Below are 55,393 nucleotides of genomic sequence, written 5' to 3' on the forward strand. Positions count from 1 at the left end.
GGCAACCTGGCCGAGGAGGAGTTGTGCCCCATCTGCACCGATCCCGAGCGCAATCGGCGCATCATCTGCGTGGTGGAGGGCATCAACGACCTCATGGCCCTCGAGCGCTCTGGCGAGTACAGTGGGCTCTATCACGTCCTGGGCGGCGCGCTCAACCCGCTGGAGGGCATCGGCCCCGAGCAGCTCAACCTCTCGAGCTTCTTCAAGCGCCTCAACCCACAAAGCCCCGAGGCGCTGGGCGCTGAGGTCCAGGAGGTAATCCTGGCGACCTCCATGACCGTGGAGGGTGAGGCCACCGCCGGCTACCTGGCCGAGCAGCTCGCCCAGCGCGGCATCGTCGCGACCCGTCTGGCCTATGGGCTGCCGGTGGGGGGCAGCCTCGAGTACGCCGACGAGGTCACCCTGGCGCGGGCACTGGAGAACCGCCGCAAGCTGGCCGAATGAGCCCAGCGGGGGAGGCAAAGCGCATGTGCAGTTGCGCGGGAACACCGCTTGGAGCTGTGTTACCCTGAGCAGGTATGGTCGTTTGGACTCTGCCCCTTTACGTGAGTACCGGCGTTGGCCGGGGGAGGCCAAGCCATGAAAATGCTGAATAGCCTGATGTCATTGGGGATTCGCCGCGCTGTCCTGACCGGAAGCGACGGCCTGGTCATCGAGAGCGTAGGACGGGGCGGGCCCTCCCCAGAAGTTCTGGCAGTCGAACTTGCCAACCTCACCCGGACCATGGGCAGCACCGCCCGGCAGCTCGGCGGGGAGTTGCGCCGCTTCACCCTCGCCACCGACGACCAGGAGATCCTGGCAGTGGTCTTCGAGGGCTATTGCCTGGGGGCTTTGCTCGAGCGCGGCGCCGACCGCAAGAGCGTGGGCAACGAACTCACCAGGCTGGCCCTGCGGCTGGCCGAGGAGATCTGAGGAGGAGATGTGCTACAAGAGGTATTGAGCGAACTCCAGGCAGTGCGGGGGGTTCTGGGCTCCGCACTGGTCGCCGAGGACGGCTTCGTGATCGAGAGCACCCACAGCGAGGGAGGTGCCGACCTGGACTTTTTGGGGGGCTCGGCCTCGACGGCGCTGGCCTCGGCTCGAGCGCTCTCCCAGGAGCTGGGTCGTGGTGAGGTCGAGGAGGTCATGGTAGAGTACCCCGAGGGTCCGTTGCTGTTGGTTCCGCTGACCCAAGGGTATCTGCTGGTAGTGCTGCTGGATTCCATGCAGAGCCTTGGGCGGGCGCGGTTCCAGCTCAAGAAGAGCATCCCCCGCCTGAAGGAGGCTTTGTCGTGAACGAGTTACGTCTGGACATTGACAAGGAAACCGCCATTGGCCGCTACGCCAACCTGGCCCTACTAGCCCACACCAAGAACGAGTTCTTCCTCGATTTCGCCGCCCTGCAACCCCAGGGTGGTGCGATAGTGGTCTCCCGCATCATCACCAGTCCGCAGCATGCCAAGGCACTGCTGCGCAGTCTGGCCGAAAACATCGCCAAGTACGAGGAGACCCACGGCCCCATCCCGGAGCCGGTGGCTGAAAACCAGGCCTGATACCAGTTCGCACCAATACCGCCTACAGCAATAGGCAGTTGTAGGCGGTAATTTACACTGCATGCGATGAGACAAGCTCCCTGTCGTTTTTCCTAATACCAGATTCGGTCAGTTCGTTCCCGAATGGGAACGCCGCCCCGCCAAGGCGGGGCGGTCGACCGAAGGGAGTGCTCTAGGATTCAAAAAGATAGCCTCTGAAGGTCTTTGGTTTGGGTGATTATCTTTTTGAATCCGGTATAATACCACCACGCACATCGCTCGTCGGCTCAATCCACTTCAAAACGGAGGAAGGTCCTCGATTTGATTGGCGTTGAGGAAGAGTTCGGGGCCAAAGCGCACCTCGAGCTCCCCCCAGGGCAAGCACACACTGGAATGCTCCTCGAAGAGGGATTGCAGGCGCAGCCGCCCCTCGCTCAGGCGGCGCCCTATGTCCTCGAGCAGGCTGCGGTGGTAGAGCGCGGCCAGCGGTTCGGCGAAGCCCGCAGCCGACACTCCGGCCACCAAGCGAACCCCCGGCCGGGTCCGCTCGAGCAGCAAGCGCCAATAATCACGGCTCAAAAACGGCAGGTCACACGCCGCCACCGCCACCCATTCCTGCTTGGCGTGATAGAGCGCGGTGTAGACCCCCGACAGCGCGTCTCCCCCCGGTTTCACGTCGGCCAGAACGGGCAGCCCGAACTCGGGGTAAGCGCGGTTGGCGACGATCATGCGCTCGCTGGCTTCGCAGAGGCTCTCGAGCACCCACTCAATCAGCGGACGGCCCCTAAAGACGAAGCGCGCCTTATCCTGCCCGAAGCGCCGGGATTGGCCACCTGCAAGTACTGCTGCGCTGAACACCCTTAGAGTTTACGTCGAACGAACCCAGGATCTACGGCCCCTCGCACGCCAGTTCAATATGGCAACTCCGCCCGCACCGTAGTTCCGCCGCCGACCACCGACTCCACAGCGAATTGACCACCCCTGGCCTCGACCCGCTCGCGCATCTGGGTCAGGCCAAAGCCGCCCATCCCTCCGGCCTTCTGGCCCTGGACAAAACCCTTGCCGTTGTCGCGGATTTCGAGCCGGGCTCCACGCTCGCCCAGTGGGCTCAGGCGCACGTGCACCAAGGAAGAACGTGCGTGCTTGGCCGCGTTGGTGAGGGCTTCCTGCAATACCCGGAAAAACACCAACTCCGAGGCCGGAGAGAGCCCCAGGTGCTCGGGCAATTCCAGTCGCACCCGGAAACCCGCTTGCTCGGCGAAGGCGTTGGCGTAGCGCCGCACCGACTCGAGAAAGCCGTAGCGCTCGAGGTCGATGGGCCGCAGCGCGAAGATGCTGCGCCGCACCTCACGAATCTGCGAGCGCAGGGTCTCCTTGACCACCGCGATCTCGGCCAGGGCCCGCTCCGGATCGCTCTTGAGCAGACGTTCAGCCAGGTCGAGTTTGAGGGCCATGAACGCCAGGGCCTGGGCGATACCGTCGTGAATCTCACGGGCAATGCGGTTGCGCTCCTCGCCCAACGCCAGCTCCTCGGCGCGCAAGTAAGCCTGGGCGTTGCGCACGACCAGCGTCACCTGCGCGGCCAGGAAGCGTAGGAAGGGCAGCTTTTGCCGCAGATTCTCCCCTTCGGCCTTGACCACCAGCACCCCCACCGGCTCCTGCTCGCGCAGGGGCAGGGCCAGCACGTCCTCCTGCACGAAGGTGGGGGCCTCGAGCGCGCTCTTCCAGGGCCCCTCGGGCAAAAAGGCGTAAGCGGGTAGGTCGAGCCCCCGGCGCACCTGCGACTTGAGCAGATGCCCCTCGTCGAGCAACAACACCGCGCCCTCCTCGGCAGAGGCCCAGGAGAGGATGCGGTCTAAGAGCCGCTCGAGCATCTTGTCCAAGTTGGCCTCGGCCCGCAGCGCTTCATCGACCTCGTACAAGGTGAGTAGGTCCCGCGTACGCGAGAGCACATTGCCCAAAGCCCCAGCCACCTCGCTGGAGAGCAGCTCCAGGAAGTCCAGGTCTTCTGTCGTGGGGTGGCGGGGCAGTTGCACCTCGAGCAGGCCATCCAGCCCCGGCAGGTCAAAGCTCAGCGTCTTACGCCCGGCGGAAAAGTCCGGGGTGCTGGCCCGCACACCCTCGAGGGTCAGCTGCACCGCACCCCCCACCGCCTGTGCGAGTTGAGCGGCCACCTTTCTCAGGCCATCCTCGAGGTTCTCGGCGCTCAGGGCCCGCTGGGTCACCTGCTCCACGGCCTCCAGACGGCGATTGGCCTGCTCCAGAGCCTGCTGAACGCGTTCGCGCTCGAGCACTTGCAAGGCGATCCACTCCAGCGTCATGAAGGTGACCAGCGGACCCACCAAAGCGTAGAAACCTAGGTGAATCCAGAAGGTCTGATCGTTTTGGTCTGTCCGCAGGGCCAGCTCAAAGACCACCACCACCAGCACGATCAGCAGTGGCAAAACGATGCGGGCGATTTTGATCAGCCGGTAAAGGCTGGGGGCAGCTCTCACAGCGATAGGGTACAGGAAAGAGGGGCACTGGCCATCCGCCGCGCGAGGCAGATCTCGGGTGAAGGAGGAGGGGCGGGCTTGGCATCTCACGCACGGCGCAGGACGTATGACGCATGGCCTACAACCTCACGCCTTAGGAATCTCCCGCGACTCCGCTTCGCTCAGAGGCAAGGAGCGAATCTCCTCGGGGGTGATGCGGTACTTATGCCCGCACCAGTGACACACCACCTCGGCCCCACCGTCCTCGGCGATCATCTCTTCACGCTCCTGAGAACTGAAGTACACCAGCGAGGCCATAGCCCGCTCGCGGGTGCAGCGACAGCCAAAACGCACCGGGATGTGCCCTTGGCTAAAGCCCACCGCTGCGAGGTCGGTTGGGTCGTAATCGAGCCCCTGCATCAGCGCCTGCACCGTTCCCTCCAGGCCCCTCGAGAGCAGCAGGTCGGTGACGCTGAGCTGCCCCGCCAGGTTGGCCTCGAGCCTGCCGATGACCTCATCAGGACAGCCCGGCATGACCTGGATCACTACCCCTCCGGCCACCTGCACCTCGCCCTGACCGTGGACCCGCACCCCCAGCAGCAAGGCCGAAGGGATCTGCTCGGATTGCCAAAGGTAGTGGACCAGGTCCTCGGCGATTTCACCGGAAACCAGCTCGAGGCTCGACTCGTACAGCTCACCGTTGTTGAGCGCTCGAGCCACTTTCAGCGACCCGCGGCCCACCACCCCACCCACGTTGAGCTTGCCGTCCGGTCGCAGGGGTAGTTCCACGGTGGGGTTCTTTACGTAGCCCCGCACCAAGCCATCGGGCGCCGCTTCGACCACAGGTCCGCCCATGGGACCATCGCCCTGAAAATGCAAGGCGATGCGCTCCTTAGGGGTCTTGGAGAGCAAATAGGCCAGCAGCACTCCACCGGTCAAGGCCCGGCCCAAAGCAGCGGTGGGGGTCTCGGAGAGGCCATGCCGCCGCCGGGCCTCCTCTACGATGTCGGTACTTTCTACGGCCAGCACACGCAAATTGCCTTCTGCAGCCAGCCCACGAATCAGGCGTCCCATACCGCTCTATGGTAGCCACCCCTAGCCAGCAGAAAAGGAGGCAGTACAGCTTTCCCCCTCCCTCGAGCCCCCGTCTTCACATGGTGAGCGCGACCGTTGGTTCCTGACACAAATGCAGTATCTTGTAAACATGAACCTAGACCTGCCGCGCATTCTGGTGCTCAACGCTGGCTACGAACCGCTAGGGCTCGCCAGCGTGAAGCGTGCGGTAATTCTGGTGATGAACGGCACTGCCGACGTGGTCGAGGAAAGCGGGGAGTTCCTGCGAACTCCAGGGCAGCCCTACCCTGTTCCAAGCATCATCCGCTTGAAACGTCTGGTACGCCGCCCTCCGGGGCGGCTACCGCTTAACAGGCGTAACATCCTGCGCCGCGACGGCTACACTTGCCAGTACTGCGGGCGGCGCGGGGGCGAGCTGACGATTGACCACGTAGTGCCCAAGAGCCGCGGCGGACGTAGCATCTGGGAGAACCTGGTCACTGCCTGCCGCAGCTGCAACCTGCGCAAGAAGAACCGCACCCCCGAGGAGGCCAACATGCGCTTGGCCAGGCGCCCTATGGCCCCCCGCCACAGTCTGCTCCTCGTGGCCGACCTACCTCAGATGCCGGAGGCGTGGAAGACCTATCTGCCGGAGATAGATCACTAGGTGGATCGTACGTCATACATCAGGCGAAAACGCATCGCTTCCCGGTCCCCCTCACAGCCCCAGCGCCTGCAGCACCCACAGGGCCAGCATTCCCGTCACGGTCGTCCACAGCACGTTCTTGGTACGCCAGGCTACCCCAGCCGCCACCATCGCTGCCAGCAGGCGCTCGTTGGAGGGTGTCATCTGCAGCGTTCCACCGTAGTAGACCAGCGCCTTGCACACCAGCGCCGAGAGCACTGCCGCAGGAACAAAACGCAAAGCGTGCCGGAACCACTCGGGAGTCTGTATCCGTTGGGAGTGGCCAATAAAGGAGTAGCGCAGGTAAAAAGTCACCAGGCCAGCAAGCAAAATGGTCATCCAGATCATGGGCTCGCTCATGGGGTCTGCGTTCCATCAGGACAAGCGTTTGCGCTCGAGCCACATCCCCGCTGCGATCCCGGCCAGGGAAGCCACGATCAACCCGAGGTTGTAGGGTAGGGTTGCCGCAAACATCGCCGAAATCCCGCCCACTAAGGCCGCTGCTGCCGTCGGACGGTCGCGGATCGAGGCGAAAACCATCGCCATGAAGGAGAGGGGGATGGCGAAATCGAGCGACCAGGAGGGCGGAACCTTGGCCCCCAGCCCCGCGCCAATCCACACGGCCACCTGCCATACCACCCAGGTGAGGGCAGAGCCGGTGATGTAGTAGACCCAGCGCGACAGGGGGCTCGAGAAGCGCTCCTCTCGGAAGCGGTGCAGGGACAGCGCGTAAAGCTGATCCACCATGATGTAGGCCCCCGTGACCTTCCACGCCAACTTCCATCCAGCCAAGTAGGGGGCCAGCGAGGCGCTGTACATCAGGTAGCGCAGGTTGACCACGGCAACCGTTAAGACCACCACCAGTACGGGCGAACCGGAGCCCATGAGTTGGTAGGCTGCCAGTTGCGCGGCCCCGGCAAAGAGTACCAGGGACGAGGCCATAGTCTGCAGCACGCTGAGCCCAGCACTCACACCCGCCGCCCCGGTGATCAGCCCGAAGGGAACCACCCCCAGCAGGCTTGGCCAGACATCGCTGATGCTCTGTGAGGCTACGCTTTGCGTATGTTCTCTGGGCAAAGCCATGAGGTAAGTTTATCGCAGTTGGCCGGCAGGGGTATACGCCGTATGTCTTACGCCGTATACAGGGTTATACCGAATGTTGAACGACAGGTCGATAGCTGGGCGCCGGGTGCGGGTCATACGTCGTACGCAAGATGCCAAACGCATCGGCCCTCGACCCTTGGCCATCCCTTACGGCTTACCGCTCCCCGCCCCCCATTCGCACCAAATAGCGCCAGCCCAAAGGGGCTAGCTCGAGCTCGCCTCGGTAGGTACGGGCCTCGAGCCCATCGCGCCAGGCGCCGGCGGGAAGCTCGAGTCGGGCGGGGTCGGTCGAGTTGTTGAACACCGCCAGCACTTCGCCCTCGCCGGGCTCGCCGCGCAGGAAGGCCATCACCGGTCCATCGCCCTTGAAGGTGCGAAAGATGGGGCTGCTGAGTGCGGGCAACTCCTTGCGCAGCAGCGCCAACTGCTTGAAGTGGGCCTGGAGGTCGGGCTTGCAGCGGTCCCACTGCACGGGGTAGCGCTGCAGGTCGTAGGGCGGACTACTGGGCTTCTCGCCGCCGAAGCCGCACTCGTCACCCTGGAAGAACACCGGCACCCCCGGCAGGGCGTACAGCAGCGCCGCAGCCAGCCGAACCCGACCCAGCGCCTCCGCCGAGGGGGTGTCGCGCAGGCCCCCGCCGCCCAGGTCGGTGAGGATGCGGGCGGTGTCGTGCGAGCCAATGAGGTTGAAGCCCATCGCCGCCACCGCCTCGGCATAGGTGGCGTAGACGCGGGCCAGCTCACCGAGCATGCGGCTGCCGCCAAACAGCGCCCCGCCGCGGGCGTAGCGCAGCACCACGTCGCGTCCGATGGCGTAGTTCATCAAGGAGTCGAATTCGTCGCCTTGAAGCCAGCTCGCATCGCGCTGCCAGATCTCGGCCACCAGATAGGCCTCGGGCTTGAGGGCTTTGAGTTCTCGGCGCCACTGGGCAAAAAAGCTGTGCGCATCGATCAGTTCGTTGACCACGTCCACCCGGATGCCGTCGAAGCCGAAGCGCAGCCAGTATTTGGACACCTCGATGAGGTAGCGGCGCACCCCTGGGTTGCCCGTGTTGAGCTTGGGCAGGCTGCCAAAGCCACCCCAGGCTTCGTAAGCGCTGGCGTCCCCCGGCACGAAGGGCCACCTCTTGATGAAGTACCAGTTCCAATATGGCGAGCTGCGGCCCCGCTTGAGCACGTCCTGGAAGGCGAAGAAGCCCAGCCCGGTGTGGTTGGGTACGAAGTCGAAGAGTACCCGGATGCCGCGTTTGTGGGCCTCGTCGAGGGCCTTCTTCAGCAGCGCCTTGTCGCCGAACTTGGGCGAGACCTCGAGGTACGAATGCGTGTCGTAGCCGTGGGCCGAGCCCGAGTCGAAGAGGGGGTTGAAGTAGACCAGGCTCACGCCCTGCTCCTGCAGATAGGGCAGCTTCTCGAGGAAACCCGCCAGGTCGCCGCCGAAATACTGGTGGCAGCAGTGGTCGCCCGCTGGCGGATCGCTCCACTTGGAGACAAAGGGCTTGGGGGCGCCGGGGTCTTTGTTCCAGGCCTGGTTGAAGTTGTACTCGTCGCTCACGAGGGCCTTTTCGTCGTTGGAGGGGTCGCCGTTGGCGAAGCGCTCGAGGAAGATCTGGTAGCCCACCCGCCCGCTCACCCAGTCCAGCGCCGCGAAGGGCCGCTGTGGTGGGCTAAAGGGGCCGAAGCTCTGCTCTTGGCCGCCGGAGTCCACCACCCGGATGCGGTACTCACCCAGGGAAGTCGGAACGGCAGCCCGCCAGATCTCCAGGTCCCCGTAGCTTAGTTGCCGGTGCATGGGGTAGCGCCCTCCGGCCTCGAGGAAGGCCTCCTTCACCGAACCCGCTCGAGCCTCAAAGCGTATCGAGAGCCTGCCCGCCGCCTCAGAGACATAGCGCACCGCCGAGGGATCGTGCTCGAAAGCCAATTCGGTGCTCTCGCCCCCCGCGGGCTGAGGGGCCGCGAGCCGAATCTCGCGGAAGGCGTTGAAGCCGCCATAGCCATCGTCCACGCAGCCCTGGGCTTCGGCGTCGACCTGCGGGGTGCCGAAGGTGGGATCGTCGCACATGTTCTTCGGCCACTGCCCGTTGATGAAGAACTTGTACTGCACGACCCCGGGCTCGAGCTCCACGCTCACCATCCAGGTGCCGTTGTCCTGCTTGTGCATGGGCAGCTCGGCCCAGTTGTTGAAGCTGCCCCGCAGGCTCACCGAGCGCACCTCGAGGCCCACCGGAGGGTCGTAGGTGAAGGTGACAGGAACTTTAGCCGCACTGGCGAGGGCCAGCAGGGCCACCATCAGCACGGCCCACAAGCGCATCAAGGCTTTCATGTTCGCCATTATCACCCAGCTGCAAACAGTGCCGACAGCCGGTGGTCAATGCCCGAAAGGCTCGCGGCGATCCTTGGGGAGTTTTTATCCCCCCAATCCCCCCGTCAAAGGCGCTTTGCGCCTAACGGCATTGGGCTTTCAGTTGGTATTGGTATAATCCCGACGGAGCCTTATGAGGCCACGCGTAATCTTCATCATCCTGGTGCTGGTGCTGCTGGGCTTCTTTGCCGCGGCCAACTGGTCGCTCATCACGGCGCCCCAGTCACTCTCACTCGTCTTCACGCGCGTAGAGGCTCCGCTGGGTCTGATCCTGCTCATCACCGTGGCCCTGCTTTCGGTCTGGTACGTCATCCTTTCCATCGGGACCGAGGTAGCGGCCTTGCTCGAGGTCAAGAAGTACGCCCGCGAGATCCTGGCTCTGCGCAAACAGGCCGAAGACGCCGAGGCCAGCCGCCTGGTCGAGGTCAAGAAGCTCATCCAGGAGGAGCTCGAGACCCTGCGGAAGCAGATCAACGAGCGCTTCGCCCAGTCCGAGAGCACCCTCATCGACGAGCTGGAGAAGGCCGGGAACACCCTGGCGGCCTACATCGGGGAGCTCGAGGACCAGATCACCGGACAAGATCGCCACCCCCCTCCCCCACCCCAGCGCTAAAGCGTTGAGCCTGAGCAGCAAAACCGCTAAACTGGCGAGGGTTTGGGCCGTTAGCTCAGTTGGTCAGAGCGGGGGACTCATAATCTCTTGGTCGCAGGTTCAAGTCCTGCACGGCCCACCAACAAAGCCGCAGTGGCCGGGGTCTTTCGGGGCCCCGGTTTGTCGTCGTGGGCCGTGCGCCGGGCAAAGCAAGGGGTGCTTCGAGGTCTTATCCTTGGGGGGTGCTGAAGGCTGTCCTCAAACCCGGCAAGGAGAAGAAAGTCCGCAACTACTACCCCGGCGTGTTCGCCGACGAGCTGGCCGAGGCCCCGCCCGCCGCGGGCGTCGCCGAGCTGTACGACGCCGAGGGACAGTACACGGCCACCGGTTACTTCGACCCCAAGAGCCGGGTGGCGCTGAGGATTTACCGCTGGGAGCGAGGCAACCTCGACCGGGCCCTCTTCCGCAAGCGCCTGGAGGTCGCCCAGTCCAAGCGGGCTCACCTGGGTCGCTTCTACCGCTTGGTCCACGCCGAGGCCGACGGGCTGCCGGGGCTGGTGGTGGACCGCTTCGGGGAAACCCTGGTGGTGCAGGTGCGCAACCGGGCCATGGAGGCCCTGCGCGAGGTGTGGCTACCGGCGCTGCTCGAGGTCGCTCAGCCCAGCGGCGTCTATGAGCGCTCCGACGTGGAGGCCCGCAAACAGGAAGGCCTGCCGGAAAAGGTGGGCGTGATCCACGGTAGCGTGCCGGAAGTGCTCGAGGTCGAGGAGGACGGCCTGGTCTTCCCCATCCCCCTCGCCCTGGCGCAGAAGACCGGCTTCTACCTCGACCAGCGCGACAACCGCCGCCTATTCGAGGGCCGGGTCAAACCCGGCGAGCGCGCGCTCGACGTGTACAGCTACGTAGGTGGTTTCGCCCTGCGGGCCGCGCGGGCCGGGGCCTACACGCTGGCGGTGGACAAGGACCTCGACGCCCTGGCTGTGCTCGACAACGCGGCCCGCCGCCACCAACTCAGCGTGGATATCCGCGCCGGGGACGCGCTGGAGGTGCTCAAGGACCTCGCCAAGAAGGCCCAGCCCTTCCACCACGTCCTACTCGACCCCCCCACCCTGGTCAAGAAGCCCGACGAGCTGCCCCGGGTCAAGCGCCTGCTGGTGGAACTGGTGGGCCAAGCCCTGAAGCTGCTGGCCCCCAGGGGCTACGTGTGGCTGTCGAGCTGTGCTTACTACCTGGGGGTGGAGGAGTTGCTCGAGGTCGCCCGCCGCGCCGCCGCCGACCAGCACCGCCGCCTGCGCGTGGAGGGCGTAACCTACCAGCCCAGCGACCACCCCTGGAGCCTGCACGTGCCGGAGTCGCTGTACCTCAAGACGTTGGTGGTACAGGATGATCCGTTGTGATGGGATCGCACGCCTTACGTCGTACGCAGGACCCCGGCTTTACCCTCCCTCTCCTCCCGTCCCAAACTCGCTGAGCTCGAGCTCCCCCCCTCCCGCCTCGAAGCCCACTCGCTTGTGGGTGCCGTCGCAAAAGGGCTTGTTACCCGAGTGGCCGCAGCGGCACAGGGCCAGCTTGGCCCGCTCGAGCCGCTGCTCTGTCCCGTCTACCCTCAGCAGCGTCCCCTCGGGCAGGTCGATGGCGATGGAGGCGTTCTCGCGAAGGCGGATCCTCATACAAACCAGGATAATCCTAGCCAATCGTCGGATAGCCCTCGCGTAGGAAAGTGCCCTTTATTACTAAGTAAACCAGCTATATGGATTGGGGGGTAGAGTCACAGATGACGGTAAAGTGATCGTATGACAACCCTTAGCGCAGACACCCTCGAGTTCCCCAGCTACGTCAAGAGCCCTCGAGTCAAACAGTGGATCGCCGAGATGGTGGCGCTGTGCAAGCCCGACAGCGTACACTTCTGCGACGGCAGCGACGAGGAATACCAACAGATGTGCGACTTACTGGTGGAGAAGGGCACCTTCATCCGGCTCAACCCGGAGCTACGGCCCAACTCCTTCCTGGCGCGTTCGGACCCCTCCGACGTCGCGCGGGTGGAGGACCGCACCTTCATCTGTAGCCTCAATAAGGAGGACGCCGGGCCCACCAACAACTGGGTCAACCCCCGCGAGATGCACGAGACGCTGCAGAAGCTCTTCGACGGCTGTATGCGCGGGCGCACCATGTACATCGTGCCCTTCTCGATGGGGCCGTTGGGCTCGCCCATCAGCTACATCGGCATCGAGATCACCGACTCGGCCTACGTGGTGGTCAACATGAAGATCATGACCCGCATGGGCAAGCAGGTCTTCGAGGTGCTGGGCGAGAGTGACCAGTTCGTACCCTGCGTCCATAGCGTGGGGATGCCGCTTAAGGACGGCCAGCCCGACGTGCCCTGGCCCTGCAATCCCGACGTCAAGTACATCGTCCACTTCCCCGAGGAGCGCTCCATCTGGAGCTACGGCTCGGGCTACGGCGGCAACGCGCTGTTGGGCAAGAAGTGCCTGGCGCTGCGCATCGCCAGCGTGATCGGGCGCGACGAGGGCTGGTTGGCCGAGCACATGCTGATCCTGGGCGTCGAGGACCCCAAGGGCCAGAAGACCTACGTCGCCGCCGCCTTCCCCTCGGCCTGCGGCAAGACCAACTTCGCCATGCTGATCCCGCCCAAGCCCTTCCAAGAAGAAGGCTGGAAGGTAACCACCGTGGGCGACGACATCGCTTGGATCAAGCCCGGCCCCGACGGCCGCCTCTACGCCATCAACCCCGAGGCCGGGTATTTCGGGGTGGCTCCGGGCACTTCCTATAGCACCAACCCCAACGCCATGGAGACCATCCGGGCCAACACCATCTTCACCAACGTGGCCCTCACCCCCGAGGGCGACGTGTGGTGGGAGGGCATGGACGGCCCACCTCCGGCCCGGGCCATCGACTGGCAGGGCCAGGAGTGGACCCCCGATTCTGGGCGCAAAGCCGCTCACCCCAACGGGCGTTTCACCGCCCCAGCCCACCAAAACCCGTCCATCGACCCTGAATGGGAAAACCCCAATGGGGTGCCCATCAAGGCCTTCATCTTCGGGGGCCGCCGGGCTACGGTGGTGCCCCTGGTCTACCAGAGCTTCAACTGGAGCTTCGGGGTGTATCTGGGTGCCACCATGGGCTCGGAGATGACCGCGGCGGCCTTCGGCCAGATCGGTGAGGTACGGCGCGATCCCTTCGCCATGCTGCCCTTCATCGGCTACCACATGGCCAGCTACTTCAACCACTGGCTGGACATAGGCCGCCGGGTCGTAGACCCCCCGCGCATCTTCAGCGTCAACTGGTTCCGCAAGGACAGGGACGGCAAATACCTCTGGCCCGGCTACGGCGAGAACATGCGGGTCTTGAAGTGGGTCGTCGAGCGGGCTAATGGGCGCGGCTACGCCACCGAGAGCCCGCTGGGCTACGTGCCCCGCTACGAGGACATGGACTGGCGCGGCCTAGCTTTCTCCAAGGAGCAGTTCCAGGAGCTCATGGCCATCGACCGCGAGCTGTGGCTCAGGGAGATCCTCTCGCACGAAGAGCTCTTCATCAAGCTCTACGAGCGCATGCCCAAGGAGTTCTTGGCCATGCGCGAGCTGCTGATCTCCAACCTCTGGCGCTCGCCCGAGCACTGGGACGTGGGGGAGGTCAACAACTCGTAATACCAGATCCGATCAGTTCGCCACCCCTCGGTGACGAACTGACCGGGCCGAAGTTATCCGCGTAGCGGAGGGCGCTAGCGCGCCTCCGTTTTCACTCGACACCTTCCGTCTTCAACGCCTCGGCCAGCTTCTCATAGCCCTTGCGACCCATCAGGGCGTAGGTGTACTCCTTGCCCAGCTCCACGCCCGGCTGGTCGAAGGCGTTGACGTTCCACAGCTCGCCCAGGAAAGCGGTCTGCCACATGAGGTGCTGCATCAGCCAGCCCAGGGTGTAGGCGTCGAGGCGCTCGAGCACGAAGGCGAAGTTGGGCTGCTGCGCCTTGGCCAGGGCGTGGGCGGTGGCCTTGGCTTCGGCGCTCAGCAGCTCGAAGAAGCTGCGACCAAAGAGGTAGTCGAGGGCCTCGAGCCCAGCCACGGCGGGAATCTCGAGGTCTTCGGTGGGCTTCTCCAGACGCACGAGGGTGATGAGTTTGTCGTGGGGCCCCTCACGAAAGAGCTGCACTTGAGCGTGCTGATCGGTGGTGCCGATGGCCCGCACCGCCGTGGTACCTGTACGAAGCGCATTTCCCTCGCGGTCGACGGCCTTGCCCAGCGACTCGTCGTGCAGCTGCACGAACCAGTCGGGGAGATAGCGCAGGCGGGTGGAGTAGGGCATGAAGACGTTGATGTTCTTGCCCCTTTGGCTCAGGAGGTGGTGAACCAGGGCACTCTGGGCGGGCAGGTTGGCCTCGACTTCGGCCCTTGCGGTTTCGTTGGCCTTGCGGCAGCCCGCCAGGAAGGCCTCGAGGTCTACCCCCACGAAGGCCAGCGGTAGCGTACCCACCGGGCAGGTCACGCTGAAGCGCCCGCCCACCGCCGGGGGCACCTCGAAGGCGGTGAGCCCCTCGGCCTGGGCGTAGGGACGCAGGATACCCCTGGCGGGGTCGGTGGTGACGACGACGTGTTCTTTCCAGCCGCCACCCAGGGCCTCCTCGAGCCAGCGCCGGAAGGCCAGGAAAGCGGCCATGGTCTCGGCGGTGGAGCCCGACTTGCTGATGACGTTGACCAATGTCTTGCGCGGCTCCAGCGAGCGCAGCAGCTCGAGGATGGGCTCGGGCTCGACATTGTCCACGAAGTGCAAGCGCACCGGCCCCTTGCCCAAAGCCGCGTTCACAGCCTGCGCTCCCAGCGCCGAACCCCCGATCCCCAGCACCACGAAATCCTCCACCCAACCGTTGGCCTCGCGGTAGCGCAGCACCTCGCGCAGGGTCTGGGTATCTTCGGGCACGTCGATCCAACCCAAAAACTCGGCGGGGTCGTCCTTGCGGCCCCAGAGGGCCTCGCGAGCAGCCTCGAGCCGAGGCTTATTTGTCCGCAGGGCCTCATCGAAGTCAAGGCCTTGCGGTCCGATACGGCGCGAATCCAGATTGCTGAGTTCTAGGCGCAGCATGGAGCCATGCTACTGGATGGGGCGGGAAGCAGGAAGCGGGGAGGTTGTGAAGCCCGGGCATCCCCTGGAAAATACGGAGGAGGATCCCATGCCTGAGCGCTACTACCCAGCACCCACACCGCAGCACGGCCTCGAGTCGGGGCCGGTGATCCTCAAGGATGGCCGCACCGCCTTTTTGCGCCAGGCCACGCCCGCCGACCGGGGGCTGTTTTTGGACTTCCTCAGCCGCCTCTCCCCCCAGGCCCGGCAATACCGCTTTTTCTCCGAGATCAGCCCCGAGGCCGCGGTGGATTTGCTGCTCAGGCAGAAGCCCGGCGAGGAGCGCTTCACCTTGATCGTGCTTGCGGGCGACCCCCAGCGCATCATCGCCACTGGGGAGTTCGTGCCGGAGGGGCCGGGGGCCGACAGCGCCGAGGTGGCCTTCCTGGTGGACGACTGGTACCAGGGCAAGGGCCTGGGCACGCTGCTTTTGGAGCGCCTGGCCCTCATCGCCGCCCGCCGGGGCATCCGGCGCTTTCACGCCTTCACCCTGCTGGAAAACCGGCAGATGCTCGACGTCTTTCGCAGCAGCGGCTTCGAGGTCCACACCGAGAACGAGGCCGGGGAGGTGGAGGTCAGCTTCGAGCTCGAGCCCAGCGCCGAGACCGTGGCCCGCTTCGAGTGGCGCGACCAAATCGCCACACTGGCCTCGCTCTACCCCTTCTTCCGGCCGCGCGGGGTCGCGGTGGTGGGTGCCAGCCGCGACCCCCAAAGCGTGGGCTACCGGGTGCTGGAAAACCTGGTCAGAAACCGCTTCGCCGGGCCGGTCTACCCGGTCAACCCGGCGGCCTCCCCTGCCGCGGGAGAAGTGCTGGTGGTGGGCTCGATCCTGGCCTACCCCTCGGTCAAGGCCATCCCCGGCCCCGTGGACCTGGCCATCCTCACCACCCCGCCCGAGCAGGTGGTGGCGGCAGCCGAGGCCTGTGGACAGCGCGGGGTACGGGCCTTGGTGGTGCTCACCATTCGCCTCGAGCGCTCCACCACCCTCGCGCTGGTGGAGGTCTGCCGCCGCTACGGGATGCGGCTGGTGGGGCCGGGCTCGCTGGGCCTGATCCACACCCACCCCGAGGTGCGCCTCGCCGCGGGCCTCACCCCCATGCCCGAGCATGGCAACATCGCCCTCTCCTCGCAAAGCGGCTCGCTGGGACTGGCGGTGCTCGAGTACGCCCGCGAGATGGGGCTGGGCCTATCGAGCTTCGTGAGCTTGGGGGCCAAGGCCGACGTCTCCAGCAACGACCTGCTGCAGTTCTGGGAGGACGATCCCGAAACCGGGCTGATTCTGCTGTACCTCGAGTCCTTCGGCAATCCCCGCCGCTTCGCCCGGCTGGCGCGACGGGTGGGGCGTAAGAAGCCCATCGTGGTGGTGCGTCCGGGGCGCGACCCGGTGGTGGAGGCCCTCTTCGCCCAGGCCGGGGTGGTGCGGGCGGAGAGCCTGGAGGAGATGTTCGACGCCGCCGCGCTGCTGGCCCACCAGCCCGCGCCCGCGGTGCGGGCGGATGGCCGCCATCACGTGGCCTTGGTTTCCAACGCCAGCGGCCCCGGCACCCTGGCCGTCGAAGCCCTGCGAGCCATGGGCCTCGAGGTTACCCACCACGATCTGGGCTCGGTGGCCGGCCCCGAGGAGTTCGGCCAGACCGCCCGCCAAGTGCTGCAAGACCCGCAGTACGACAGCGTCATGGCCCTCTTCGTGCCCATGGGCTTCTCCGAGCCGCTCGCGGTGGCCGAGACCCTGCGCCAGGCCCTGCTGGAGGCCCGTCAGGCCGGCAGCACCAAGACCGCGCTGGCCTGCTTCATGACCAAAAGCCAGGTGCTCTTCCGGGTGGGCGAGGAACAGGTGCCGGTATACCGCTTTCCCGAGTCGGCGGCGCGAGCCCTGGGTCTCACGGTGGCCTATGCTCGCTGGAAGAGCCACCCCACCGGCGAGTTCCCCGACTTCGGGCCCGACCTCGAGGCCGCCCGCGCCCTGCTGCAAGGTCGCCAAGGAGAACTCACGGCGGAGGAGACCCAGCGCCTGCTGGAGATTTTCGCCATCCCCCAGGCCCCCCAAGCCGAGGGGCTTGCGCTGGAGCTCGGGGTGCGTCACGACGAGCTCTTCGGCCCGGTGATCTCACTGAGCCTGACCGACCTGCCGCTGGGGCCGCAGTTGCTGGCCGTGCGCATCACCCCCCTCTCCAACCAAGACGCCTCGGAGATGCTGCGGGCACTGGAGGGCAAGGCCGACCTGGATGCGCTGCAGGAGCTGCTGTTGCGGGTCTCGCAGATGCTCGAGGAGCTGCCCGCATTGCACGGGGTCGGGCTCGAGCTCAGGGCTGGCCTCGAGGGCTACCGCGTCATCCGGGCGAGGGTCGAACTCCAGCCGCTATCCTGAGGCCGTGGGAAACGGGCTGCGTACGCCGCGCAGCCGCGTGCGCGAGGCATCGGCTCTGCGGAGGCCAAGCCGATGCGGTAAGCTCAGGCCCATGAAACTCGGCATCGACTTCGGCCTGACCAACACCGACGCGGTACTGGTCGAAGGGGAGCGCATGGTGCGCCGGTGGACCCTGCACCACACCGGGCCTGCGCGGCTGGAAGTGCTCCAGCAGGTCCTGGCCGCGCAAAACCTCGAGCTCTCCCGGCTCTCGGCCATCGCCACCACCGGCGGCCTGCACCGCAACCTGCCCGAGCAGGTCGGGGGGGTTCGGGTGCACAAGGTCGGGGAGGCCGAGGCCATCGGGCGCGGAGGGCTGGCGCTGGCGGGGTTGGGGCGGGCCCTGGTGGTCTCGGCGGGCACCGGCACCGCCATGATCGCCGCCCGCGAGGGTAGCTTCGAGCACGTCACCGGCAGCGCGGTCGGGGGCGGCACACTGCTGGGCCTCTCCCGGCTGCTCATCGGCACCGCCGACCCGCTCGAGCTCGCCCGCTTGGCCGAGGCCGGAGACCCCGGCGGCGTGGACTCCACCCTGGCCGACGCCATCGGCGGGGGAATCGGGCACCTGCCGGCTTCGGCCACCGCCGTGAACTTCGGCAAGGTAGCCGAGCTGGAGCACCCCCCCAGCCGAGAGGACATCGCCGCCGGGCTCTTCACCATCGTGGGGCAGGTGATCGGGGTGATCGCGCTCAACGCAGCCAGGGCTGCCGGGCTCGAGCGCATCGTGATCGTGGGCCACCTGCCCGACCTCGAGCCTTTGCGGCAGGCCCTGGAGCGGGTCTGGCAGTTCTACCTCGTCGAACCCCGGCCCCTCATCCCCCCTCACAGCGGCTGGGCCACCGCCTTGGGGGCAGCCCTGAGCCTCGGCGAGGCTTAGAGTTGAGGCATGGAGCTCATCACCAGCGCCGCCAACCCCCGCATCAAAGCCCTTTCGCGGCTGATGGGGCGCCGGGAGCGTGAGCAGGAGGGCCGGCTCCTGATCGAAGGAGCCCGTGAGATCGAGCGAGCCCTGCAGGCGGGTGTCGAACTCGAGCTGCTGCTCGTACGCGACGGCCCGCTGCACCCCGACGAGGAAGCGCTCCACCGCACCCTGACCCATGGCAAAGGTCTCAGGTGCCTCGCCCTGGCCGAGGCCCCGCTCAAGAAGCTCTCCAGCCGCGAGAACCCTGCCGGCCTCATCGCCGTCGCCCGCCTTCCCCGGCGCTCGCTCGAGCAGCTGAGGCTCCCTCCCAACCCCCTAGTGCTCATCGGCGTGGGGCTGGAAAAACCGGGCAACCTCGGCGCCGTCCTCCGCTGCGCCGACGCCGCCGGGGCCCACGCGGTGATCGCGGTGGGGGGCGTGGACCTCTACGGCCCACAGGTAATCCGCAACAGCACCGGGGTGGTGTTCAGTCTGCCCACGGTGGCCGCCTCCGAAGGCGAAGTACTGGACTGGCTGAAGGCTCGAGGCCTCACCCTCGTCGCCGCCACCCCCCACGCCAAGCGGCTGTACTGGGACGTGGACCTGCGGGGCCCGGTCGCCATTGCCGTGGGCCCCGAACACCAGGGCCTGGGCCCCCAGTGGCTCGAGGCCGCCCAGCTCGCCGTGCGCATACCCATGCAAGGCCAGGCCGACAGCCTCAACGTCTCGGTATCGGCGGCCCTGCTGCTCTACGAAGCCCTGCGCCAGCGGTGGGGCAGCGGCATGTGAATATGCATACACTCACAAACTTGACTGTGGAGCACTCAAGTTCATAGCCTTGACCCTTGACAAGCGGGAGTCCGAAGCTAATACTGTGATCTCGGGTTGACACTCTAAACCCATAACTGTCAAAGGAGGAATTATGGCGACCAAAACCGCACTCAAGCCTCTGGGCGACCGTGTTGTGGTCCAGCGCATCGAAGAACAGGCCACCACCAAGGGCGGCATCCTGCTCCCCGACACTGCCAAGGAAAAGCCCCAGAAGGGCAAAGTGATCGCCGTGGGCTCGGGCCGCGTGCTGGACAACGGCACCAAGGTGCCCCTGGAGGTCAAGGAAGGCGACACCGTGGTTTTCGCCAAGTACGGCGGCACCGAGATCGAGATCGACGGCGAGGAGTACATCATCCTCTCCGAACGCGACCTGCTGGCTGTGATCTAAATCGTCGAGGGTCAGGGGCCTGGAGCTAAGAGCCAAACCAGCCCTTGATGCTCACTAAACGCTGTTCGATACGACTGAAAGGAGCTTTGATATGGCTAAGATGCTTGTTTTCGACGAGGCTGCCCGTCGCGCCCTCGAGCGCGGGGCCAACGCCGTGGCCAACGCCGTGAAAGTGACCCTGGGCCCCCGTGGCCGCAACGTGGTGCTGGAGAAGAAGTTCGGCTCCCCCACCATCACCAAGGACGGCGTGTCCGTAGCCAAGGAGATCGAGCTCGAAGATCACCTGGAAAACATCGGGGCCAAGCTCCTCATCGAGATCGCCTCCAAGACCAACGACATCACCGGTGACGGCACCACCACCGCCACCGTGCTGGGCCAGGCCATCGTGCGCGAGGGCCTGAGGAACGTGGCTGCCGGAGCTAACCCGCTGGCCCTGCAGCGCGGCATCAACAAGGCTGTGGACGTGGCGATCAAGGCCATTCGGGAGATGGCTGAGCCGGTCAACGACCGCAAAGCCATCTTCGAGGTGGCCGCGGTATCGGCCAACAACGATCAGGAGATCGGCAACCTGATCGCCGATGCCATGGAGAAGGTGGGCCGCGACGGAGTGATCACCGTCGAGGAGTCCAAGAGCCTCGACACCGAGCTGGACTTCGTGGAGGGGTACCAGTTCGACAAGGGCTACATCTCGCCCTACTTCGTCAACAACCCCGACACCATGGAGGCCAGCCTCGATGATCCTTACATCCTGATCACCGAGAAGAAGGTCTCCAACGTGCGCGAGCTGCTGCCCGTGCTCGAGCAGGTAGCCCAGACCGGCAAGCCCATGCTGATCATCGCCGAGGACGTGGAGGGCGAAGCCCTGGCTACGCTGGTGGTCAACAAGCTGCGCGGCACCCTCAACGTCGCCGCCGTGAAGGCCCCGGGCTTCGGCGACCGCCGCAAGGAGATGCTCAAGGACCTCGCCGCAGTGACCGGCGGCACGGTGATCTCCGAGGAGCTGGGCTTCAAGCTCGAGAACGCCACCCTCTCCATGCTGGGCCGTGCTGAGCGCGTGCGCATCACCAAGGACGAGACCACCGTGGTGGGCGGCAAGGGCAAGAAGGAAGACATCGACGCCCGCATCAACGGCATCAAGAAGGAGCTCGAGACCTCCGACAGCGAGTACGCCAAGGAGAAGCTCCAGGAGCGCCTGGCCAAGCTGGCTGGTGGCGTGGCCGTCATCCGCGTGGGTGCAGCCACCGAGACCGAGCTGAAGGAGAAGAAGCACCGCTACGAGGACGCCCTCTCCACCGCCCGCGCCGCCGTGGAGGAAGGCATCGTGCCCGGTGGCGGTGTGGCCCTGCTGCGCACCGTGCCCGCGGTGAAGAAGCTGCTCGAGCAGCTCGAGGGCGATGAGGCCACCGGCGCCAAGATCGTGCTGCGGGCCCTGGAGGAGCCCGCCCGCCAGATCGCGGCCAACGCCGGCTACGAGGGCAGCGTGGTGGTCAACCAGCTCCTCAGCAAGAACGAGAAGAGCTACGGCTTCAACGCCGCCACCGGTGAGTACGGCGACATGATGGCCTACGGCATCGTCGACCCCGCCAAGGTCACCCGTACCGCCCTGCAGAACGCCGCTTCCATCGGCTCGCTGATCCTCACCACCGAGGCCGTGGTGGCCGAGAAGCCCGAAGAGAAGAAAGCCCCCGCTGCCCCCGCCGGCGGCATGGGTGGCGACATGGACTTCTAAAAAACCTCGCTCACCGGCCCCCTCTTCTCCACCGGAGGAGAGGGGGTACGATGTTAACGCAAGTGTAGCGGCAGGGTTTGTACGATGCACTTCAACTGTGGGAAGCGGCGTGCGCCAGGAAGTCATCACCCAGCTCAGGCAGCACCTCTGGGCGGTGCTCTGCAGGCGCCCGGGCCGGGTGCTGTGGCTGTGGGGCGAAGCCGGGGTGGGCAAGACCTTCACCACCCAGGCCCTGCTGCGGGAGACCCCCTGCCAGAGCCTGAGCCTGCACGCCACCCTTCCCGACAAAGCCCTGCTCCTCTCCCTCCCCCGGCCTCCCAGGCGACCCGCCTGGACCGAGGCCCAGCGTCAGCAGCTCCTGCAGGGCCAGCACCTGCCGGTAGCCACCCTAGCAGCCACCCTGGCAGCCACCCTGAACGCCCTGGCCCCCTTCGTGCTTCACCTCGAGGATCTCCACAAAGCCGGCCCTGAGCGCCTCGAGCTGATCCAAAAGCTTGCCCAAGTCGTCCTGCGCCTGCGGGGGGTGGGGCTTGTGGTCACCAGCCGCGGCGAACCCCTCGAGCCTTTTAAAGGCTACCGCCTCGAGCCTTTGAGCCAGGTGGAGTCGGACCATCTGCTCCAGGCCGAAGCCGCACATGAGCTGCCCCAGGAGGGCCTGGAGTGGGTCTTTTCCCGCGCGCAGGGGAACCCCCTCTTCACGCTGGAGTTCTGGCGCTACCTCTCCCGGCAGGGCTACTTCTGGTCGGACGGCCGGCGCTGGCACTGGAGACAGCCCCCGGATGACTTCGTTCCCGTGAGCGTAGAAGCGCTGATCGCCCGGCTACTCTCTGGGATTGCCGACACCCCAAAGCTGCAAGCCGCCCTGGAGGCGCGGGCCATACTACCCAGCAGGCTCCACGGCGAAACTTTTGAAGCGCTGTGGTCCAGGGTGGCCGGTGTAGATGGCCCAACCCTGGGCCACATCCAGCAGCTTCTATGCCAAAAGGGGGTCTTGCTGCAGGGTCGCTTTGCCCACCCACTGATTCAGGAAGTGGCCGAGCGGGAGATCCCCAGCCTACGCAAGCAGATCTACGCCCGTCGGGCTCTGGCGGCGCTGGCACAGCAGCCTGAAGAGGCAGCTCGCTTCATCGAGATGGCCCACCTGGAACCTGGGGAAGCCCTCAGGCTGCTCGAGGCCGCCGCACAAAGCGCAGAAGCTCGGGGGGACAGGCCGAGCCAGGCTCGGTGGCTGGCGGAGGCGGTGAGGTGGAGCAGCGGCCTCGAGCGGGCCGAGCGCGCATTCAAAGCCGCCCAGCTTCTCAAGGGCACAAACCCCACTCGAGCCATCCAGATGGCCGAAATCGCGGCTTCCGCCACCCCGCCCAACCCGGAGGCGGTGCTGCTGCTGGCCGAGTTGCTGGCGATACAAGGGCACATCCACGAAGCCGAGGCCTCGCTCCGGCAGCTTCCCCCAGCGGAGGATGGCGCGCTTCGTTGGTGGGAGACCCAAATCTACGTCCTGGGCCAGGGTGGTCACTGGCAGCAGGCCGTCGAGCTGTGGGAGCAACGGCCCGACTATCAGGCCAGGGCCAGGCCCCGAACCCACCTCCAGGTGGGCTCCTGCCTGGCCTTCTTGGGTAGGCTTGACGCAGCAGAGCGCATCCTGCGGGAACTGCCCAGCCCCCCTTTGCTACCTCCGGCCCTTCAGCTCACGGCGCTCAACCTCCAGGGGCAGATCCAGAGCTATCGAGGCTGCCATGTCCAGGCGCTGGAAAGCGAGGAGCGCTTCATCGCCTTAGCCAAATCCACGGGCTCGGCACAAGCCGCCATCGCCGGCCTGCTCAATCACGCCAGCACCCATAGCGCTTTGGGGCTGCGTAAGGAGGCCAAAAGCTGCTTACAAGAGGCCAGAACCCTCGCCATGCAGTCGGGGGAAACCATGCGCTACGCGGTCGTCCAGCTTCGCCTGGCCGACATGCTGGCCGACGAGGGTGAATTCGAGCAGGCCGAGGTGCTGATGCTCGAGGCTCAAGGCCTGCTGTACCAGCACCATCAGGTTCAGTGGCAGGCCGAGAGCCACCTCAAGCTGGCCCGCCTCTACCTGACCTGGCAGCCGCCGCACGGCCCCATCCTGGCACACAAACACGCCCAGGCCGCGCGCGAGCTGGCCCAGGAGAACCAAGACGCCAAGTTCCTGGCCTCGAGCCTGGCCTACTTGAGCCGGGCTCACAGCCAGCTCGGCAACCCCTCGGCAGCGTTGGAGGTCGCGCAGGAGTGCCTAGCCCTGTGCAGCGGCGAGGGCGGCAAGCAGGCCGATGCCTACTTTGCCTACGGCCTGGCCCTGGAGGCCAATGGGCGTCTGGCCGAAGCCCTCGAGGCTATCCAGGCGGCTTCCGCCGGACAACAAGAACGCAAACTGGCCGAACGCTTCGCCCTGGAAGCAGACCGCATCACCGGCAACCTCGAGGAAGCCCGCAGGCGCTACGATTGGTTCGTATCCCAGGGCCTGCTGGGGCCGGCCAAGCTGGCTTTGCGCTACTTCCCAGCGCTGGCCAGCCCGTCCCAGCCGCCGCATGAAATTGCCTCCCAAGGTGGGCTCTGTCTCAAAGTGCTGGGTGCGGTGGAACTCGAGCAAAGCGGCCAGCCCATCACCTACCGGGGCAAGAAGCGCCTGGAGCTGCTGTGCTACTTGCTCGAGGCCCGCATCGCCGGAAGAACCGAGGTGAGCTCCCTCGAGCTAGTCGACGTGTTCTACCCCACGGCAGAGGAAAGCAGGGCCCGCGCCACGCTCAAGCAACAGGTTCATCTCATCCGCATGACCCTGGGGCCCGAAGCCATCCGGAGCACCCCGAGCGGCTACGCCCTCGGAGCCATCCGCTCCGATGCCGAGGAGTTTTTGCAAAGCAGGGATGCTCACTTGTGGCGCGGGCCCTACCTCGAGCGCCTGGCGGAAGGCTGGCACGGCGGCGTGCGCGAGGCGCTGACCCAGGCCCTGTATGCCGGGGCCAGGGCCTTGCTGGAGCGTGAGCCCAAAGAGGCCTCCCGGCTGGCCCAGATCCTGCTCGAGATGGAACCCTACGACACCAGCTTCTTGCAGCTCAGCCTGCAAGCTACCCGGCGCTCCGGAAGCCTCAAGGCCGTTACCCGGTTGTACAAAGCGGCCCAGGAGCGCTTTTTGGAGGTAGGCGAGGCTCTGCCGGGGCTCGAGGCTTTCCTCTAGGCAGCTTCTCCTCCAACCTGAAGCATCTATAGGAAAGTTACCGATAGTACACCGTCGCATAACCCGGATTCGCGGGGAGGGTAGGGTGGTTTAGCTCTCGACCATATTTGACCGGCTTTTGACCAGGCCTCCCCCAGGCTAGACCCCAAGGCTGAATTGAGACCTGAGGGGCGCAGGGGAAGGAGAGCGGTCATGGATAAGCCGGTTTCATCAGGTGAAGCCAGTCAGGGCTTTTCGCCAGATTGGCCGGGCATCTATGCGGGGCAGATCGGTGGGGTGGACTGCACCCTCGAGCTGAAACTCGACCCCCAAGGAAAGCTGCACGGGTACTTCAGCAGCGGGGAGGAGCGCCTCGAGGTGCAAGGGGTCACCCCTGAGCTCGGCGGGGGCATTCGGGGGCTTCTGAGAGCGCTCGGCGAGCCCACCGCCATCGCCATCTTCCGGGCTTCGCTCGAGGGCGAGAAGCTGCTGCTGGAGATGGACGTGCCCGACCCCGACGAGCCGGACTTCTCGGGGGCCGAGCAGGTCTGGCTGATCCGTCTCGAGGCGCTTCCTCACGTCAATGCGGTAGCGCTCGAGTCTGGCTGGGGAATGGGGGTGGTTCTGCTGCACTAACGATTGGTTTCGGCATCTGGAGAGGAAACACAGCTTTGTAGACGCTCCTCACTCGTGGAAGTAAGAAGCGTTGGAGCGAGCACACAAGGGAGAAAACCATGGCAAGGATCGCACTAAGCATTCCCAGAGTCCGCTGCGTAGACGAGACCGGCGGTAGTTGGGCGGAAAAGTTTGGTAACGATGAAATCTACCTGGGGGCGGTGCTCGCCCTCATCAACGCCAACAAGTCTGTCGCCGTCACCACCTCAGGCTCCAAGCTGGTGGGCAACAACTTCGATAGCAGCGAGACGGTGCACTGGATGCGCGACCTGGTGATCCAGGACTTAGGTGACCCCTTGGTCTACCCCTACCCCAAGGTGGTGGTGGCCTCGTTGGTGCTGGCCGAGCACGATACCGGGAATGGTCGCAACGATTTTCTCGAGCGCCTGGCCAACGACCTTCGGGCCAAGCTAAACCCGGCAGCCCTGGATGCAGCGCTGGGACGGGTGGGGGGCGGCACCGTTCGGCGGGGTGGGGGTGGAACCCTGACTCCATCCGTACCGCGCGGTACGGTACTTGGCTCAAGCGAGACCTCTGCAACGTCGGCGCCTGCTCTAAATCCCCAGGCCTTCGACCTGATCAAGGGTTTTGCGGCGGAAAAGGTTAAGGAGGTCGGCAACTACCTTATTTCCACCTTCTCGAGCTGGATGGGCGACGACATCTTCCCGCCCGCCGTGAAGGTGCTCGACATCCCCAGCCCGGATCATAGCTGGAACGGGCAGCGGATGACCCCCGAGGAGGACGTGGAGTTTGTGGGACACAAGGGCAAATATCGGGTAACCATGTACTGGGCTATGGACTGAGCCTTAAGGCAGTGCAAATGTGCCCCTGTGCGGGGGCTCGAGGAAGATATGAAAAAGCTGGGTTGCTACGGAATGGTACTGCTGCTGCTGTGCTTGGCGGCTTGTGGAGGCGCCGGAGGCAATGGCTCGAGCGCCGCCTACTGGGACAGCGCAAAGTGGGACGAAGCCAAATGGCAGTAGAGGAGGTTTCTGTGCAACACAACAAACTTTTTCTGGTGGGGGCTGTATTGACGGCAGGGGGGTTGTTTGGCTTGGCGGTAGGCGACCTGCTTACCTTCAAAGCCGGAGACCCCATCAAGTCGGCAGAGGTCAATGCTAACTTCAGCACCCTCAAAGCCGCAGTGCAGTCCCTGGAGGCCCCCATCGGGGTCTCGCGCCTGGCTGTGGAGGGCACCCCCGCCGATGGCAAGGTCTTGAAGCTCCAGGGTTCCAGCCTGACCTGGGCCGACGACATCGTAGGCAGCCCTGGCACGAGCTACACCGCCGATGGCACCAGCCTCCAGCTTGTGGGCACCACCTTCTCGGTTAAAGACGGCGGCGTGGGGAATGCCAAGCTTGCAGACGGTGCGGTTACCGCCAGCAAAATCTCGCTTCCCTTGAGTCTCAGCAGTTCTAGTGCAACCGCCCTCTCGATAGTCAATACTGCTGGCAACGCCCTCAGCAGCGTGAGCAGCGGCGGGGGTATCGGGGTGCTGGGGCGCAGCACCGCTCGAGGTATCGTGGGTACGCAGGGTGATCCGGGTCTGTCGTGCGCCGGCACCTTTGGGGTGGGCGGGTGCGCCGAGAGCAGCGGTGTTGGGGTTTTGGGGCGCAGTGTAAGCGGCAATGGAGTGCGCGGCATTAGTGACACCGGCAGCGCACTCTACGGCGATAGCGGGCTGGGTATCGGGGTGTGGGGGAACAGCACCACCCGAGGCGTTGTGGGCACCCTGGGGGGAACCTCCTGTGCCGGAACGTATGCGGTAGGCGGCTGTGCCGCTAGCGGGGTCGGGGTGTTCGGCAGCAGCTCGGGCAACGATGCGGTGGTGGGGGTCTCTACCAGTCCTGACCACGCGGCTGTTGCGGGATCCAATACGGGGGGCGGTTTCGCGGCCTACTTCGAGGCGGGCACGGCGGTCTGCTCCTTCAAAGCGGGCACTACCGGCTGGACCTGCTCCTCCGACCGAAACCTCAAAGAGAACTTCGAGCCGGTGGACGCAACAAAGGTTTTGGAAGCGGTGGCCAAAATGCCCATCACCACCTGGAACATGAAAGGCTCCAAGACCCGCCAGATGGGCCCCTCGGCACAGGATTTCTACGCTGCTTTTAGGTTGGGTGACGGCGATAAGAGCATCAACACCACCGATGCGCAAGGGGTGGCGCTGGCGGCCATTCAGGGCTTGAACACCAAACTGGAAGCCCAAAACAGGGCCCTCGAGGCCCGGGTGCAGGAGCTGGAGCTTCAACTTGCAACCCTTCACTCGCTGCAAGCCGAAGTTGCGGCCCTAAAAACCCAGATCAAGCGATAAGGATTGCATGCGTCGGTTCTGCACAACTGCGCCGAGCCGGTAATGGCCCCGGCCTTGTCGAAGGCCAAAAACAGGGCGTACTCGGCCACGCGTGGGGTGAGCTACGACCCCAACGAACCCAGCTACCAGCTCGCCTGCTCCCGCATGGTCTGGAAGGACGGGAGCACCACCCTGGGCACGGGTTGTGATCTTGCGATGAGCTTCGCCTCCAACGGCCCCCGCACCCTCACCCTCACCGGCACCGACTCCCACGGCGCTAGCGCCAGCGCCTCCGTGAACATCAGCGTGGTCGACCCGCCCGCCAACCTGCCCCCTGTGGTCGACATCACCAGCCCCCAGAATGGCATCACCATCGGGCCCGACCAGGTGGTCAAGCTCTCCGGAAGCGCCACCGACCCCGAAGGCGAGGCAGTCACGCTGGCCTGGGACGTGACCACCGGCTACGACCCGAACACCGGGCAGGGCGCCAACACCTACCCCGTCACCCCCGCGTCCAATGGCGACTGGAGGCCCATCGACAGCATCCCCTACAGCACTTGCGAGGTCAACGACACCCTGCGCCTGCGGCTCAAGGCCAAAGACCCGCAGAACAACGAGGGTTCCGACTTCATCGTCCTCCAGGTGCTGCGGATTTGCTGAAGGGCTAGCGAGGAACTTTGGATTCCCACTGCGCCAGGGCCTCGAGCGCGGGCTTGAGGCCCCGGCCACGTTCGGTGAGGGCGTAGTCCACGCGGGGTGGAACCTCGTTGTACTCGGTGCGGCTGATCAGGCGCAGCTCCTCGAGTTCTTTCAGGCGCAAGGAAAGGGTGCGGGGAGGGAGGTTGGTGAGCTGTTGCAATACGCCAAAGCGCAGTGGGCCGCCCTGCAAACTGTGCAGGATGGTGAAAACCCCCTTGTGCCCCATCAGCTCGAGCAGTTGCTCCACAGGGCGCTCGGCAGATTTTAGCATGGGATCAAGCTACACCCGCTACACTTCAACTGTTGTACGAATACCTACAAAGCGTAGGAAGTTATAAGATGAGTGAACCAGGAGCAATCTGAACCAGGATCAGGCAACTGCTTCCTTGAGGAATCGCCGGCTCCAACGGTCGATGGCCTCGACCACCTCCTGCAGGGCCCGACCGGCCTCGGTCAAAGCGTAGCTGGTGCGGGGAGGCATGGTGGAGTGGACGGTCTTCTCGAGGATGCCCAGCCCCACCAGCTTTTCCACCCGCTGGGCCAAAGTCGCCGGGTTGCAACCGCCTACCGCCCGCGAGAGCTCGTTGAAACCCTTGGGGCCATCGAGGAGGCTGCGGATGATGTGCAGGGTCCACTTTTCCTGCAAGATGTTGATCGCCTCGTGCACTGGGCAAAAGGCGCGATGGCCGGGGTCGTGGGGTAGGTTGGCCATAGTCGACTTAGCATAGCACATTTTGCTTTGTCGATCTAATCACTTGACAAATCAAAGCGCTCTATATTACGATCCGATTTAGGCGATGAAGCACGCAATTCGCCGACACGAGGAGAGCAAATATGCAGTGGAACCTGGACCCCAGCCACACCACCGTAGCTTTTGCCGTCAAGCACATGGGCATCTTCACCGTCCGCGGCCAGTTCAAAAAGGTGCGCGGCAGCGTCGAGGCCGATGAGCAGGGCAGGCCCAGCAAAATCGAGGTGAGCATCGACGCTAGCAGCATCGAGACCGGCGAGCCCCAGCGCGACGGGCATCTGCGCTCCGCCGATTTCCTCAACGCCGAGCAGTATCCCGAGCTGCGCTTCGTCAGCAGCAGCATCGAGGCCCTGGGCTCCAACCGCTACCGCATCCTGGGCGACCTCACCATTCGCGACGTGACCAAGCCGGTAGCCCTCGAGGCCGAGCTCACCCCCGTGGTCAAGGACCCCTGGGGCCTGACCCGCGTGGGCGCCAGTGCCGAGGGCAAGCTCAACCGCAAGGACTGGGGCCTGAGCTGGAACCAGGTGCTCGAGATGGGCCATCTGCTCGTAGGTGAGGAGGTCAGGTTCAACATCGAGGTCGAGGCGGTAGTTCCCGCCCCGGTTCAGGCTGGCTAAGAATTCTTCCCCGTATTTATATAGGCCTCCCAGCACGCTGGGGGCCATTGTGTTTCTGGCCGAATGCTGCGCTCATCTGGCCGTGTATGGTGAATCCCAGGAGCCTATTCCAATGAACCAGCTTATCCGCCTTCAACTGGGATTGTCGCTGATAGGACTGCTGCTGCTGGCAAGCCAGGAGAGCCGCGCCGCCGATGCCGTTCCCGGCTATCGCAGCACTTTCCTGCTAGGTGTTTTCGCCAGCACGGTGGCGCTAGAGGGAGCCACCGGCATCAAGCGCATGGTGCAGAGACTAGAGGCGCACAAGATGAACGCGGCCATCGTGCAGATGCACAGCAAGGACAAAGACCTCTTCCGCCTTGCCGAAGGGGCCGGCATCAAGCTGCTCTTCGCCCCAGCCTACGAGCTCGATCGCAGCTGGTGGGGAAGTGATGGAAAGACCTTCCCCGACACCCCGGAGCAAGCCCGCAAAGCCGCAGAAGAGATCATAGGCGGGGTAAAAAGTGAAAAAAGCCTGCTGGGATACGTACTCTACGACGAACCGGGGCCCGAACTCATAAGCCGGGTGTGCAGGATCACCCAGGCTTTTCGGCAGGCCGACCCTGAGCGGGCGGTGACAGGCGTGTTCATCGGCACCGACCCAGGACGCCAGCGGTTGGTGCGTGAGTGCCAGCCTAACGTGGTGCTCATCGACGTCTACCCCTTCACCCGCGAGAGCAAGCCCGGCGACTTCACCATGCGCGGCTTCTTCAGCAGCCTGGACTTCGTCGATTACATCCGCAGCTACAGCCGCTACCTCGAGGGCCGCCCCCTGTGGGTGCTGTTGCAGACCCATGGTACCGACTGGGAGGGCTACAAGCTGCGCGAACCCAGCCGCGCCGAGCTGCGCGCGATGAACTGGATGGCCCTGGGCGAGGGTGCCGACGGCATCTTCTACTTCCACTGGTCGAGCTTCCAAACCTGGCGCGGCCTGGGCGACAACCCCGAACTCCTCAGCGAAGTTGGCGACTTCGCCGAGCGCATCCAACCCATCAAAGGGTTACTGGCGGGGCTCGAGCGCGTCGAGGGTGAGTTCTTTGCCCACCCCACCGATCCCCACCACTACGTCAGCACCCTGCAGCGCGGCAACAGCCCAGAAGAGTATGTGGTGGTGGTCAATCGCGACGTGCAGCGCAGTAGGAACATCGCCGTGATCTCTGCCAGGACAGCCCGACTGCGCGACCTGCTGAGCGGGCGGGTCTACGCGCTGGGCGAGGCAATCCGGTTGGGGCCAGGGGACGGGCGCATCTTCCAAGCAGTGCCTTAGGGGCATACGCCGTAGGCGTGAACTTCACACTATACTTGATTTTTTATAGCACTATGCTTAGCATTACGGAGGAGGGCGTGCATATGGAAAGCGTGACTGGAATCCACCACATCACCGCGATGGCCACCAAGGCCCAGCGTAACCTCGACTTCTACGCCGGGGTTCTGGGGATGCGGCTGGTGAAGAAGAGCGTCAACCAGGACGACCCCGGCACCTATCACCTCTTCTACGCCGACGCCGAGGGGCGGCCCGGCACCGACCTCACCTTCTTCCCCTGGGAGAACCTGGCCGCCCCGCGCAAGGGCACCGGCCTGGCCGTCGAGGTGCAGCTCGCCGTGCCGCAGGGCAGCCTGGAGTTCTGGGCCGAGCGCCTGCAGCGCTACGGGGTCAGGCTGGGCGAGGGGGAGGTGCGCTTCGGGGAGCGGGCCCTGCCCTTCCAGGACCCCGACGGCCTCGAGCTGGCGTTGGTGGAGAGCGGCCCCCGCCCCTTCACCCCCTGGGAGCACAGCACCATCCCCGAGGACAAGCAGATCATGGGGCTGCACGGGGCGCGGCTGTGGGAGCGCGAGCTCTACCCCACCGCACAGTTCCTGAGCCAGGCCTTGGGCTTCGTGAGCGCGGGCCAGGAGAAGGGCTGGAACCGCTTCGTGGTCAATGGCGGCGGCTCGGGCAATTTCCTCGACATCAAGGAGCTGCCCAAGCTCCCACAGGGCCGTTGGGGCCGCGGCAGCATTCACCACCTGGCCTGGCGGGTGGAGAGCACCGCCCACCAAATGGCCGTGCGCGCCCGCATCGAAGCCGCTGGGATGCGGGCGACACCCCAGATCGACCGCTTCTGGTTCAAGTCGGTCTACTTCAACGAGCCGGGCGGGGTGCTGTTCGAGCTCGCCACCGACGGCCCCGGCTTTGCCGTGGACGAAGACCTGGCCCACTTGGGCGAGAAGCTGGTGCTGCCGCCGTGGCTCGAGCCCCAGCGCGCGCGCATCGAGGCCGTGCTGCCCGAGCTGCACCTGCCCCAAGCCGAGGTGCGGCCATGAGCGCCGAGCTGGGCTTCGTCCATCGCTTCGAACCAGGGGACTCACAGGCCACGCTACTGGTACTGCACGGCACCGGGGGCAACGAGCACGAGCTCATCGGGCTGGCCCGCGAACTCGCCCCCGCCGCCAAGCTGCTCTCGCCGCGCGGGAAGGTGCTCGAGAACGGTGCTCCTCGCTTCTTCCGGCGGCTGGCGATGGGCGTGTTCGACGAGGCCGACCTCAAAGCCCAAGCCGCCGACCTCGCCCGCTTCGTGCAGGACGCCGCCGAGCGCTACGGCTTCGACGCGGGCCGGGTGTACGCCCTGGGCTACTCCAACGGGGCCAACATGGCCGCGGCGCTGATGCTGCTGCACCCCGAGGCACTGGCCGGGGGCGTGCTGCTGCGCCCGGTGCTCCCCCTCGAGCCCCCCACCCCCCCGAAGCTGCGGGGCAAGGCGGCCTTCCTGGCCGCGGGCCGCCGCGACCCCTGGGCCCCGGGCGAGCGCGTCGAGGCCTTAGCAGGGCGGCTCGAGCAGGCCGGAGCTAAGGTCGAGCTGCGCTGGCAGAACGCCGGGCACGAACTGCACCCCGAAGAACTGAAGGCGGCGCAGGCCTGGTTGGCGCGACATCTAGCCTGATGGGGTCGTACGCGAAACGCCGATGATCACTTACCCTTCGCCAACGACTTATCGCCTTTCCCACATTTAGGCTGCGCGCGGTGCAGCGTGACACGATAGGCTACTGCTATGGAATTCGACTTTGCCCAGCTCAAACCCCAGGAACGCTACAAACTCCTGACCGCCCTGGTGGTGCCCCGCCCCATCGCCTGGGTCACCACCCTCAACCGCGACGGCTCGGTGAACGCCGCCCCCTTCAGCTTTTTCAACGCGATGGGCTCCGACCCCGGCGTACTGGTGATCTCGGTGGGCAATCACGAGCGAGCCCGGCCCAAGGACACCGCCGCCAACATCAAGCGCAGCGGCTTTTTCGTGGTGCATATGGTCAGCGAGGCGTTGGCCCCCGCCATGAACCTCACCGCCACCGAGTTTCCCGAGGGCATGAGCGAGGTGGAGGCTGCGGGGCTCGAGCTCACCCCCTCCGCCCAGGTTCCGGTGCCCCGCATCGCCCAGGCCCCGGCGGGCTTCGAGTGCAAGCTGCACAGCGTGCTCGAGATCGGGCACAACCGGCTGATCATCGGTGAGGTGCTCCAGGCCTTCGTGCACGATGAGTTCGTAGCCGATGCCCACAGGCTCCACATCAAGACCGAGGCCCTGCACCTCATCGGGCGGATGCATGGGCGAGGCGGCTACACCCGCACCCGCGAGATCTTCGAGATGCCGCGCATCAGCCTCGAGGAGTGGCAGAGCCGGCAAGCGGAGAAAACCCCATGAATACCCTGGCCCTCACCGGCCTCAGCCTGCGCGTGCAGGACCTCGAGCGCCAACTGGCCTTCTACCGCGACCTGCTGGGGCTCGAGGTCCTGCATTCCGAGGGGGGCCGCAGCGCGCTCTCCCCTGCCGGGCGCAGCTTCACCCTCACCCTCGTCCACGAGCCCACCGCCCCCCTGCGCCCCCAGCCCACGCTGGGCCTGTACCACTTCGCCCTACTGCTCCCCGAGCGCAAGGCGCTGGCCGCAGTGTTCCGGCGGCTGATCGAGGCGCGCTACCCCAACTTCCAGGGCGCCTCCGACCACGGCGTCTCCGAGGCCTTGTACCTGGCCGACCCCGAGGGCAACGGCATCGAGCTCTACCGCGACCGGCCCCGCGAGCAGTGGCCCTTCCACGGCGACAAGCTGGCGATGGTGAGCAAACGGCTGGATCTCGACAACCTTCTGGCCGAGTCTGCCCACAGCGCCCCACTCGACCCCGAGACCACCCTGGGCCACATCCACCTGCACGTCGCCAGCCTCGACGAGGCCGAGCACTTTTTCCGGCAGTTTGGCATGGAGGTCATGCAGGGCGACTACCCTGGCGCGCGCTTCCTAGCCGCCGACGGCTATCACCACCACGTCGGCATCAACCTCTGGGCCAGGGGCCGCACCGCTCCTCCGGAGTCCACGGGGCTGCTCGAGTACACCCTCTGGCTCGAGCCCTCAAGGAAGGAGCGCCTCAGCAGCCTGACCCTGAGCGATCCCAACGGGGCTCGAGTGCGGGTCGAGGGTCGGTAGCTCGCGTTATCGCCTTTCTGTCCCCCTTACGCTACGCGCGGCGCGAGGCAGCTGTAGGCGGTATTCGTTAACGCGAGGGCCCCCCCTCCTCCTCCCAGCGGCCCAGTTCCTCCAGGCGTCGGTAAACCTGGTCACGGTACTCGCCTAGCTCGAGTTCGTCGCGGTTCCCGCCCAGGCTCTCGTAGTCCAAGCAGGCCTCCACCAGCTCGTTGAACAGATGAACGCAGGGGTCGGGGGCTGGGGCCTCGTCTTCCATGCGGCGCACCTCGTCGTACTGCTCACCGTACTCGGCAGCTTCCTGCTCCACACAGCGCCGGAACACCGAATAAGCCAGGTCCACGCGTTGACGAGCTTCGCTCAGGGGCATGGGTAACCTCCTGCCATATTCTGAGCCTAAACCCCCCGCCAGGGCCTTTCCACGACCGACTGCACCTTTTCGGCGCCAGCAGAACCAAATTCCGGCATAACGCTACCTTCGGGCTGAGCTGCGCAGGGTAGCATACGGCCATGTTGAGCCCTCGTCGCAAGACCCCCACCGTGTGGGTCGGCAGAGTTCCCCTCGGCGGCGATCACCCGGTCGCCGTGCAATCCATGACCAACACCGCCACCGCCGACGTGGAGGCTACCGTGGGCCAGGTCTGGGCGCTGGCCAAGGCCGGCTCGGAACTCGTGCGCCTGACCGTCAACGACGACGACGCGGCCAAGGCCGTACCCGAGATCAAAGCCCGGCTGCTGGACCTAGGCGTGGATGTGCCGCTGGTGGGCGACTTTCACTTCAACGGCCACCTGCTGCTGCGCAAATACCCCACCATGGCCGCCGCACTCGACAAGCTGCGCATCAACCCTGGCACCGTGGGCAAGGGCAAGCAGCAAGACCCCAACTTCAAGACCATGTGCGAGGTCGCCGTGGAGCTGGGCAAACCGGTGCGCATCGGCGTGAACTGGGGCTCGCTCGACCAGGGCCTCCTGACCGAGATGATGGACGCCAACGCCAAGAGCGCCAACCCCAAGGACGCGCACCAGGTGACGCTCGAGGCCTGCGTGGAGTCGGCCATCCGCAGCTACGAGTGGGCCCTGAAGTACGGCCTGCGCCCCGAGCAGGTTGTGCTCTCGGCCAAGATCTCCAACGCCCCCGACCTCTGGTGGGTCTACCGCGAACTCGCCCGCCGCACCGACGCCGTGCTGCACCTGGGCCTCACCGAAGCAGGCATGGGCCCCAAGGGCATCGTGGCCTCGGCAGCCGGCCTGGTGCCCCTGCTCAGCGAGGGCATCGGCGACACCATCCGGGTCTCGCTCACCCCGGCCCCCGGCGAACCCCGCACCCGCGAGGTGGAAGTGGCCCTCGAGATCCTCCAGAGCATCGGCCTGCGCCAGTTCAACCCCACCGTCTCGAGCTGCCCCGGCTGCGGGCGCACCACCAGCAGCTTCTTCCAGGAGCTGGCCCTGCAGGTCTCGCGGCAACTCAACCAGAACATGCCCCTCTGGCGCAGCCAGTACCCCGGCGTGGAGCAGCTCAAGGTAGCGGTGATGGGCTGCGTGGTCAACGGCCCTGGTGAATCCAAGCACGCCGACATCGGCATCTCGCTGCCCGGCACCGGCGAGCACCCCCGCGCCCCGGTCTACATCGACGGGCAGCTCGCCACCACCCTCCAGGGCGACCGCATCGCCGAAGACTTCATGAGTCTGGTCAACGACTACATCGAGAGGCGCTTTGGCAAGGGCGCACGCCAAGCGCAAGATGCCAAACGCTAATCCCCAATCCCCAGGCGATGGTCAAGTACATCGGCTCCAAGCGTGCTCTGCTGCCCTGGATCATCGGAGTCATCGAGACCATTCACCATCAGGAAGCTGTTCACTCCGTGGTAGACCTGTTTTCAGGCACGGCCAGGGTCGGCCACGCGCTCAAGAAGCGGGGGTTTTACGTCATCAGCAACGACCTGATGAGCTACGCCCACGTGCTGGCGCAGGCCCTGATCGAAGCCGATGCCCACGTGTACAGCCGGGAACGCCTCGAGCCCGTCCTCCGGCGGCTGAGCGCCCTGCCGCCCCGGGCGGGCTGGTTCACCCGCGCCTACTGCGAGCAGTCGCGCTACTTCCAACCCCACAACGGCGCGCGCATCGAGGCCATCCGAGAAGGGCTCGAGGCCGAGGCCCAGGGCGACCCCCTGCTGCGGGCCATCCTGCTCACCAGCCTGATGCTCGCCGCCGACCGGGTGGACTCCACGACCGGCATCCAGATGGCCTATCTCAAGCAGTGGGCCAAGCGCTCGTACAACGAGTTGCGGCTGGAATACCCCCCCCTGCTGCCGGGCAGGGGGCAAGCCCTCCAGGGGGACGCGCTCGAGGTGGCGAAGGGCCTCGAGGCCGACCTCTTCTACCTCGACCCGCCCTACAACCAACATTCGTATCTGGGCAACTACCACGTCTGGGAAACCCTGGCCCTGTGGGACCGTCCCCAGACCTACGGCGTCGCCCACAAGCGGGTGGACGTGCGAGAGCGCAAAAGCGCCTTCAACTCCAGGCGCTTTTGCCGCGAGGCCCTGCAGCGCTTGCTGGGCTCGATCCGGGCCCGGCACTTAGTAGTCTCCTTTAACGACGAGGGCTTTTTCCAGGCTAGGGAGATCGAGGCTATGCTGCGCGACTGGGGCTACGTCCGCCGCCTCACCCGGCCCCACACCCGCTACGTAGGGGCACGCATCGGCATCTACAACCCACGGGGTCAGAAGGTGGGCAAGGTCTCGCACACCGAAAACCACGAGTTCCTGTTCGTAGCCACGCACAGCCGCGAGGTGCACGAGGCCGTGGCTCGAGCGGCAGGAGCAGCTGCCGACTGAAATGCCGTATGCTCACAACATGGAACGAGCCGAGCTGCAACGGATCGTCGCGGCTAACGACTGGGTGTGGGAGAAGTGGTGGCCGGCCCTGCGGGCGCTGAGCCCTGAGCAGGCCGAGCGCGCGGTAGGCGGAAGCTTCCCCAGCATCTACGCCACCACCTTGCACCTGGTGGCAGCCGAGTGGGCCTGGCTCGAGCGGCTGCTGGGCCGCTCACCCGAGGCCTGGCCGGGGCGGGACTGGGCTCCCGACCTGGCCCACCTCGAGGCCCGCTGGCGCGAGATAGCCGGGCAGCGGCGGGCCTATTTCGAACAGGCCGAGCCCACCACCCGCGTGGCCTACCGGCCCTTCATGGGAAAGCCCAGCGATAACTACGTGTGGGAGATCGCGGTGCACTTCACCACCCACACCCACTTTCACCGCGGCCAGCTCGCTGGCCAATTCCGGCTGCTGGGCCTCGAGCCTCCCAGCGCCCACCCCATCACCTTCTTCCGGCTCTAACTGAATCTGGTATTACCCCCGCAGGAAGTCCAAAGCGGTGCGGGCGAGCAGCTCGGCGGCCAGGGGCAGGGCCCGCTCGTCGTCGATGTCGAAGGCGGGGTGGTGGTGGGGCTTGTCCTTGCCGCTGGCGGGGTCGCCAGCACCCACCCAGAAGTACACGCCGGGCGCGCGCAGCAGGAACTCGGCCATGTCGTCGCCGCCCATCATGGGGGGGATCTCGATGAGCCTATCCCCCACCCGCTCGCGCGCGATGGCACGGAAGCGCTCGGTCATGGCCGGGTCGTTGACCACCGCCGGGGAGCCCGGTCGCCAGGCGATCTCGGCGCTGCCGCCCATGGCCGAAGCCAGCCCGCTCGAGAGCTCTTCGATGCGGCGCATCAGGTGCTGGCGCAGCGATGCGTCGAAGGTGCGCAAGGTGCCCCGGAGTTCGGCTTGCTCGGGGATTATGTTGTGGGCCCCCTCCCCGGCGGTGACGGTGGCGATGGTGATCACCGACGACAGCAGCGGGTCGGTCTCGCGGCTGACTAAGCTCTGCAAGGCGGTGATGAGGTGCGCCCCGATCAGCACCGGGTCGGTGCCCAGGTGAGGGGTGGCGGCGTGGGCTCCGCGGCCCCGCACGCTAAGGGTGAAGGCATCAGCGGCCGCCATGATGGGGCCGGAGCGCACCCCCACCATCCCAGCAGGTAGCTGGCTCCACAGGTGCAGCCCCACCACCGCATCCACCCCCTCCATCACCCCGGCTTCGATCATGGGGCGGGCCCCCTGCACGATCTCCTCAGCAGGCTGGAACACAAAGCGCAGCTCACCGGCGATCTCCTCGCGCAACTCACTCAGGGCCGCGGCCACATGAGCGGCGATGGCGGCGTGGCCATCGTGACCGCAGGCGTGCATGACGCCGGGGTTCTGCGAGGCATAGTCGGCTCCGGTCGCCTCGTGGATGGGCAAGGCGTCGATGTCGGCCCTCACCAGCACGGTGCGCCCGGGTCTGCTGCCTTTAAGCCGGGCCATCAGGCCGGTGGTGGCGATGCCGCGGGTGACCTCCAGGCCGAGGGCCTCGAGGTATTCGGCCAGCTTCGCACTGGTGCGGTGTTCCTGGAAGGCCAGCTCGGGGTGGCGGTGAAAATCACGGCGCATGGCGACCATGCTGGGAGCAAGCTGGATGAAACGCTGGGTCAGGTCCATGAGCAGAGCTTATCGCAAAGCGGACCGCGTGGTAGGGCCTTGCCATGCTTCTCATCCCACACTCGCACGGCTCTAATATCGTTGACAACGGTAAAAATCACTGTTAGCCTGAGCGCGACTTTTTGGAGGTTGTTTCCGATGAAGCGATTCTTCCTGCGTGGGGTAGGGCTCGGCCTGCTGGCCGTCTTAGGCGCGTGCGGCGGTGCGGCTAGCGGCCCCAGCGCATCGGGCGGCAGCGTCGTCATCCTCGGCTGGCCGGCAGCGAGCGGCAATTTACGCTTTGAGAGCGGCAGCAACCTGCTCGCCCAGAGCGAGGTGGATTCCAGCGGAAAGCTCAGCTACCAGCTCCCCACCCCCGACCCCGCCCTGCTCACGCAGCACAGCCTGGTGCCCGATACCTGGCGAACCCAGGGCAACGGCTGCAGCGTCAAGACCTCCTACCAGTACAGCCCCAGCACCATCAAGCACCTGCGCGTGGACCTGCTGCCCCTAGATGGCAACGGCAACAGCCTGGGCAGCGTGATCCTGGCCAATCAAGAGCCGGTGCTCGAGCCCGGCCAGAGATACGCCTACCTCGACTACTTCGACCAGGACACCACCATGAAGGGTACCATCGACTGCCCCAACACCTTCCTAGGCTCCTGGCAGGACGTAACCCTCAACCTCGACCTCGTGGCCAAGCGGGGCTGGAACTACGTCGTGGCTGAGTACCGGGTGGTCAAGGACAAGTGGATCGTCAACATCAGCAGCTCGAGCACCCTACCCGAGGGTATCCGCTGGCGCTTGCAGCAACCCTGAAGCCAAGAGGAGCGAGGGCGGCAGAAGGCTTGTAGCCCCTGGTGAGAGAGCTCTCCCTAGCCCCCCACCGCGGGGGGATTTTCCTTTGCCTTGGGGCCCCCGCGGGAAGCGTATTGGGATGGCCGAACTCAGCCATGTTGTGAAGCTTCCCGTGGGGTACTTAGCCGTGGGACTACTGCTTGAACTCGGTATAAAAATCCCCTAAGATTTGAAGTACAGCACGCAGAAGCCCTGGAGGTTCAAGCATGGCGAAACCCTGGCTGGCACATTACGACCCCGGCGTACCAGAGCACATCACCTATCCCGAGACCCCCTTGTGGCACTTGCTCGAGCAAAGCGCCCAGAAGTACCCGAACAACGTAGCCCTGGAGTTCATGGGCTACACCCTCAAGTACGAGCAGCTTTGGGAGTCGGTCCGGCACTTCGGCCAGGCGCTGCGCTCGCTGGGCATGCAAGAAGGCGAACGGGTGGCGATCATGCTGCCCAACTCCCCGCAGTTCGTGATCGCCTTCTACGGTACCCTGGCGGCAGGCGGCATCTGCGTCAACGTCAACCCGCTGTACACCCCCCGCGAGCTCAAGCACCAGCTCAACGACTCCGGCGCCGAAACCCTGGTCATCCTGGACCTGCTGTGGCCGCGCTACGCCGAGATCGCCGGGGAGGTGGGAGTCAAGCGGGTGATCACCACCGGCCTTCAAGACTACCTGCCCTTCCCCAAGAACCTGCTCTTCCCCATCAAGGCCCGCCGCGAGAAGCGCTGGGTCAAGCTGCCCCCCGATCCCAAACGGCACAGCTTCAAGGCCCTGCTCAAGAGCAACCCGCCCCTCGAGCACCCCCACAACTCCAAACCAGATGACGTGGCGCTGCTGCAGTACACAGGGGGCACCACCGGGCTGGCCAAGGGTGCCATGCTCTCGCACCGCAACCTCGTCGCCAATACCTACCAAGCCATCGCCTGGTATCCGGTCAAGGAGCTCGAGGGCAAAGGCGTGATGCTCGGAGCCATCCCCTTCTTCCACGTCTACGGCATGACCGTGGCCATGAACTACGGCATCGCCGAGGGCTACAAGATCGTGCTGCTGCCCCGTCCCGAAGTGGGGCCCTGCGTGGAGGCCATCGAGAAGCACAGCGTGACCCACTTCCCCGGCGTGCCCACCCTCTACGTGGGCTTCAACAACTTCCCCGGCATCGAGCGTCGCAAGGTGGGCACGGTCAAGGTCTGCATCTCGGGCTCGGCGGCGCTGCCCATCGAGGTCGCTAAGCGCTTCGAAGAGCTCACTGGGGGCAAGTTGGTCGAGGGCTACGGCCTCACCGAAGCCTCCCCCTGCACCCACTGCAACCCGGTGATGGGCAAGCGCAAGATGGGGAGCATCGGCCTGCCCATGAGCGGCGTAGAGGCCAAGATCGTCGGCCCCGACTTGCAGGAATTGCCCCCCGGCGAGGTTGGCGAGCTCGCCGTCCGTGGCCCCAACGTGATGCTGGGCTACTGGAACCGCCCCGAGGAAACCGCCAAGGCCATCGTGATCGACTGGCTCCTCACCGGCGATATCGCCCGCATGGACGAGGAGGGGTACTTCTACATCGTCGATCGCAAGAAGGACATGATCATCGCGGGCGGTTACAACATCTACCCCCGCGAGGTCGAGGAAGTGCTCTACGCCCATCCCGCCGTGCAGGAAGCCGCCGTGATCGGCGTGCCCGACGCTTATCGGGGCGAAACGGTGGCGGCCTACGTGGTGCTCAAACCCGGTCAGAGCGTGACCCAGGAGGAGCTCGACCGCTACTGCCGAGCCAACCTGGCCGCTTACAAGGTCCCCCGCATCTACGAGTTCCGCGAGAGCCTGCCCAAGAGCATGGTGGGCAAGGTGCTCAAGCGCGAGTTGCGCGAGCAGATAGCCCAGGAGAAGGTCTCGAGCTGAGCCGAGTGCTATTGCAAACGTGGGAGCTTGTTGCGTCCGGAGGAGTGCAGCGAAGGGGGTCTCTTCGGGGTCGAATGCTTGCAATGCCTGCGCTTCACCAAGCAGGCCCAAGCTCTCGATGCCGAGGTTGGGAATGCTCTCGTGCTACACGTAAAGAAGAAGGCATAAAGATCGAGTTTCTCAGCACCAATTGCAAGCCATACCAGCGTGCTGAGCAGTAAGCTTCCGTCGTGACAGTCCGCGCCCTGCTCAACGAATTGGGAAACCGCCTCGAGGGCGCTCACAAACCCAGCCAGGAAGCCTACTGGCTGCTGGCCAAGGCCCTTAGGACCAGTTCCCAGGGGCTTTTGCTGCGCCTGGGCGAGGAGGTCGCGCCTGAAGCTGAAATCAGAGCGCGAAGCTGGCTCGAGCGGCGCCTGGAAGGCTATCCCCTCCAGCTTTTGCTGGGCGACGTGGAGTTCTGCGGGCTGAGCCTCGAGGTGCGCGAAGGGGTGCTCATCCCCCGGCCCGAGACCGAGGAACTGGTGGAGATCGGGTTGGGGCTACTCACCCCACACCACAGGCCCAAGGTCCTCGACGTGGGCACCGGCACGGGGGCCATCGCCCTGGCCATCAAGCACGCCCGGCCCGACGCCGAAGTGTGGGCTACCGACATCGACCCAGCGGCGGTGGAGCTGGCCCGGGCAAACGCGAGCAGACTCGAGTTGGAGCTGCGGGTGCTCGAAGCGCCCTTCACCGCCGGGCTCGCCGGTTTCGAGCTGGTGATCTCCAACCCGCCCTACCTGCCGGAAGCCTACCGCCAGGAGGCCCCGCCCGAGCTGGCTTTCGAGCGCGACACGGCGCTGTACTCGGGCCCCGACGGGCTCAGCATGCCCCGGGGGCTGTTGTCGCAGGCACAAAAAGCGCTGAAGCCCGGCGGCTGGCTGGCACTCGAGCTCTCCCCCGACAATGCGCCAACCCTGGCCGAGGAGGCGATAAGCCAGGGTTGGCAAGGGGTTCGGGTCAGGGCCGACTTGAGGGGGAGGTATCGCTTCTTGGTAGCCCAAAGCCCTACGCGAAGCTCGCCGTGACCCGCCCACGCAACGTCTTTGGCGATGCAGCGAATCTGGTTGAGCTTGAGCCGCACCTTCAGTACCCGCATCGCACCCCCTCCTCACTCGAGGGCAAGGGTAGCTCGAGGCGGGTTACCCCGACGTTACGGGGACAGGCGCCGCAGGGTCGCGTTGATCAGCAGGCGCTGACCCGGGGCGATGTGGATGGTCTGAATGAAGACCTCGTGGCCGGGGGCCAGCACCACCACCTCGTGGGTGCCCGGCTGGATGCGGGGGAGGACGAGCATCCGGTCTGGACCCACCCGCCCGACCTCACGCCCGTCTACGAACACAATGGCCTGCGCCGAAGAGGTGCGGACCTCGAGGGTAGTCACCTCAGGTGATGGGGGAACTTCCACGACGACCGGGAAGCACCCGGCCAGCAGAAAGGCCAAAAAGGCGAACGGAATCAAACGCAGCCTCATGGGTTCCTCCAGCTTCGATTAAAGCCGCGGAGGGTTTGCGGCTCATGAGGAAAGGGCCAGCACAGCGATTGGACTTCGGGAGTAAGTACCCCAGGATGCGGGAAAATCAAGGGAGGGTACTTGACTCTGGTATGGTAGGCAGGTATGGACCTGCGACCCTTCCTGGATACCGCCCTCTCTGCGGCCTTCGTGGCTCGAGGCATCCACCAGCTTTACCAGGACAAAGGCTTCACCCAGAGCACCAAGTCCACGCCCACCGACGTGGTGACTCAAGCCGACAAGGAGGCCGAAGCCGCCATTCGCGCCCTCATCGAGCAGCGGCATCCCGGCCACGTGGTGCTGGGCGAGGAAGGGGGCCAACAGGGAGAGGGGGAGTACCGCTGGATCGTGGACCCGCTAGACGGCACCGTCAACTACGCCCATGGCTTCCCCTTCTACTGCGTGAGCATCGGCCTCGAGGTGCGCGGGGAGGTGGTAGTGGGGGTGGTACTGGACACCGCCAGGGGTGAGCTCTTCACCGCAACCAAGGGTGGAGGGGCCTTCCACAACGGGCGGCCCATCCGGGTCTCGCAGTCGCCGAAGCTGCTGGGCAGCCTGGTCGCCACCGGCTTCCCCTACGATGTGGCCCACGACCGCGAGAACCTGACCTACCTCGAGCGCGTGCTCTTCAAGGGCATCACCGTGCGCCGCCCCGGCGCCGCCGCCCTCGACTTGGCCTACGTCGCCTGTGGCCGGCTCGACGGCTTCTGGGAGGTCAAACTCAACCCCTGGGACGTGGCGGCGGGCCGGCTGCTGATCGAGGAGGCAGGCGGCATGGTGACGGGCATTCACGGCGAGCCCTACCACCTGGGCAACCGCTACCTCGTAGCCTCCAACGCCCGCATCCACCAGGAGCTGCTGGATACGATTCACGGCAGGGTCTGAAGCAGATTCTTCCCGATGTCCCGCCGGAACTGCGCCTGGGGGAAGTCCACGGCGGCCACGCCCTGATAAGCGCGCTCGAGGGCCTCGTGCAAATCGGCACCCAGGCCCACCACGTTGAGCACCCGGCCCCCGTTGCTCTGAAGCTGCTCACCCACCCGCTTGGTCCCGGCGTGAAAGTAGAGCACCTGGTTGGGGGGCCGGGAGGGTAGGCGCAGGGGAATGCCCTTGCGGGGGTCTTCGGGGTAGCCGGGGGCGGCCATCACCACGCAGGCCGAGGCGCCGCCGTGCCAGCGCAGCTCGAGCTCGTGCAGGCGGCCTTCGGTCACGGCCAGGGCCAGCTCGACGAGGTCGGTCTCGAGCAGCGGCAGGATGGCCTGGGCCTCGGGATCGCCGAAGCGGGCGTTGAACTCGAGCACCCGGATGCCGCCGGGCGTCAGCATCAGCCCGGCGTAGACCACGCCCTGGTAGACCACGCCCTCCGAGCGCAGCCCGGCGATGAGGGGCTCGAGCACGCGCTGCTGCACCTCGCGCAGGGTTTCGGGTGGCAGGGGGTAGGGACAGACCGCCCCCATGCCGCCAGTCATCTCACCCCTGTCCCCATCGCGCAGGCGCTTGTGGTCCTGCGAAGGGAGCAAGGGCACGATGGTCTGGCCATCGGTCACAGCCAGCACGGTGACCTCGGGGCCGGTGAGGAACTCCTCGATCACCACCTCGCCCGGCTCAGGGCCGGAGAGGATGTTGGTCACGGCCTGCTTGGCCTGATGCAGCTCGGTGGCCACGGTCACGCCCTTGCCCGCCGCCAAGCCGGAATCCTTGACCACGATGGGAGCCCCGACCTGCTCGAGGTACTCCAGCGCCTCGATGGGATCGCTGAAGGCGCGGTAGGAGGCGGTGGGGATGCCGTAGCGCTCCATCAGCCCTTTGGCGAAAGCTTTAGAACCCTCGATCATGGCTGCCTGCTGGCGGGGCCCGAACACCTTGACGCCGCGCTCCTCGAGCCGGTCGGCCAGCCCCTCCACCAGCGGGGCCTCCGGGCCCACGATCACCAGGTCGATGGCGTTGTGCTGGGCCCACTCGGCCAGCTCGCGCACATCCGTAATGGGTACCAGTTCGGCCAACTCGGCCATGCCCGGGTTGCCCGGGGCGGCATAGAGCTTGGAGACGAGGGGCGACTGGGCCACCTTCCAGACCAGGGCGTGTTCGCGCCCACCTGAGCCCACCACGAGAACTTTCACGCCGCCATTCTAACGGAGCAGCCAGGAAAGCTTCTCCGCCTACAAAGTTGCCCGCCCCGTAGGGGCGCACTCATTATGAGCCGTCACCGCTGAGCACGAGACTTTCGGAGGATCGCCTGCGCCGGTGACGTCGGGGCTCAGGAGGCCTGGGCGACGGCCTCGGGGCGGTGCTTGGTCCAGTAGCGCATCAACCCGTCCACGCTCATCCAGGCCGGGTCGGCATACTCGTACTCGCGCACCTCCTCGTCGCTCAGGCCCGCGGCGTGCAGCTCGTCGGCCACGTGGGCCTCAAACTCGCCCACGATCTCCTCGCGGGTCCGGCCAGCCTTGAGGCGCTTGCGCATCCAGTCGGCCCAGTCCAGCAGGCGGGCCTCGAGCGCGGCCAGGTGGGCCTGCACGTCGGTCACGGGGCCGAAGTGGGTGAGGTAGAGGGTTTCCAGGCCCAACCCCCGCAACCGGGCCAACGACTGCTGCCAGGTCTCGACGTGGATATCGGGGGGCGGGCAGGGCGGCAGCACCGGGCCCCGCCCGATGCGCACCCCGGCCACGTCCCCGGCGATGAGGGCGGAGTCGATGCGGTAGGCGTGGTGGTGGCTGGCGTGGCCCGGTGTGTCGAGGGCTTCGATGGTAAACCCCCCGATCCGTACGCGCTCCCCGTCCTCGAGCGCCCGCACCTGGGCCTGGGGGACATAGCCCATGCGGCCCCACAGGGCCTCCATCTGATCGCCGTAGATGCGGCTGGCCGAGGCCCACAGCTTGCTGGGATCGACGAGGTGCGGAGCGCCCTTGGGGTGGACGTAGACCGTCGCCCCGTGCTCGGCAAAGCGCCAGGCCGCCCCGGCGTGGTCGAGGTGGATGTGGGTCACGAAGACGTGGCGCACGTCCTGCGGCGCATAGCCCTTCTCGCGCAGCGCCCGGGTCAGCGTCTCGAAGCGCGACTCGGGCCCGGTCTCGAGCAGCACTGGCCCCTCGGGGGTCTCGAGCAAGAACGAGGCAATAACCCGGGGCGCACGGTCGAGGAGGTCGAGGGTATGGATCATGTCCCCAAAATATCAGGTGGTGGGTATTACAGCCTTTTCATCATATGGCCGCCGTATACTGCCGCCAGCATGCTCCGACGCTACTTCCTGCGTGAAGCCCTGAGCCTGTATCTGGTAGGCTTTCTGATCTTCATCGGGCTGCTGACCAGCGATTTCTTCACCTCCTGGGCAGGTTCCTTCGCCCGGATGGGAACGCCGCTGAAGGACATGCTGCTGCTGTGGCTGTACCGCATGCCCTACTTCCTGGGGGTGGCGCTGGCCTTCGGCCTGGTGTTCGCCCTCCTCATCACCCTGGCCCGCTGGATTCGCCAGTCGGAGCTCAAGGCCATGTACGCCGGGGGCGTCAAGCCCATGGTGCTGCTGCTGCCGGTGCTGGGGGTGGGGCTGGTGGTGAGCGGGCTGGCGCTGTTCACCTGGGGCTGGCTACGTCCGGAGGCCCAGCTTCGCTTCGACGCCCTCAAGGACCGCATCTTCTACGGCAGCAGCCCTTCGGGGGTGCTGACCGACCAGCTCTACACCCCGCAGGGCTACGGGCTGTACTTCGCCCAGCGTGTCTACCCCGACAACGATGGCGGTGGGGTCCGACTGGAAGGGGTGCGGGTGATCGAACCCGGGGGCGCGGTGTGGAGCGCGCCCAGGGGACGGTGGCTCGAGGCCGGGGTGTGGCAGCTCGAGGACGCCCGGCGGGTCGAACCCGATGGCCGGCTGGTCGTCGTGGGCTCGCACCCTCTCCCCTTCCCCCTCTCCGCCCCACCGCGCACCGACTCCTACGACGCGCTCAACCTCACGCAGTTGCACCAGATCGTCCGCGCCGACGGCAAGGCCCTTTTCCCCTTGGCCCAGCGCTACGCCAACGCCCTGGGAGCGCTGGTGCTGGCCTGGCTGGCCATGGCGGTGGGCCTGGGGCTGCGCGAGCAATCCTGGGCCTTCGTGGCGGTGGTGGTGCTGCTGTTTGGCTACTACACCCTTTGGACCCTCTCGGCTAAGTTCGCCGAGTACGACGTTTTCGGACCCATCGTGGCGGCCTGGCTGCCCAACCTGGCCTTCGGGGTAGTGGCCGCCATCCTTACCCTGAGGTTGCGATGACCCGACTCGACCAATACCTCTTTCGCGAGGTGGGCACCTACGTGGTGGGGGCGCTGGCCGCGGTGATCATGGCCCTGCTGGCCGGAGCGCTCTACGAGGTGCTGGCTCCACTCTTGCAACGCGGGGCCGACCCGCTGGTGGTGGGGCAGTACCTGGCTTACAAGCTGCCCGAGTTGGTGGTGCGAGCGCTGCCGCTGGCCTTCTTGTTCGGGCTGCTGTTGGTGTTCTCTAGGTTGGGCGAAGATTCCGAGCTCAAGGCCCTGCTGGCTGGGGGCATCGGCAAGGCCAGGGTGTTGCTGCCCATGCTGATGCTCGCGGGGGTGCTGTTCATCCTGGGCCTGGGGCTGGCCGAAACCCTGGTGCCGCGCGGCCTGCAAAAAGCCAGCAGCGTGCTGCGCGAGGCGGTGGTGCAAAAGCCCAGGGCGCTGCTCACCCCCGGCACCCGCTTCCAGGACGCCTACGGGCGCATCGTCTACGTGGGCGAGGTGAGGGGTGATGGCAGCATCGGCGAGGTGCGGGTGATCACCGCCGAGGAGATCCTCCTGGCCAGGCAGGGCCGCTTCGAGGGGGGCAGCCTGGTGCTCGAGCGGGGCCTGCGCATCACCTATGGCTCGAGCCGGCCCCGCACGGTGGCTACCTTCGAACGCGGCGTGGTGCCGCTGGTGGAGCTGGGCTTCGACCCGCCCGGCGGGCTCAACAACCTCTCCATCGCCGAGTTGCGCCAGCGGGTGAGGCAGTACCGCAGCCAGGGCTTCTCCTACCAGGCCGAGCTCACCACCCTCTACCGCAAGTTTGCCGAACCCGCCGCTTCCTTCTCCTTCGCGCTCTTCGCGGTGGGGGTGGCCTTCTTCCTGCTGGGCGGCAGCCGCAGCCTGGGCTTCGTGGGGGTGGCGGTGCTGAGCTTCCTCTACTACGCCACCACCAGCGTGGGCCGGATCATGGGCGAACAGGGGGTGATCCCGGCCTGGCTGGCGGCCTTTGGCCCCAACCTGCTCTACGCCCTGGTGGGGTTGGTGCTGCTGAGGTTGGGCCGCCGATGAGCCGCAGCCGCCTGCCCCTCAAGACCGTGGCGTGCGTACTCGGCCTGAGCCTGGCCTCGCTGGCTCAGGCCGCCACCCTCAAAATCATCGCGGCTGAGCGCCTGGAAATCCGCAACGAAAACGGCGAGGAGCTCTTCATCCTCACCGGCAATCCCGTACTCATGGAGCGCGACGAGGAGAAGATCGAAGCGCTGCGGGTGATCTACAACCGCACGCAAAAGCGCCTGCAACTCATGGGCAAGGTGCGCTTTCAGGACAAGGAAAAGCGCGTACTGGAAGCCGAGGAGCTCGAGCTCGACACCTCCGACAACAGCCTCGAGGCCATCGAGGTCAAGGTGCGCTCGGGCGACTTCGACCTCAGCGGCCCCTACTGCCAGCGGGTGGCCGGGCAGATCCTCTTGCAGCAGGGCTTCGTGACCTCCTGCCTGCGCTGCGGCCAGAGCATCCCCGACTACGGCTTCAGGGCCAAGGAGGTGCTGCTGTTTCCCGGCGATCGCCTCATCGCCCGCGAGGTGTGGGTGGTGGTGCGCGGGGAGCGGGTGCTCTACTTGCCGGTGCTGGGGCTCTTCCTCTCCGAGCGCAAACCCCGCATCGACCTGGGTACCGGCAACGAGGGTTTCTTCTTCAACGCCGATCTACCCTACGTCAACGAGTTCGGCCTCGGCTACACCCTGCTGCGCTTCAGCGAGGCCAGGGGCTGGGGCTTCGGCTTCGACCACTACGGCCTGGGGGCAGCCTTCGAGCGCTACCAGTTCCTCTACCTACCCCCCGCCCCCGGCGACGCAGCCCAGAAGCCCCTCTTCCGCTGGAGCCTGGAATACCGCTTGCAGCAAGAGGAGTTCAAGTACGAGTACAAGGTCGAACGCAACGACGAGAGTCGCTACGGCATCACCCACATCGAGGCCAACCTCAGCCGCGAGACCCCCGAGGATCCCGCCTTCAAATTCCGTCTCAAGACCTTCCTCGATGGCTACGCCTGGGACGTACCCTACAACACCGACCAGGTCCTGCCCGAGTTCTCGCTGCTGTTCAACCAGGGGCTCAAGCTCGAGGAGTTCAGCGTGCGCGGAGCGGTCACGGCAGGGTATTACATCGACCGGCTCAACCAGGACAACCGCAGCGCCCGCAAGCTCGACCTCAACGGCGACGGCTTCATCGGGGTGGGCAGGCTCTACGTCCAGCACGCCGAGACCTACGCCCCAAGGCTGTGGGAGGGAGCCAGCTTCAGCCTGAACAACTTCTTCGAGGGCTGGTACTACACCAGCCGCAACCCGCCTGCCAATGGGGCGGGCGAAGGGGAGTTCGAGCGTCTGATCCGCTGGGACACCACCGCCAGCTTCACCCAGCGGCTGGCCCCTTTCAGCCTCAGCCTCAACTTTGCCAACCGCGCCGTCGAGGGGGAAAGCCCACTGGCTCGCGAAGCGCGGACCAACACCGCCTCCCGCACCCTCGGGGGGAGTTTGAGCGCCCAGCAGGCCTGGTTCAGCACCTCGGCCACCCTGAGCTACAACCTCATCGACCGCAGGTTCGACCCCCTGACGCTGGGCCTCGAGCTCAACCCCTCCCCCCTCACCTTCGGCCTGACCTACCGCCGCGACATCAACACCGGCTACCCTAGCCTGCAGAACGACCTCACCCACCTCGACCTCTCCACCCGCTTCGGGCTCAACCTCAGCCCCTTCCGCCTGAGCGCCACGGGCAGCTACGTGTGGGCCAGCGGCAACCAAGTCGTCGACCGCTTCGGCGACCTTAGCCTCTCGCTGGAGTACAGCCCGCCCACCGGCACCCTCCGGCTCACCCACCTGCGCGACCTCAACGCCGACCAGGCCAAGTCTTTGCGCCTGAACTTCTCCTGGCTCGAGGGCAGCGACAGCTACCTGGTAGACGAGAATTTCAACTTCAACGGCGTCAGCACCCGCACCTACGCCCTCGACGGCTTCGTGCAGGGCAAGTGGGGGCCGCACACGCTCAAGCTCGAGAACCGCATCCTCTTCCCCGATCAGTACGTGGGCGAGGCCGAGGACAAGGACGAGGGCAAGGCCGACCTGACCCTCTCCTACGACTACGCCGCCACCCTGCGGGCCATCCTGCGCACCACCCTGATTCAGGGCCTGGGCTTCGACAACCCCCTGCTCTCCGTCGGCGCGGGCCTGGCCGAGCCTGGGCGGGAGGCGCGGCTGGAGTTCGCCTTCGGCCTGCCCGATTACGACCAGCCTTATCTCTACCTCGACCGCGTGAATCTGCAGGGGGCCCTCGAGGTGCTGAGTGGCCCCAGGAGCCCCGGCGAGTTCGGGCTGGCCCTGCAGGGCGGCCTGGTGCTCGACCGCATCGAGAGCGGCGATCAGATCGGCAACTTCAACCTAAGCCTCAGCAGCTTTGGTCCCACCATGGTCTACATGGGCCAGGAAAACGAGCGGCTGATCCTCGGGCTGTACTACACCCAGTCCTTCATCTGGCGCGATCCCAGCGGCAAGCCCCTGGTCCTCAGGCCACTTTTCGTCATGATCTACGACCGCTGCTGCTGGGCCATGCGCTTTACCATCGATACTCAGGCCAACAAGGCCACGCTGTCCTTTTTGCTCGGAGGCCAGGCCGCCGATTTCCTCTTCGACCGCAGCGGCATCACCTGGCCGTGGGATAAGTGAGGAGGTGTACGTGTACCGCTTGCTAATCCTGCTCCTGGCCCTGACGGCCTGCACCGGGAGCTATGAACCCCCGGCGCCCTCGTTTTTGGCGGTGGCTTCGGGGCAGCGCATCGACTTCTACCTCAGCACCCGCCTGCGCCCCGACGTGCGCGACGACGGCCAGAGCCCGCTGATCGGCTCCTGGACGAACCTCTCCCTGCCGGTGCTGGACCTGTACTTCAAGCTCAAGCAGAGCGACCAGCAGAACAACCGGCTGTGGGTGCTCGACCGCGAGAAGCTGACGGCCTACAGCACCGACCCCTTCTTCGAGAACCTCGTGCCCAACCCCACTACCCTAGACCCCCGCTCCTTCGCCTTCACCGACGGCAGCTCCCAGCCGGTGGATTGCTCACAAGGCTACCTCAGCGCCAGCCCCCGCTACTTGCTGGTGGTGTGCCCACCCGTATCGGGCTCGAGCGCGCCCTACTCGCTGTACCTGGTGGACTTCAACCAGCTGCAAGCGGGCGGGGTGCTCCAAACGCTCATCGGCCCCATCCGCGTGCAGACCAGCCAGGCAGTCTTCACCCTGACCTCCGGCAACGCCCTGGTGATCCTCAACGGTGCCAGCAGCTCGATGGAATACCATCCCGACCCCCAGATGCCGGCCAACGAGACGGGCGTCATTCGCGGGGGTTCCTACAACCAGCCCCTCTATGCGCCGCAGGAGCTGATATATGACAGCGCTGGCAACCGGGTCTTCGGTTTGCTGAGGAGCAGCACCAACGTGCGCTTGCTGACGTGGAACCTCAAAGCCGATACCCCGTCCGACGTTGGCGAGCCCGACCCCAACGGACGTAACCCCGACCATCTCCAAAGCTCCTCCGCCAACCTCTATGCCCTCAGCCAGCAGGGCCTCTTCCGGGTGCAATTCCCTAGCGGTACGCTCCGCCTGATCGACCCCCCAGGCGACCTCGGCCTGGACGCGTTGAGCTATCTGGGAAGCGCCCTCGAGGACGGCCGACTGCTCTACCTCGCCGCCGAAGACCCCAGCGCCAACCAAAAGCCCTTGATCGTGGTGCTCAACAGCCAGAAGCCTCTGGAGAGCCTGCTCTCCTCCGACGTCAAGGTCAACTCCAATAACGTCCAGCCCTTCAGCTCGAGACCGGTGAGCCTGTCCATCTTCCCGGTTCAAGAGAGGTGAGTGGAGGCACGCCCTACGACGCGGGTGGCCATTGACTACGGACGTATATTTTGAACATGGAACTCCATCACGTGGGAATCGCAGTGAGCGACCTCGAGACCGCCGCACAGCCTTATTACGCGCTGGGCTATGCCCTCGAAGCCCAGGGAACGCTCGAGAGCCAGGGGGTGAGCGTACACATGCTCAGAAGCGGTCACAGCCGACTCGAGTTGCTCGCGCCCACCCGCCCCGACAGCCCTATTGGCAAATTCCTGGACAAGCGCGGTCCGGGGATTCACCACCTGGCCTTCAGCACCCCGGATATCCAGGGCGAGCTCGAGCGCCTGGCGCGGGAGGGCACCCCCCTCATCGACGCCGCCCCGCGTCCGGGCTTCGGCGGGCACCTCGTAGCCTTCATCCACCCCAAGTGGGCGGGCGGGGTGCTAGTCGAACTCGTCGAGGCCGGGCATTGAAGCGCACTTACCTGGCCCTGGCCGGGCTGCACATGGCCCTGATCTTCTGGTTCTCGGCCCAACCCGGCGATGCCGTGGGCATTCCAGCCCCCTGGGACAAGCTGGTGCACGCCGGGGTCTACGCCCTGTTGGGCCACCTCCTGACCCAGGGCACCCAGCGCCCTCTCTTTTCCTGGTCGCTGGCCGTACTGTACGGGCTTAGCGACGAGGTTCACCAGATGTTCGTACCGGGGCGGGTCTTCGACCTGGGCGACTGGCTGGCAGACGCCATCGGCGCGGCCCTGGCGACCCTGTCCTGGAACGCGGTTTCCCGCCGGGCAGGACGCCCCCAGCGCTAAACTGAGGGCATGAAAACAACCACGGGGGTTGCGCTGGCGCTTGCGCTCGGATTGGGGCTTTCGCAGGCCTCGAGTTGGAAAACCCTGGCCCCTTTGAGTCAAGCCCGCCAGGAGATCGGGGTAGCGGCGGTGGGAGGCAAGCTCTACGTGGCCGGAGGTTTTTACGCCAGCGGGGCGACCAGCGACCTCCTCGAGGCCTATGATCCCGCCAGCGACCGCTGGCAACGCCTCGAGCCCCTCCCCATCGCCGTCAACCATCCCGGTATGGCCGCCGCAGGCGGCAAGCTCTATGTGCTGGGTGGCTACCGGGGACCGGGGCTGACACGGCCCACAGCGGCGGTGCAGTCCTATGACCCGGCGAGCGGGCGCTGGAGCCAGAAGAAGCCCATGCCCACCGCCCGCGGAGGGCTGATCGCTGTGGAGCTGGGGGGCAAGATCTACGCCGTGGGCGGCGCGGCAGGGGGATCGGTGGGAGATTTCGCAGTCTACGACCCCGCCACCGACGAGTGGAACACGCTGCCCCCCATGCCCACGCCCCGCGACCACCTGGCCGCCGGAGTGATCGAGGGCAGGATCTACGTGGTGGGCGGACGAAACCGGCAGAGCTTCACGCTGAACGTGCTCGAGGCCTACGACCCGGCCACCCGGCGCTGGAGCAGCCTGTCCCCCATGCCCACCGGACGCTCGGGCCACGCCGCCGCAGCAGCGGGAAACTGCCTCTACGTCCTGGGAGGCGAGGGCAACCGTAACACCCGTAACGGGGTCTTCGCCGAGATAGAGGTCTACAACGCCAGGAGCAACGCCTGGAAGTCGCTGGAGCCCATGCCCGTCCCCAGGCACGGCATCATGGCGGCGGTGCTGGAGGGGCGGATCTACCTGCCGGGCGGGGCCGGGGTGCAGGGGTTGGGGGCGGTAACCACCAGCGACGCGTTCGACCCGCCGGGTTGCTGAGCTACTCGGGCTTCTTGGCCACCCTGCGCCGCAGCAGCCGGGGCAGGCCCATAAGCACGCCCAAAAGGGCTCCGGCCAGGATGATCAGGTAGATGTACTTCTCGAGGTCGGGGATGAGCTGGCCCACAAAGTAAGCCAGCAGGGTCAGGCCCTGGGTCCACAACAAGCAGGCCAGGAAGGTCAGCAGCACGAAGCGCGGCCAGGGGATGCGGGTAGCCCCGGCCACGAAGGGCACCAGCGCCCGCACCACCGGAACCCAGGGCGCGATGAAAATCGCCAGCACCCCGAAGCGGCGAAACAGGGCATAGGCTTTTTCCAGTTCCTCGCGCTTGACCCGGCGCTCCAGGGCCGGCCCTAGCTTCATACCCCACCAGTAGCCCAGGTTGTTGCCCAAGAACGAGCCCACGAAGAGCACCAACAGCGCCAAGGGCAGGCTGATCTTCTTCGCCGCAGCCAAGAGCCCCACGGCAATCAGCAGGCTGTCGCCGGGCAAGGCAAAGCCCACCAGGAAGCCGGTCTCGATAAGTACGATGGCAAAAATACCCGGATATGAAACGGTCAGAACGAGCTGCTCGAGGTTCATCCGGGACAAGCTAACCGATATGGTGCCCGCTCGCAAGCCGACTCATCGGGGAGGATAAACGGGCAGCTCGAGCACCCGCCCCCGTGCACTACGGCTGGCCGCGTACAGCAGGGTCTGAGCGATCTCGGCGGGGTCGATCCAGGTGGTGGGGTCGGCGTCGGGCATGTCGCGGCGGTTGGCCGGGGTATCCACGGTGCCCATGGGATACACCACCGCCACCCGGACATTGGTGCCCTTGAGCTCGGCGTCGAGCGAGCGCAGGAAAGCCGCCACCGCACTTTTGGCCGCGGTGTAGAGGGCCATGCCTGGCCCGGCTCCGCGCCAAGCGGCCCCGGCGGAGATCCCAGCGATGAAACCATCGTTCCTCTCCAAAAGCACCGGCAAAACGGCTCGCGTGCAATAAAACAGGGTCCGCACGTTGAGGTCGAACAAGCGGTCGTAGAGCGCGGGATCCGACTCGACCACCCTGCCCGCGCTGAATCCGCCGACGGTGTGGATGAGCCCGTCAAGCCGGTCCATCCGCTGGCGCACCTGGCTGACCAGCGTCCGCACCTGGTCGAAGCTGCTCAGATCGGCGGAGAAGGCCACACCCCCCAGGGCCTTGGCCCTCTCCTCCACGTGCTCGAGCTGACGATCGACCAGGGCCAGCCGGGCCCCCGCCTTGGCAAAGGTATCGGCGATGGAGCCTGCGATCGCACCCCCGCCACCGGTCAGAAGGTACACCTTTCCCGTAAGGTCGCTCATATCTACCTCCTAATTTTCTTCTCTCCTATTTCCTATCGTGCGGCCAACGAAGGTTTTCCAGCACACGGCGAGTGGCCGGCGACTTGTTGAGGGTGTAGAAGTGGATGCCCGGAACCCCGGCCCCCAACAGTTCGGCAGCCTGCCGGGTGGCGTGCTCGACCCCCACCTCGAGCACCCCCTGAGGGTCATCGGCCACGCTCTCCAGTCGCGAGAGCAAAGGACCGGGGATGCTGGCCCCGCACAGATCCATGAACTTACGCACCTGGGCCAGGTTGGTGATGGGCATCAGGCCGGGAACGATGGGCACGTCGATGCCCACCCTGCGGGCGCGCTCGACAAAGCCAAAGTAGAGGGCGTTGTTGAAGAAGAGCTGGGTGATGATGAAGTCCAAGCCGGCCTCGACCTTGCGCCGCAGGTTCTGCAGGTCGGCCTCGAGGCTCACGCTCTCGGGGTGGCCCTCCGGGTAGCCCGCTCCCCCCAGCGTGAAACGCTCCCCGTGCCGCTCGCGCACGAAGGCCACGAGCTCGTTGGCGTAGCGGAAGCCTCCAGGGGCGGGCT

57 protein-coding genes and 1 tRNA gene (2 of these 58 only partly in view) are annotated in these 55,393 nt (G+C 65.8%); 40 read left to right on the forward strand and 18 right to left on the reverse strand.

Annotated elements, in window-relative coordinates; genetic code table 11:
• The 4 genes from recR to B047_RS0112025 all read left to right on the forward strand — a co-directional run.
• A protein-coding gene (gene recR, locus B047_RS0112010) for a recombination mediator RecR (protein ID WP_018467215.1) crosses the window boundary here: on the forward strand, positions 1–444 show its 3' portion. 174 nt of this gene lie to the left of the window's left edge; the window shows 444 of its 618 coding nt (coding positions 175–618); its start codon lies beyond the left edge, outside the window; the stop codon is at positions 442–444.
• A 135-nt stretch (positions 445–579) separates the two neighbouring features.
• On the forward strand, positions 580–912 hold the full coding sequence (locus B047_RS0112015) for a roadblock/LC7 domain-containing protein (RefSeq protein ID WP_026234852.1): 333 nt from the start codon (positions 580–582) through the stop codon (positions 910–912).
• Between the two features lie 9 nt (positions 913–921).
• Complete coding sequence (locus B047_RS0112020; protein WP_026234853.1) at positions 922–1,275, forward strand: roadblock/LC7 domain-containing protein; 354 nt, start codon at positions 922–924, stop codon at positions 1,273–1,275.
• Entirely contained in the window at positions 1,272–1,532 is a 261-nt protein-coding gene (locus B047_RS0112025; protein WP_018467218.1) for a DUF3467 domain-containing protein, read from the forward strand. The genes B047_RS0112020 and B047_RS0112025 overlap by 4 nt, the downstream gene beginning before the upstream one ends.
• Positions 1,533–1,808: 276 nt before the next feature.
• On the opposite strand, the gene mobA is transcribed toward B047_RS0112025, so the two are convergent.
• The 3 genes from mobA to hslO form a co-directional block, all read right to left on the reverse strand.
• Positions 1,809–2,369, reverse strand: a complete 561-nt coding sequence (mobA, locus tag B047_RS0112030; protein ID WP_018467219.1) for a molybdenum cofactor guanylyltransferase — start codon at positions 2,367–2,369, stop codon at positions 1,809–1,811.
• A 53-nt stretch (positions 2,370–2,422) separates the two neighbouring features.
• Positions 2,423–4,006, reverse strand: a complete 1,584-nt coding sequence (locus tag B047_RS0112035; RefSeq protein WP_018467220.1) for a sensor histidine kinase — start codon at positions 4,004–4,006, stop codon at positions 2,423–2,425.
• A gap of 126 nt (positions 4,007–4,132) precedes the next feature.
• Positions 4,133–5,059 carry an Hsp33 family molecular chaperone HslO gene (gene hslO / locus B047_RS0112040; protein WP_018467221.1) on the reverse strand — a complete coding sequence of 309 codons (927 nt, stop codon included), beginning with the start codon at positions 5,057–5,059 and terminating at the stop codon, positions 4,133–4,135.
• Positions 5,060–5,189: 130 nt separating this feature from the next.
• On the opposite strand from hslO, the gene B047_RS0112045 reads away from it, so the two are divergent.
• Entirely contained in the window at positions 5,190–5,705 is a 516-nt protein-coding gene (locus B047_RS0112045) for an HNH endonuclease (RefSeq protein ID WP_018467222.1), read from the forward strand.
• A gap of 51 nt (positions 5,706–5,756) precedes the next feature.
• Here B047_RS0112045 and B047_RS0112050 read toward each other — a convergent pair whose 3' ends face one another.
• The 3 genes from B047_RS0112050 to B047_RS0112060 all read right to left on the reverse strand — a co-directional run bounded on the left by B047_RS0112050 (position 5,757) and on the right by B047_RS0112060 (position 9,147).
• Positions 5,757–6,071: an AzlD domain-containing protein gene (locus B047_RS0112050; RefSeq protein WP_245533742.1), complete on the reverse strand. Its 315-nt coding sequence runs from the start codon at positions 6,069–6,071 to the stop codon at positions 5,757–5,759.
• 27 nt (positions 6,072–6,098) lie between these two features.
• The gene (locus B047_RS0112055; RefSeq protein WP_018467224.1) at positions 6,099–6,806 is read right to left on the reverse strand and encodes an AzlC family ABC transporter permease; all 708 of its coding nucleotides are present in this window, start codon (positions 6,804–6,806) and stop codon (positions 6,099–6,101) included.
• 175 nt (positions 6,807–6,981) lie between these two features.
• Positions 6,982–9,147, reverse strand: coding sequence for an alpha-amylase family glycosyl hydrolase (locus B047_RS0112060; protein ID WP_018467225.1), 2,166 nt, complete (start codon positions 9,145–9,147; stop codon positions 6,982–6,984).
• A gap of 172 nt (positions 9,148–9,319) precedes the next feature.
• Here B047_RS0112060 and B047_RS0112065 point away from each other — a divergent pair, with 172 nt between their 5' ends.
• The 3 genes from B047_RS0112065 (at position 9,320) to B047_RS0112075 (ending at position 11,175) form a co-directional block, all read left to right on the forward strand.
• A complete protein-coding gene (locus B047_RS0112065) occupies positions 9,320–9,799 on the forward strand; it encodes a hypothetical protein (RefSeq protein WP_018467226.1) in 480 nt (159 codons plus the stop codon).
• A 44-nt stretch (positions 9,800–9,843) separates the two neighbouring features.
• Positions 9,844–9,920, forward strand: a tRNA-Ile gene (locus B047_RS0112070).
• 100 nt (positions 9,921–10,020) lie between these two features.
• Positions 10,021–11,175, forward strand: coding sequence for a class I SAM-dependent rRNA methyltransferase (locus B047_RS0112075; RefSeq protein WP_018467227.1), 1,155 nt, complete (start codon positions 10,021–10,023; stop codon positions 11,173–11,175).
• Positions 11,176–11,214: 39 nt separating this feature from the next.
• Here B047_RS0112075 and B047_RS0112080 read toward each other — a convergent pair whose 3' ends face one another.
• Entirely contained in the window at positions 11,215–11,448 is a 234-nt protein-coding gene (locus B047_RS0112080; RefSeq protein WP_018467228.1) for a CDGSH iron-sulfur domain-containing protein, read from the reverse strand.
• Positions 11,449–11,571: 123 nt separating this feature from the next.
• On the opposite strand from B047_RS0112080, the gene B047_RS0112085 reads away from it, so the two are divergent.
• Positions 11,572–13,443 (forward strand): phosphoenolpyruvate carboxykinase (GTP), encoded by a 1,872-nt coding sequence (locus tag B047_RS0112085; protein WP_018467229.1) that lies wholly within the window; start codon positions 11,572–11,574, stop codon positions 13,441–13,443.
• 91 nt (positions 13,444–13,534) lie between these two features.
• Here the strand turns inward: B047_RS0112085 and B047_RS0112090 are convergent, their stop codons facing one another.
• Positions 13,535–14,872 (reverse strand): hypothetical protein, encoded by a 1,338-nt coding sequence (locus tag B047_RS0112090; protein ID WP_018467230.1) that lies wholly within the window; start codon positions 14,870–14,872, stop codon positions 13,535–13,537.
• Positions 14,873–14,960: 88 nt separating this feature from the next.
• Here B047_RS0112090 and B047_RS0112095 point away from each other — a divergent pair, with 88 nt between their 5' ends.
• From B047_RS0112095 to B047_RS0112145, 11 genes are all read left to right on the forward strand, one after another.
• On the forward strand, positions 14,961–17,279 hold the full coding sequence (locus B047_RS0112095; protein WP_018467231.1) for a bifunctional acetate--CoA ligase family protein/GNAT family N-acetyltransferase: 2,319 nt from the start codon (positions 14,961–14,963) through the stop codon (positions 17,277–17,279).
• Positions 17,280–17,370: 91 nt separating this feature from the next.
• Positions 17,371–18,195, forward strand: coding sequence for an acetate and sugar kinases/Hsc70/actin family protein (locus B047_RS0112100; protein ID WP_018467232.1), 825 nt, complete (start codon positions 17,371–17,373; stop codon positions 18,193–18,195).
• Between the two features lie 9 nt (positions 18,196–18,204).
• Positions 18,205–19,008, forward strand: coding sequence for a TrmH family RNA methyltransferase (locus B047_RS0112105; RefSeq protein WP_018467233.1), 804 nt, complete (start codon positions 18,205–18,207; stop codon positions 19,006–19,008).
• A gap of 133 nt (positions 19,009–19,141) precedes the next feature.
• On the forward strand, positions 19,142–19,438 hold the full coding sequence (gene groES / locus B047_RS0112110; RefSeq protein WP_018467234.1) for a co-chaperone GroES: 297 nt from the start codon (positions 19,142–19,144) through the stop codon (positions 19,436–19,438).
• 91 nt (positions 19,439–19,529) lie between these two features.
• Positions 19,530–21,167: a chaperonin GroEL gene (gene groL, locus B047_RS0112115; RefSeq protein ID WP_018467235.1), complete on the forward strand. Its 1,638-nt coding sequence runs from the start codon at positions 19,530–19,532 to the stop codon at positions 21,165–21,167.
• 97 nt (positions 21,168–21,264) lie between these two features.
• Positions 21,265–24,366 carry an ATP-binding protein gene (locus B047_RS0112120; protein ID WP_157205910.1) on the forward strand — a complete coding sequence of 1,034 codons (3,102 nt, stop codon included), beginning with the start codon at positions 21,265–21,267 and terminating at the stop codon, positions 24,364–24,366.
• 192 nt (positions 24,367–24,558) lie between these two features.
• Complete coding sequence (locus B047_RS0112125; RefSeq protein WP_157205911.1) at positions 24,559–24,981, forward strand: hypothetical protein; 423 nt, start codon at positions 24,559–24,561, stop codon at positions 24,979–24,981.
• A gap of 98 nt (positions 24,982–25,079) precedes the next feature.
• Positions 25,080–25,823, forward strand: a complete 744-nt coding sequence (locus B047_RS0112130) for a ubiquitin family protein (RefSeq protein ID WP_157205912.1) — start codon at positions 25,080–25,082, stop codon at positions 25,821–25,823.
• Between the two features lie 48 nt (positions 25,824–25,871).
• Complete coding sequence (locus B047_RS18560; protein WP_018467239.1) at positions 25,872–26,003, forward strand: hypothetical protein; 132 nt, start codon at positions 25,872–25,874, stop codon at positions 26,001–26,003.
• An 11-nt stretch (positions 26,004–26,014) separates the two neighbouring features.
• Positions 26,015–27,331 carry a tail fiber domain-containing protein gene (locus tag B047_RS17270; protein ID WP_169336604.1) on the forward strand — a complete coding sequence of 439 codons (1,317 nt, stop codon included), beginning with the start codon at positions 26,015–26,017 and terminating at the stop codon, positions 27,329–27,331.
• A 3-nt stretch (positions 27,332–27,334) separates the two neighbouring features.
• Positions 27,335–27,970 carry a hypothetical protein gene (locus B047_RS0112145; protein WP_169336603.1) on the forward strand — a complete coding sequence of 212 codons (636 nt, stop codon included), beginning with the start codon at positions 27,335–27,337 and terminating at the stop codon, positions 27,968–27,970.
• A gap of 4 nt (positions 27,971–27,974) precedes the next feature.
• On the opposite strand, the gene B047_RS0112150 is transcribed toward B047_RS0112145, so the two are convergent.
• Positions 27,975–28,280, reverse strand: coding sequence for a winged helix-turn-helix transcriptional regulator (locus B047_RS0112150; RefSeq protein ID WP_026234855.1), 306 nt, complete (start codon positions 28,278–28,280; stop codon positions 27,975–27,977).
• Between the two features lie 99 nt (positions 28,281–28,379).
• Positions 28,380–28,721, reverse strand: a complete 342-nt coding sequence (locus tag B047_RS0112155; RefSeq protein ID WP_018467242.1) for a winged helix-turn-helix transcriptional regulator — start codon at positions 28,719–28,721, stop codon at positions 28,380–28,382.
• A gap of 122 nt (positions 28,722–28,843) precedes the next feature.
• Between B047_RS0112155 and B047_RS0112160 the strand changes: the two genes are divergently transcribed.
• From B047_RS0112160 to B047_RS0112185, 6 genes are all read left to right on the forward strand, one after another.
• Positions 28,844–29,380 carry a YceI family protein gene (locus tag B047_RS0112160; RefSeq protein WP_018467243.1) on the forward strand — a complete coding sequence of 179 codons (537 nt, stop codon included), beginning with the start codon at positions 28,844–28,846 and terminating at the stop codon, positions 29,378–29,380.
• Between the two features lie 112 nt (positions 29,381–29,492).
• A complete protein-coding gene (locus tag B047_RS0112165; protein WP_018467244.1) occupies positions 29,493–30,686 on the forward strand; it encodes a beta-galactosidase in 1,194 nt (397 codons plus the stop codon).
• Between the two features lie 83 nt (positions 30,687–30,769).
• On the forward strand, positions 30,770–31,723 hold the full coding sequence (locus B047_RS0112170; protein ID WP_018467245.1) for a ring-cleaving dioxygenase: 954 nt from the start codon (positions 30,770–30,772) through the stop codon (positions 31,721–31,723).
• The gene (locus B047_RS0112175; RefSeq protein WP_018467246.1) at positions 31,720–32,340 is read left to right on the forward strand and encodes an alpha/beta hydrolase; all 621 of its coding nucleotides are present in this window, start codon (positions 31,720–31,722) and stop codon (positions 32,338–32,340) included. Before B047_RS0112170 ends, B047_RS0112175 begins: the two co-directional genes overlap by 4 nt.
• A gap of 108 nt (positions 32,341–32,448) precedes the next feature.
• Positions 32,449–33,093: a flavin reductase family protein gene (locus B047_RS0112180; RefSeq protein WP_018467247.1), complete on the forward strand. Its 645-nt coding sequence runs from the start codon at positions 32,449–32,451 to the stop codon at positions 33,091–33,093.
• Positions 33,090–33,869 (forward strand): VOC family protein, encoded by a 780-nt coding sequence (locus B047_RS0112185; protein ID WP_018467248.1) that lies wholly within the window; start codon positions 33,090–33,092, stop codon positions 33,867–33,869. Before B047_RS0112180 ends, B047_RS0112185 begins: the two co-directional genes overlap by 4 nt.
• 67 nt (positions 33,870–33,936) lie before the next feature.
• On the opposite strand, the gene B047_RS0112190 is transcribed toward B047_RS0112185, so the two are convergent.
• Entirely contained in the window at positions 33,937–34,236 is a 300-nt protein-coding gene (locus B047_RS0112190; RefSeq protein WP_018467249.1) for a hypothetical protein, read from the reverse strand.
• A gap of 140 nt (positions 34,237–34,376) precedes the next feature.
• Here B047_RS0112190 and ispG point away from each other — a divergent pair, with 140 nt between their 5' ends.
• From ispG to B047_RS0112205, 3 genes are read left to right on the forward strand one after another with little or no spacing between them, the layout of a single operon-like run.
• A complete protein-coding gene (ispG, locus tag B047_RS0112195; protein WP_018467250.1) occupies positions 34,377–35,621 on the forward strand; it encodes a flavodoxin-dependent (E)-4-hydroxy-3-methylbut-2-enyl-diphosphate synthase in 1,245 nt (414 codons plus the stop codon).
• Positions 35,622–35,638: 17 nt separating this feature from the next.
• Positions 35,639–36,703, forward strand: a complete 1,065-nt coding sequence (locus tag B047_RS0112200; protein ID WP_018467251.1) for a DNA adenine methylase — start codon at positions 35,639–35,641, stop codon at positions 36,701–36,703.
• 19 nt (positions 36,704–36,722) lie between these two features.
• Positions 36,723–37,202 (forward strand): DinB family protein, encoded by a 480-nt coding sequence (locus B047_RS0112205; RefSeq protein ID WP_018467252.1) that lies wholly within the window; start codon positions 36,723–36,725, stop codon positions 37,200–37,202.
• Between the two features lie 12 nt (positions 37,203–37,214).
• Here B047_RS0112205 and B047_RS0112210 read toward each other — a convergent pair whose 3' ends face one another.
• The gene (locus tag B047_RS0112210) at positions 37,215–38,384 is read right to left on the reverse strand and encodes a M20 metallopeptidase family protein (RefSeq protein ID WP_018467253.1); all 1,170 of its coding nucleotides are present in this window, start codon (positions 38,382–38,384) and stop codon (positions 37,215–37,217) included.
• Positions 38,385–38,522: 138 nt separating this feature from the next.
• Between B047_RS0112210 and B047_RS0112215 the strand changes: the two genes are divergently transcribed.
• From B047_RS0112215 to prmC, 3 genes are all read left to right on the forward strand, one after another.
• Positions 38,523–39,182, forward strand: coding sequence for a hypothetical protein (locus B047_RS0112215; RefSeq protein WP_018467254.1), 660 nt, complete (start codon positions 38,523–38,525; stop codon positions 39,180–39,182).
• 245 nt (positions 39,183–39,427) lie between these two features.
• Positions 39,428–41,101 carry a long-chain-fatty-acid--CoA ligase gene (locus B047_RS0112220; RefSeq protein ID WP_018467255.1) on the forward strand — a complete coding sequence of 558 codons (1,674 nt, stop codon included), beginning with the start codon at positions 39,428–39,430 and terminating at the stop codon, positions 41,099–41,101.
• Between the two features lie 230 nt (positions 41,102–41,331).
• Positions 41,332–42,171, forward strand: coding sequence for a peptide chain release factor N(5)-glutamine methyltransferase (prmC, locus tag B047_RS0112225; protein WP_018467256.1), 840 nt, complete (start codon positions 41,332–41,334; stop codon positions 42,169–42,171).
• A 125-nt stretch (positions 42,172–42,296) separates the two neighbouring features.
• Here the strand turns inward: prmC and B047_RS0112230 are convergent, their stop codons facing one another.
• The gene (locus tag B047_RS0112230) at positions 42,297–42,617 is read right to left on the reverse strand and encodes a PEGA domain-containing protein (protein ID WP_018467257.1); all 321 of its coding nucleotides are present in this window, start codon (positions 42,615–42,617) and stop codon (positions 42,297–42,299) included.
• Positions 42,618–42,761: 144 nt separating this feature from the next.
• On the opposite strand from B047_RS0112230, the gene B047_RS0112235 reads away from it, so the two are divergent.
• Positions 42,762–43,541 carry an inositol monophosphatase family protein gene (locus tag B047_RS0112235; RefSeq protein ID WP_018467258.1) on the forward strand — a complete coding sequence of 260 codons (780 nt, stop codon included), beginning with the start codon at positions 42,762–42,764 and terminating at the stop codon, positions 43,539–43,541.
• On the opposite strand, the gene purD is transcribed toward B047_RS0112235, so the two are convergent.
• Complete coding sequence (gene purD / locus B047_RS0112240) at positions 43,526–44,776, reverse strand: phosphoribosylamine--glycine ligase (protein ID WP_018467259.1); 1,251 nt, start codon at positions 44,774–44,776, stop codon at positions 43,526–43,528. The genes B047_RS0112235 and purD overlap by 16 nt on opposite strands.
• A gap of 137 nt (positions 44,777–44,913) precedes the next feature.
• A complete protein-coding gene (locus B047_RS0112245) occupies positions 44,914–45,816 on the reverse strand; it encodes an MBL fold metallo-hydrolase (protein WP_018467260.1) in 903 nt (300 codons plus the stop codon).
• Between the two features lie 69 nt (positions 45,817–45,885).
• Between B047_RS0112245 and B047_RS0112250 the strand changes: the two genes are divergently transcribed.
• The 7 genes from B047_RS0112250 to B047_RS0112280 are packed head-to-tail and all read left to right on the forward strand — an operon-like array spanning position 45,886 to position 53,508.
• Positions 45,886–46,902 (forward strand): LptF/LptG family permease, encoded by a 1,017-nt coding sequence (locus B047_RS0112250; protein WP_018467261.1) that lies wholly within the window; start codon positions 45,886–45,888, stop codon positions 46,900–46,902.
• The gene (locus tag B047_RS0112255) at positions 46,899–47,942 is read left to right on the forward strand and encodes an LptF/LptG family permease (protein ID WP_018467262.1); all 1,044 of its coding nucleotides are present in this window, start codon (positions 46,899–46,901) and stop codon (positions 47,940–47,942) included. The genes B047_RS0112250 and B047_RS0112255 overlap by 4 nt, the downstream gene beginning before the upstream one ends.
• Positions 47,939–50,587 (forward strand): LPS-assembly protein LptD, encoded by a 2,649-nt coding sequence (locus tag B047_RS0112260; protein ID WP_018467263.1) that lies wholly within the window; start codon positions 47,939–47,941, stop codon positions 50,585–50,587. Before B047_RS0112255 ends, B047_RS0112260 begins: the two co-directional genes overlap by 4 nt.
• A gap of 10 nt (positions 50,588–50,597) precedes the next feature.
• Positions 50,598–51,767 (forward strand): hypothetical protein, encoded by a 1,170-nt coding sequence (locus tag B047_RS0112265; RefSeq protein WP_157205916.1) that lies wholly within the window; start codon positions 50,598–50,600, stop codon positions 51,765–51,767.
• 56 nt (positions 51,768–51,823) lie between these two features.
• Positions 51,824–52,219 carry a methylmalonyl-CoA epimerase gene (gene mce / locus B047_RS0112270; protein ID WP_018467265.1) on the forward strand — a complete coding sequence of 132 codons (396 nt, stop codon included), beginning with the start codon at positions 51,824–51,826 and terminating at the stop codon, positions 52,217–52,219.
• Entirely contained in the window at positions 52,216–52,557 is a 342-nt protein-coding gene (locus B047_RS16785) for a VanZ family protein (protein ID WP_018467266.1), read from the forward strand. The genes mce and B047_RS16785 overlap by 4 nt, the downstream gene beginning before the upstream one ends.
• A 9-nt stretch (positions 52,558–52,566) precedes the next feature.
• The gene (locus B047_RS0112280) at positions 52,567–53,508 is read left to right on the forward strand and encodes a Kelch repeat-containing protein (RefSeq protein ID WP_018467267.1); all 942 of its coding nucleotides are present in this window, start codon (positions 52,567–52,569) and stop codon (positions 53,506–53,508) included.
• Position 53,509: 1 nt separating this feature from the next.
• Here the strand turns inward: B047_RS0112280 and B047_RS0112285 are convergent, their stop codons facing one another.
• The 3 genes in view from B047_RS0112285 to metF are tightly spaced (at most 42 nt apart) and all read right to left on the reverse strand, a layout consistent with a single transcriptional unit that may run on beyond the window.
• Positions 53,510–54,091: a DedA family protein gene (locus B047_RS0112285; protein WP_018467268.1), complete on the reverse strand. Its 582-nt coding sequence runs from the start codon at positions 54,089–54,091 to the stop codon at positions 53,510–53,512.
• A gap of 42 nt (positions 54,092–54,133) precedes the next feature.
• Entirely contained in the window at positions 54,134–54,835 is a 702-nt protein-coding gene (locus B047_RS0112290; protein WP_018467269.1) for an SDR family oxidoreductase, read from the reverse strand.
• 25 nt (positions 54,836–54,860) lie between these two features.
• Positions 54,861–55,393: the 3' portion of a methylenetetrahydrofolate reductase [NAD(P)H] gene (metF, locus tag B047_RS0112295; protein WP_018467270.1), read on the reverse strand. 346 nt of this gene lie beyond the right edge of the window; only the last 533 of its 879 coding nucleotides appear in the window; its start codon lies beyond the right edge, outside the window; the stop codon is at positions 54,861–54,863.

This window comes from Calidithermus timidus DSM 17022 (assembly GCF_000373205.1).
Lineage (GTDB): Bacteria > Deinococcota > Deinococci > Deinococcales > Thermaceae > Calidithermus > Calidithermus timidus.

Bases quoted from the DNA above. Each gene is read 5' to 3' on its own strand.
- groES (WP_018467234.1), top strand. From the start codon at position 19,142: ATGGCGACCAAAACCGCACTCAAGCCTCTGGGCGACCGTGTTGTGGTC.
- B047_RS0112175 (WP_018467246.1), top strand. From the start codon at position 31,720: ATGAGCGCCGAGCTGGGCTTCGTCCATCGCTTCGAACCAGGGGACTCA.
- B047_RS0112045 (WP_018467222.1), top strand. From the start codon at position 5,190: ATGAACCTAGACCTGCCGCGCATTCTGGTGCTCAACGCTGGCTACGAA.
- B047_RS0112230 (WP_018467257.1), bottom strand. From the start codon at position 42,617: ATGAGGCTGCGTTTGATTCCGTTCGCCTTTTTGGCCTTTCTGCTGGCC.
- B047_RS0112125 (WP_157205911.1), top strand. From the start codon at position 24,559: ATGGATAAGCCGGTTTCATCAGGTGAAGCCAGTCAGGGCTTTTCGCCA.
- hslO (WP_018467221.1), bottom strand. From the start codon at position 5,059: ATGGGACGCCTGATTCGTGGGCTGGCTGCAGAAGGCAATTTGCGTGTG.
- B047_RS0112060 (WP_018467225.1), bottom strand. From the start codon at position 9,147: ATGAAAGCCTTGATGCGCTTGTGGGCCGTGCTGATGGTGGCCCTGCTG.
- B047_RS0112255 (WP_018467262.1), top strand. From the start codon at position 46,899: ATGACCCGACTCGACCAATACCTCTTTCGCGAGGTGGGCACCTACGTG.
- B047_RS0112220 (WP_018467255.1), top strand. From the start codon at position 39,428: ATGGCGAAACCCTGGCTGGCACATTACGACCCCGGCGTACCAGAGCAC.
- B047_RS0112090 (WP_018467230.1), bottom strand. From the start codon at position 14,872: ATGCTGCGCCTAGAACTCAGCAATCTGGATTCGCGCCGTATCGGACCG.
- B047_RS0112155 (WP_018467242.1), bottom strand. From the start codon at position 28,721: ATGGCCAACCTACCCCACGACCCCGGCCATCGCGCCTTTTGCCCAGTG.
- B047_RS0112150 (WP_026234855.1), bottom strand. From the start codon at position 28,280: ATGCTAAAATCTGCCGAGCGCCCTGTGGAGCAACTGCTCGAGCTGATG.
- B047_RS0112290 (WP_018467269.1), bottom strand. From the start codon at position 54,835: ATGAGCGACCTTACGGGAAAGGTGTACCTTCTGACCGGTGGCGGGGGT.
- B047_RS0112180 (WP_018467247.1), top strand. From the start codon at position 32,449: ATGGAATTCGACTTTGCCCAGCTCAAACCCCAGGAACGCTACAAACTC.
- B047_RS0112055 (WP_018467224.1), bottom strand. From the start codon at position 6,806: ATGGCTTTGCCCAGAGAACATACGCAAAGCGTAGCCTCACAGAGCATC.
- B047_RS0112245 (WP_018467260.1), bottom strand. From the start codon at position 45,816: ATGATCCATACCCTCGACCTCCTCGACCGTGCGCCCCGGGTTATTGCC.
- ispG (WP_018467250.1), top strand. From the start codon at position 34,377: ATGTTGAGCCCTCGTCGCAAGACCCCCACCGTGTGGGTCGGCAGAGTT.
- B047_RS0112200 (WP_018467251.1), top strand. From the start codon at position 35,639: ATGGTCAAGTACATCGGCTCCAAGCGTGCTCTGCTGCCCTGGATCATC.
- groL (WP_018467235.1), top strand. From the start codon at position 19,530: ATGGCTAAGATGCTTGTTTTCGACGAGGCTGCCCGTCGCGCCCTCGAG.
- B047_RS0112160 (WP_018467243.1), top strand. From the start codon at position 28,844: ATGCAGTGGAACCTGGACCCCAGCCACACCACCGTAGCTTTTGCCGTC.
- mce (WP_018467265.1), top strand. From the start codon at position 51,824: ATGGAACTCCATCACGTGGGAATCGCAGTGAGCGACCTCGAGACCGCC.
- B047_RS0112105 (WP_018467233.1), top strand. From the start codon at position 18,205: ATGGAGCTCATCACCAGCGCCGCCAACCCCCGCATCAAAGCCCTTTCG.
- B047_RS0112210 (WP_018467253.1), bottom strand. From the start codon at position 38,384: ATGGACCTGACCCAGCGTTTCATCCAGCTTGCTCCCAGCATGGTCGCC.
- B047_RS0112190 (WP_018467249.1), bottom strand. From the start codon at position 34,236: ATGCCCCTGAGCGAAGCTCGTCAACGCGTGGACCTGGCTTATTCGGTG.
- B047_RS0112235 (WP_018467258.1), top strand. From the start codon at position 42,762: ATGGACCTGCGACCCTTCCTGGATACCGCCCTCTCTGCGGCCTTCGTG.
- B047_RS0112065 (WP_018467226.1), top strand. From the start codon at position 9,320: ATGAGGCCACGCGTAATCTTCATCATCCTGGTGCTGGTGCTGCTGGGC.
- B047_RS0112050 (WP_245533742.1), bottom strand. From the start codon at position 6,071: ATGATCTGGATGACCATTTTGCTTGCTGGCCTGGTGACTTTTTACCTG.
- B047_RS0112165 (WP_018467244.1), top strand. From the start codon at position 29,493: ATGAACCAGCTTATCCGCCTTCAACTGGGATTGTCGCTGATAGGACTG.
- B047_RS0112085 (WP_018467229.1), top strand. From the start codon at position 11,572: ATGACAACCCTTAGCGCAGACACCCTCGAGTTCCCCAGCTACGTCAAG.
- B047_RS0112215 (WP_018467254.1), top strand. From the start codon at position 38,523: ATGAAGCGATTCTTCCTGCGTGGGGTAGGGCTCGGCCTGCTGGCCGTC.
- B047_RS0112170 (WP_018467245.1), top strand. From the start codon at position 30,770: ATGGAAAGCGTGACTGGAATCCACCACATCACCGCGATGGCCACCAAG.
- B047_RS0112095 (WP_018467231.1), top strand. From the start codon at position 14,961: ATGCCTGAGCGCTACTACCCAGCACCCACACCGCAGCACGGCCTCGAG.
- B047_RS0112285 (WP_018467268.1), bottom strand. From the start codon at position 54,091: ATGAACCTCGAGCAGCTCGTTCTGACCGTTTCATATCCGGGTATTTTT.
- B047_RS0112250 (WP_018467261.1), top strand. From the start codon at position 45,886: ATGCTCCGACGCTACTTCCTGCGTGAAGCCCTGAGCCTGTATCTGGTA.
- B047_RS18560 (WP_018467239.1), top strand. From the start codon at position 25,872: ATGAAAAAGCTGGGTTGCTACGGAATGGTACTGCTGCTGCTGTGCTTG.
- B047_RS0112100 (WP_018467232.1), top strand. From the start codon at position 17,371: ATGAAACTCGGCATCGACTTCGGCCTGACCAACACCGACGCGGTACTG.
- B047_RS0112280 (WP_018467267.1), top strand. From the start codon at position 52,567: ATGAAAACAACCACGGGGGTTGCGCTGGCGCTTGCGCTCGGATTGGGG.
- B047_RS0112080 (WP_018467228.1), bottom strand. From the start codon at position 11,448: ATGAGGATCCGCCTTCGCGAGAACGCCTCCATCGCCATCGACCTGCCC.
- B047_RS0112260 (WP_018467263.1), top strand. From the start codon at position 47,939: ATGAGCCGCAGCCGCCTGCCCCTCAAGACCGTGGCGTGCGTACTCGGC.
- B047_RS0112205 (WP_018467252.1), top strand. From the start codon at position 36,723: ATGGAACGAGCCGAGCTGCAACGGATCGTCGCGGCTAACGACTGGGTG.
- B047_RS0112130 (WP_157205912.1), top strand. From the start codon at position 25,080: ATGGCAAGGATCGCACTAAGCATTCCCAGAGTCCGCTGCGTAGACGAG.
- B047_RS0112185 (WP_018467248.1), top strand. From the start codon at position 33,090: ATGAATACCCTGGCCCTCACCGGCCTCAGCCTGCGCGTGCAGGACCTC.
- B047_RS0112015 (WP_026234852.1), top strand. From the start codon at position 580: ATGAAAATGCTGAATAGCCTGATGTCATTGGGGATTCGCCGCGCTGTC.